The sequence below is a fragment of the Giesbergeria anulus genome (genome assembly GCF_900111115.1).
Taxonomy (GTDB): domain Bacteria; phylum Pseudomonadota; class Gammaproteobacteria; order Burkholderiales; family Burkholderiaceae_C; genus Simplicispira; species Simplicispira anulus.
Genome location: NZ_FOGD01000004.1, coordinates 57,672 through 113,463, shown reverse-complemented (window position 1 = coordinate 113,463; position 55,792 = coordinate 57,672). Strand labels below are relative to the sequence as shown.

General features: G+C 59.6%; 53 protein-coding genes, 1 tRNA gene, 1 other RNA gene and 1 pseudogene (2 of these 56 only partly in view). 36 read left to right on the top strand and 20 right to left on the bottom strand.

Annotated elements, in window-relative coordinates; all coding sequences use genetic code 11:
- The 5 genes from BMX55_RS08715 to htpX form a co-directional block, all read left to right on the top strand.
- On the top strand, positions 1 to 267 hold the 3' portion of the coding sequence (locus tag BMX55_RS08715; protein WP_091456058.1) for a PhoH family protein. Its footprint begins 699 nt before the window's first position; 267 of the gene's 966 nt are visible here — the last part of the coding sequence; its start codon lies off the left edge, out of view; it ends in the stop codon at positions 265 to 267.
- Between the two features lie 17 nt (positions 268 to 284).
- Positions 285 to 743, top strand: coding sequence for an rRNA maturation RNase YbeY (ybeY, locus tag BMX55_RS08710; protein ID WP_091456055.1), 459 nt, complete (start codon positions 285 to 287; stop codon positions 741 to 743).
- Position 744: 1 nt separating this feature from the next.
- Positions 745 to 1,512 carry a sulfite exporter TauE/SafE family protein gene (locus tag BMX55_RS08705; protein WP_091456051.1) on the top strand — a complete coding sequence of 256 codons (768 nt, stop codon included), beginning with the start codon at positions 745 to 747 and terminating at the stop codon, positions 1,510 to 1,512.
- Positions 1,513 to 1,532: 20 nt separating this feature from the next.
- Positions 1,533 to 2,288, top strand: a complete 756-nt coding sequence (locus tag BMX55_RS08700; RefSeq protein ID WP_091456048.1) for a DUF3025 domain-containing protein — start codon at positions 1,533 to 1,535, stop codon at positions 2,286 to 2,288.
- Positions 2,289 to 2,354: 66 nt separating this feature from the next.
- Positions 2,355 to 3,230, top strand: coding sequence for a protease HtpX (gene htpX, locus BMX55_RS08695; protein ID WP_091456045.1), 876 nt, complete (start codon positions 2,355 to 2,357; stop codon positions 3,228 to 3,230).
- A gap of 9 nt (positions 3,231 to 3,239) precedes the next feature.
- On the opposite strand, the gene BMX55_RS08690 is transcribed toward htpX, so the two are convergent.
- The gene (locus tag BMX55_RS08690) at positions 3,240 to 4,136 is read right to left on the bottom strand and encodes a transglutaminase-like domain-containing protein (protein ID WP_091456043.1); all 897 of its coding nucleotides are present in this window, start codon (positions 4,134 to 4,136) and stop codon (positions 3,240 to 3,242) included.
- Positions 4,137 to 4,291: 155 nt separating this feature from the next.
- On the opposite strand from BMX55_RS08690, the gene BMX55_RS08685 reads away from it, so the two are divergent.
- Positions 4,292 to 4,924 carry a LysE family transporter gene (locus BMX55_RS08685; protein WP_091456040.1) on the top strand — a complete coding sequence of 211 codons (633 nt, stop codon included), beginning with the start codon at positions 4,292 to 4,294 and terminating at the stop codon, positions 4,922 to 4,924.
- A gap of 17 nt (positions 4,925 to 4,941) precedes the next feature.
- On the opposite strand, the gene BMX55_RS08680 is transcribed toward BMX55_RS08685, so the two are convergent.
- From BMX55_RS08680 to BMX55_RS08670, 3 genes are all read right to left on the bottom strand, one after another.
- Positions 4,942 to 6,723, bottom strand: a complete 1,782-nt coding sequence (locus tag BMX55_RS08680; protein WP_091456036.1) for an NAD(P)/FAD-dependent oxidoreductase — start codon at positions 6,721 to 6,723, stop codon at positions 4,942 to 4,944.
- A 46-nt stretch (positions 6,724 to 6,769) separates the two neighbouring features.
- Positions 6,770 to 7,687 (bottom strand): cysteine synthase A, encoded by a 918-nt coding sequence (gene cysK / locus BMX55_RS08675; protein WP_091456033.1) that lies wholly within the window; start codon positions 7,685 to 7,687, stop codon positions 6,770 to 6,772.
- Positions 7,688 to 7,768: 81 nt separating this feature from the next.
- A complete protein-coding gene (locus BMX55_RS08670) occupies positions 7,769 to 9,028 on the bottom strand; it encodes an HD-GYP domain-containing protein (protein ID WP_091456029.1) in 1,260 nt (419 codons plus the stop codon).
- A gap of 75 nt (positions 9,029 to 9,103) precedes the next feature.
- Here BMX55_RS08670 and rnpB point away from each other — a divergent pair.
- The 3 genes from rnpB to miaB all read left to right on the top strand — a co-directional run bounded on the left by rnpB (position 9,104) and on the right by miaB (position 11,278).
- Positions 9,104 to 9,443: RNase P RNA component class A (gene rnpB / locus BMX55_RS08665), an RNA gene on the top strand.
- 53 nt (positions 9,444 to 9,496) lie between these two features.
- Complete coding sequence (locus BMX55_RS08660; RefSeq protein ID WP_245751339.1) at positions 9,497 to 9,919, top strand: hypothetical protein; 423 nt, start codon at positions 9,497 to 9,499, stop codon at positions 9,917 to 9,919.
- Between the two features lie 24 nt (positions 9,920 to 9,943).
- Positions 9,944 to 11,278: a tRNA (N6-isopentenyl adenosine(37)-C2)-methylthiotransferase MiaB gene (gene miaB, locus BMX55_RS08655; RefSeq protein ID WP_091456025.1), complete on the top strand. Its 1,335-nt coding sequence runs from the start codon at positions 9,944 to 9,946 to the stop codon at positions 11,276 to 11,278.
- Here the strand turns inward: miaB and paaX are convergent.
- Entirely contained in the window at positions 11,275 to 12,234 is a 960-nt protein-coding gene (gene paaX, locus BMX55_RS08650; RefSeq protein WP_091456021.1) for a phenylacetic acid degradation operon negative regulatory protein PaaX, read from the bottom strand. The two genes, miaB and paaX, sit on opposite strands and share 4 nt — an antisense overlap.
- Positions 12,235 to 12,787: 553 nt before the next feature.
- Here paaX and BMX55_RS08645 point away from each other — a divergent pair.
- The 18 genes and pseudogenes from BMX55_RS08645 (at position 12,788) to BMX55_RS08565 (ending at position 29,749) form a co-directional block, all read left to right on the top strand.
- On the top strand, positions 12,788 to 13,663 hold the full coding sequence (locus BMX55_RS08645; protein ID WP_091456018.1) for a branched-chain amino acid ABC transporter permease: 876 nt from the start codon (positions 12,788 to 12,790) through the stop codon (positions 13,661 to 13,663).
- 2 nt (positions 13,664 to 13,665) lie between these two features.
- Positions 13,666 to 14,598, top strand: a complete 933-nt coding sequence (locus tag BMX55_RS08640; RefSeq protein ID WP_091456015.1) for a branched-chain amino acid ABC transporter permease — start codon at positions 13,666 to 13,668, stop codon at positions 14,596 to 14,598.
- A 2-nt stretch (positions 14,599 to 14,600) separates the two neighbouring features.
- A complete protein-coding gene (locus BMX55_RS08635) occupies positions 14,601 to 15,362 on the top strand; it encodes an ABC transporter ATP-binding protein (protein WP_091456012.1) in 762 nt (253 codons plus the stop codon).
- 16 nt (positions 15,363 to 15,378) lie between these two features.
- Positions 15,379 to 15,774, top strand: a pseudogene (locus tag BMX55_RS16710) (hemerythrin domain-containing protein); the annotation flags it as partial.
- Between the two features lie 216 nt (positions 15,775 to 15,990).
- On the top strand, positions 15,991 to 16,692 hold the full coding sequence (locus BMX55_RS16705) for an ABC transporter ATP-binding protein (protein ID WP_245751346.1): 702 nt from the start codon (positions 15,991 to 15,993) through the stop codon (positions 16,690 to 16,692).
- 186 nt (positions 16,693 to 16,878) lie between these two features.
- Positions 16,879 to 18,546: a phenylacetic acid degradation protein PaaN gene (gene paaN, locus BMX55_RS08625; RefSeq protein WP_091456006.1), complete on the top strand. Its 1,668-nt coding sequence runs from the start codon at positions 16,879 to 16,881 to the stop codon at positions 18,544 to 18,546.
- Between the two features lie 12 nt (positions 18,547 to 18,558).
- The gene (gene paaG / locus BMX55_RS08620; RefSeq protein ID WP_091456002.1) at positions 18,559 to 19,359 is read left to right on the top strand and encodes a 2-(1,2-epoxy-1,2-dihydrophenyl)acetyl-CoA isomerase PaaG; all 801 of its coding nucleotides are present in this window, start codon (positions 18,559 to 18,561) and stop codon (positions 19,357 to 19,359) included.
- 2 nt (positions 19,360 to 19,361) lie between these two features.
- The gene (gene paaH, locus BMX55_RS08615; RefSeq protein WP_218144473.1) at positions 19,362 to 20,894 is read left to right on the top strand and encodes a 3-hydroxyacyl-CoA dehydrogenase PaaH; all 1,533 of its coding nucleotides are present in this window, start codon (positions 19,362 to 19,364) and stop codon (positions 20,892 to 20,894) included.
- Positions 20,887 to 21,360, top strand: coding sequence for a hydroxyphenylacetyl-CoA thioesterase PaaI (paaI, locus tag BMX55_RS08610; RefSeq protein WP_091455995.1), 474 nt, complete (start codon positions 20,887 to 20,889; stop codon positions 21,358 to 21,360). Before paaH ends, paaI begins: the two co-directional genes overlap by 8 nt.
- 55 nt (positions 21,361 to 21,415) lie before the next feature.
- Positions 21,416 to 22,741, top strand: a complete 1,326-nt coding sequence (paaK, locus tag BMX55_RS08605; protein WP_091455992.1) for a phenylacetate--CoA ligase PaaK — start codon at positions 21,416 to 21,418, stop codon at positions 22,739 to 22,741.
- Between the two features lie 12 nt (positions 22,742 to 22,753).
- Positions 22,754 to 23,959 carry a 3-oxoadipyl-CoA thiolase gene (pcaF, locus tag BMX55_RS08600; RefSeq protein WP_091455989.1) on the top strand — a complete coding sequence of 402 codons (1,206 nt, stop codon included), beginning with the start codon at positions 22,754 to 22,756 and terminating at the stop codon, positions 23,957 to 23,959.
- Positions 23,960 to 24,003: 44 nt separating this feature from the next.
- Entirely contained in the window at positions 24,004 to 25,149 is a 1,146-nt protein-coding gene (locus tag BMX55_RS08595; protein ID WP_091455987.1) for an ABC transporter substrate-binding protein, read from the top strand.
- Positions 25,150 to 25,181: 32 nt separating this feature from the next.
- Positions 25,182 to 25,964: an enoyl-CoA hydratase/isomerase family protein gene (locus BMX55_RS08590; RefSeq protein ID WP_091455984.1), complete on the top strand. Its 783-nt coding sequence runs from the start codon at positions 25,182 to 25,184 to the stop codon at positions 25,962 to 25,964.
- 43 nt (positions 25,965 to 26,007) lie between these two features.
- Positions 26,008 to 27,018: a 1,2-phenylacetyl-CoA epoxidase subunit PaaA gene (paaA, locus tag BMX55_RS08585; RefSeq protein ID WP_091455982.1), complete on the top strand. Its 1,011-nt coding sequence runs from the start codon at positions 26,008 to 26,010 to the stop codon at positions 27,016 to 27,018.
- Positions 27,015 to 27,311 (top strand): 1,2-phenylacetyl-CoA epoxidase subunit PaaB, encoded by a 297-nt coding sequence (paaB, locus tag BMX55_RS08580; protein ID WP_091455979.1) that lies wholly within the window; start codon positions 27,015 to 27,017, stop codon positions 27,309 to 27,311. Before paaA ends, paaB begins: the two co-directional genes overlap by 4 nt.
- Positions 27,312 to 27,313: 2 nt before the next feature.
- On the top strand, positions 27,314 to 28,096 hold the full coding sequence (gene paaC, locus BMX55_RS08575; protein ID WP_091455975.1) for a 1,2-phenylacetyl-CoA epoxidase subunit PaaC: 783 nt from the start codon (positions 27,314 to 27,316) through the stop codon (positions 28,094 to 28,096).
- Between the two features lie 7 nt (positions 28,097 to 28,103).
- A complete protein-coding gene (paaD, locus tag BMX55_RS08570) occupies positions 28,104 to 28,640 on the top strand; it encodes a 1,2-phenylacetyl-CoA epoxidase subunit PaaD (RefSeq protein WP_091455972.1) in 537 nt (178 codons plus the stop codon).
- A 20-nt stretch (positions 28,641 to 28,660) separates the two neighbouring features.
- Positions 28,661 to 29,749, top strand: a complete 1,089-nt coding sequence (locus tag BMX55_RS08565) for a 2Fe-2S iron-sulfur cluster-binding protein (RefSeq protein WP_091455968.1) — start codon at positions 28,661 to 28,663, stop codon at positions 29,747 to 29,749.
- A gap of 109 nt (positions 29,750 to 29,858) precedes the next feature.
- Here BMX55_RS08565 and BMX55_RS16840 read toward each other — a convergent pair whose 3' ends face one another.
- The 6 genes from BMX55_RS16840 to BMX55_RS08535 form a co-directional block, all read right to left on the bottom strand.
- Entirely contained in the window at positions 29,859 to 31,298 is a 1,440-nt protein-coding gene (locus BMX55_RS16840) for a zinc-ribbon and DUF3426 domain-containing protein (RefSeq protein WP_091455964.1), read from the bottom strand.
- A gap of 33 nt (positions 31,299 to 31,331) precedes the next feature.
- Positions 31,332 to 32,216, bottom strand: coding sequence for a 50S ribosomal protein L11 methyltransferase (gene prmA, locus BMX55_RS08555; RefSeq protein ID WP_091455960.1), 885 nt, complete (start codon positions 32,214 to 32,216; stop codon positions 31,332 to 31,334).
- Between the two features lie 82 nt (positions 32,217 to 32,298).
- Positions 32,299 to 33,654: an acetyl-CoA carboxylase biotin carboxylase subunit gene (gene accC, locus BMX55_RS08550; RefSeq protein ID WP_091455956.1), complete on the bottom strand. Its 1,356-nt coding sequence runs from the start codon at positions 33,652 to 33,654 to the stop codon at positions 32,299 to 32,301.
- Between the two features lie 46 nt (positions 33,655 to 33,700).
- On the bottom strand, positions 33,701 to 34,147 hold the full coding sequence (gene accB / locus BMX55_RS08545; protein ID WP_091455953.1) for an acetyl-CoA carboxylase biotin carboxyl carrier protein: 447 nt from the start codon (positions 34,145 to 34,147) through the stop codon (positions 33,701 to 33,703).
- A gap of 127 nt (positions 34,148 to 34,274) precedes the next feature.
- Entirely contained in the window at positions 34,275 to 34,856 is a 582-nt protein-coding gene (locus tag BMX55_RS08540; RefSeq protein WP_091455949.1) for a TlpA disulfide reductase family protein, read from the bottom strand.
- Positions 34,853 to 35,470 (bottom strand): hypothetical protein, encoded by a 618-nt coding sequence (locus BMX55_RS08535; RefSeq protein ID WP_091456286.1) that lies wholly within the window; start codon positions 35,468 to 35,470, stop codon positions 34,853 to 34,855. The genes BMX55_RS08540 and BMX55_RS08535 overlap by 4 nt, the downstream gene beginning before the upstream one ends.
- Positions 35,471 to 35,520: 50 nt before the next feature.
- Here BMX55_RS08535 and mpl point away from each other — a divergent pair, with 50 nt between their 5' ends.
- Positions 35,521 to 36,930: a UDP-N-acetylmuramate:L-alanyl-gamma-D-glutamyl-meso-diaminopimelate ligase gene (gene mpl, locus BMX55_RS08530; RefSeq protein WP_091455945.1), complete on the top strand. Its 1,410-nt coding sequence runs from the start codon at positions 35,521 to 35,523 to the stop codon at positions 36,928 to 36,930.
- On the opposite strand, the gene BMX55_RS08525 is transcribed toward mpl, so the two are convergent.
- From BMX55_RS08525 to rodA, 5 genes are all read right to left on the bottom strand, one after another.
- Positions 36,920 to 37,231, bottom strand: coding sequence for a hypothetical protein (locus tag BMX55_RS08525; RefSeq protein WP_091455943.1), 312 nt, complete (start codon positions 37,229 to 37,231; stop codon positions 36,920 to 36,922). The genes mpl and BMX55_RS08525 overlap by 11 nt on opposite strands.
- Positions 37,232 to 37,335: 104 nt before the next feature.
- Positions 37,336 to 38,460: a 3-deoxy-7-phosphoheptulonate synthase gene (locus BMX55_RS08520; RefSeq protein ID WP_091455939.1), complete on the bottom strand. Its 1,125-nt coding sequence runs from the start codon at positions 38,458 to 38,460 to the stop codon at positions 37,336 to 37,338.
- A 214-nt stretch (positions 38,461 to 38,674) separates the two neighbouring features.
- Positions 38,675 to 39,226, bottom strand: coding sequence for a hypothetical protein (locus BMX55_RS08515; protein WP_091455936.1), 552 nt, complete (start codon positions 39,224 to 39,226; stop codon positions 38,675 to 38,677).
- Positions 39,227 to 39,277: 51 nt separating this feature from the next.
- The gene (gene tldD / locus BMX55_RS08510; protein WP_091455932.1) at positions 39,278 to 40,762 is read right to left on the bottom strand and encodes a metalloprotease TldD; all 1,485 of its coding nucleotides are present in this window, start codon (positions 40,760 to 40,762) and stop codon (positions 39,278 to 39,280) included.
- A 9-nt stretch (positions 40,763 to 40,771) separates the two neighbouring features.
- Positions 40,772 to 42,001, bottom strand: coding sequence for a rod shape-determining protein RodA (gene rodA / locus BMX55_RS08505; protein ID WP_091455929.1), 1,230 nt, complete (start codon positions 41,999 to 42,001; stop codon positions 40,772 to 40,774).
- A 131-nt stretch (positions 42,002 to 42,132) separates the two neighbouring features.
- Here rodA and BMX55_RS08500 point away from each other — a divergent pair.
- A tRNA-Arg gene (locus BMX55_RS08500) sits at positions 42,133 to 42,209 on the top strand.
- Positions 42,210 to 42,267: 58 nt separating this feature from the next.
- Positions 42,268 to 42,846 carry a transcription elongation factor GreB gene (gene greB / locus BMX55_RS08495; RefSeq protein WP_091455927.1) on the top strand — a complete coding sequence of 193 codons (579 nt, stop codon included), beginning with the start codon at positions 42,268 to 42,270 and terminating at the stop codon, positions 42,844 to 42,846.
- Here greB and BMX55_RS08490 read toward each other — a convergent pair.
- The 4 genes from BMX55_RS08490 to BMX55_RS08475 form a co-directional block, all read right to left on the bottom strand.
- Entirely contained in the window at positions 42,835 to 45,099 is a 2,265-nt protein-coding gene (locus BMX55_RS08490; RefSeq protein ID WP_091455924.1) for a RelA/SpoT family protein, read from the bottom strand. The genes greB and BMX55_RS08490 overlap by 12 nt on opposite strands.
- 102 nt (positions 45,100 to 45,201) lie before the next feature.
- Positions 45,202 to 45,405 carry a DNA-directed RNA polymerase subunit omega gene (gene rpoZ / locus BMX55_RS08485; protein WP_091455921.1) on the bottom strand — a complete coding sequence of 68 codons (204 nt, stop codon included), beginning with the start codon at positions 45,403 to 45,405 and terminating at the stop codon, positions 45,202 to 45,204.
- 31 nt (positions 45,406 to 45,436) lie between these two features.
- Positions 45,437 to 46,057: a guanylate kinase gene (gene gmk, locus BMX55_RS08480; protein ID WP_091455919.1), complete on the bottom strand. Its 621-nt coding sequence runs from the start codon at positions 46,055 to 46,057 to the stop codon at positions 45,437 to 45,439.
- A 13-nt stretch (positions 46,058 to 46,070) separates the two neighbouring features.
- Complete coding sequence (locus tag BMX55_RS08475; protein WP_091455916.1) at positions 46,071 to 46,973, bottom strand: YicC/YloC family endoribonuclease; 903 nt, start codon at positions 46,971 to 46,973, stop codon at positions 46,071 to 46,073.
- 92 nt (positions 46,974 to 47,065) lie between these two features.
- Between BMX55_RS08475 and BMX55_RS08470 the strand changes: the two genes are divergently transcribed.
- The 6 genes from BMX55_RS08470 to BMX55_RS08445 all read left to right on the top strand — a co-directional run.
- Complete coding sequence (locus tag BMX55_RS08470) at positions 47,066 to 48,085, top strand: serine/threonine protein kinase (RefSeq protein ID WP_091455913.1); 1,020 nt, start codon at positions 47,066 to 47,068, stop codon at positions 48,083 to 48,085.
- Positions 48,082 to 48,993, top strand: a complete 912-nt coding sequence (locus BMX55_RS08465) for a PP2C family protein-serine/threonine phosphatase (RefSeq protein WP_091455910.1) — start codon at positions 48,082 to 48,084, stop codon at positions 48,991 to 48,993. The genes BMX55_RS08470 and BMX55_RS08465 overlap by 4 nt, the downstream gene beginning before the upstream one ends.
- 23 nt (positions 48,994 to 49,016) lie before the next feature.
- Positions 49,017 to 49,616 carry an RdgB/HAM1 family non-canonical purine NTP pyrophosphatase gene (gene rdgB, locus BMX55_RS08460; RefSeq protein WP_091455906.1) on the top strand — a complete coding sequence of 200 codons (600 nt, stop codon included), beginning with the start codon at positions 49,017 to 49,019 and terminating at the stop codon, positions 49,614 to 49,616.
- Between the two features lie 3 nt (positions 49,617 to 49,619).
- Positions 49,620 to 50,870 (top strand): radical SAM family heme chaperone HemW, encoded by a 1,251-nt coding sequence (gene hemW / locus BMX55_RS08455; protein ID WP_091455901.1) that lies wholly within the window; start codon positions 49,620 to 49,622, stop codon positions 50,868 to 50,870.
- Positions 50,871 to 51,015: 145 nt separating this feature from the next.
- Entirely contained in the window at positions 51,016 to 54,963 is a 3,948-nt protein-coding gene (locus BMX55_RS08450; protein ID WP_091455894.1) for a glycosyltransferase, read from the top strand.
- Between the two features lie 8 nt (positions 54,964 to 54,971).
- Positions 54,972 to 55,792, top strand: the 5' end (the start) of a protein-coding gene (locus BMX55_RS08445; protein ID WP_143059607.1) for a methyltransferase domain-containing protein. The gene runs 1,009 nt beyond the window's last position; only the first 821 of its 1,830 coding nucleotides appear in the window; its start codon is at positions 54,972 to 54,974; its stop codon lies beyond the right edge, outside the window.

Here is a 55,792-nt window from a genome sequence, read left to right as displayed (position 1 = left end):
CCAGAGCAGATGAAGATGTTCTTGACCCGCATTGGCTTTGGTGCCAAGGCGGTAGTCACCGGCGATGTGAGCCAGATTGACCTGCCCAAAGGCGCAATGAGCGGCCTGATTGATGCCGAGCGCGTGCTCAAGCGCGTCAAGGGCATTGCCGTGACCCGCTTTACCAGTGCGGATGTGGTGCGCCACCCGCTGGTGGCCCGCATTGTGGATGCCTACGATGCCGCTGGCCGTCCGGCAGTGGCCCGTTCGCGCAGTAGCGCCCTTTGACCTTTTTTTCTTCTGCTATGCCCTTGCCTGCCCTGACCCTCTCCCTGCAATTTGCCCGTTTTGATGGTGCCGCTGAGCACCGCGCCGCCCTGCCTCGCCACAAAGTCATGCGCTGGCTGCGCCACGCTTTGGCCAGTGATGCCGAAATGGCTGTGCGCATTGTCGATACCGAAGAAGGCCAACAGCTCAACCGTGCTTATCGGGAAAAAGATTACGCCACCAACGTTCTGACCTTTGATTACGCCCAAGAACCCGTGATTCTGGCTGACTTGGTGCTGTGCGCTCCAGTGGTCGAACGCGAAGCGCGCGAGCAGAACAAAACCCTGCAAGAGCACTATGCCCACCTGCTGGTGCATGGCACGCTGCATGCCCAAGGCTGGGATCACGAGACCAGCGAGGAAGATGCACAGGAAATGGAAGCCTACGAGACCGAGATCATGACCGGCTTGGGCTTTACCGACCCCTACGCTACCTGAAATGTGGCCTGCTCTACCGGATGCCTTGTTACTGCTGGGGGCTGCGTTTGGTGCCGGGGCGCTCAATGCCGTGGCCGGTGGCGGTAGTTTTTTGACCTTGCCTGCGTTGGTGTGGACGGGGGTGCCGCCGGTGGTAGCCAATGCCACAGGTACCGTGGCTTTGCTGCCGGGCTATGTAGCCAGCGTTTGGGGCCAGCGCCAAGACATGCAGGCCCCGCCCGGATTGAGTTTGTGGGCAGTGGCATGGTTGTCACTGCTCGGTGGGGCTTTGGGGGCGGCCTTGTTGCTGCTCACGCCCAATGCCACCTTCTCGCGCATTGTGCCGTGGCTGTTGCTGCTGGCTACGGCGCTGTTTGCTTTTGGCCCCCGGTTGCGGCAATGGATATCGGGCATGGCAGGCGCAACAGGTCAGGCCCCGCGCTGGCGTGTCGGTGTTGGGTTGCTGGCGGTGGGTGTTTATGGTGGCTATTTCAATGGGGGCTTGGGCATTTTGCTGTTGGCCTTTTGGAGCCTGTGTGGTGCTACGTCTTTGCACCAGATGAATGCGCTTAAAAATGGGGTCTCGGCGCTGTTGGCCGCTATTGCGGTGGTGGTGTATGCCGCAGGCGGTGTGGTGCAGTGGCCACAGGCCCTGCTCATGATGTTGGCGGCCACCGCAGGCGGCTACGCTGGTGCTCGGCTGGCCCGGCGCATTCCGGCGCAGTGGTTGCGGGCAGGTATTGTGCTCACCGGGTTGGTGATGGCGGCACTGTTTTTTGCCCGTGCATAAAACGGGGGCGCAGGCACTGCATGCAACCGTTGGCACTGCCCCCTATTGCTTGGAGCGCACCTTGGTTTGCCCCAATGCAGCCTATCGGGCAGCCGGTGCAGCAGCATTGGCTGGCAGGCCATACGGTGGCCGAGGCACTCCATGCGCAGCCCCACCTGCCAGTGCGCTTTGTGCCGCAGGCCGAGTTGCCTGATGGCATGGCTTATGAGTCGTTCATTTTTCAGACCGGACATGTCCCCACCCGCGACAACCTACATGACTTTTTTAATGGCCTGATCTGGCTGCATTACCCCCAGACCAAGCGGCGCTTGAACCAGCTCCAAGCCGAGGCCATTGCCATGCAGGGGGTGGGTGCTGTGCGTGGCCCCGTGCGCGATGCCATTACTGTGTTGGACGAGAACGGGGCCGTGCTGGACGCGCCAGAGCTGCTGTGGCAGGCGTTGCTGGCGCGAGACTGGCGGCGGCTATTGGTGGATCTGCGCCCGTTGTGGACGCAGGCGCGGCTCTATCTGCTGGGCCATGCTTTGCTGGAAAAACTGGTGCAGCCGCGCAAATCGATCACCGCCCATGTCTACCGGCCCCAAACTATATTGGCACCCCACAGCAGCGTGGCTGCCGTAGATCGTTGGTTAGCACACGAGCTGGCAGCTCCACATCTGGCTACTAAACCCTTTACCCCTTTGCCGGTGCTGGGTGTTCCGGGCTGGTGGGCTGAGAGCGAGAACTTTTCCTTCTATGATGACTCCGACGTCTTTCGCAGCCCGCGCCGGGGGTAAGCCGCAGATGGCTGCGTTCTCTCTGCCTAGAGGCTTGGCCCCATTCTTGTGGAGAAAAAATCGAATATGAAACGCATTTTGTTGTTTGTCCTGACCAACGTGGCCGTGGTAGCGGTGCTGGGCATTGTGGCCAGCCTGTTGGGCGTGAACCGCTACTTAACCTCCAATGGTCTCAATTTGGGCGCATTGCTGGGTTATGCGCTGGTGATGGGCTTTGGCGGTGCCATCATCTCCTTGCTTATCTCCAAGCCTATGGCCAAATGGAGTTCGGGCGTGCAGGTGATTGAGCAGCCGCGCAACCAAGATGAGGCTTGGATTGTCGATACCGTGCGCAAGTTTGCCGACAAGGCCGGTATTGGTATGCCCGAAGTGGGTATCTTTGAGGGCGACCCAAACGCCTTTGCTACGGGTGCCTTTAAAAACTCGGCGCTGGTGGCGGTGTCCACCGGCCTGCTAGAGAGCATGACCCACGAAGAAATTGAGGCCGTGATTGGCCACGAGGTCGCCCACATTGCCAATGGCGATATGGTGACCATGACGCTGATCCAAGGGGTGATGAACACCTTTGTGGTCTTCTTGTCACGGGTGATTGGTTATGCGGTAGATAGCTTTTTGCGCAAGGGCGATTCAGAAAACTCTGGCCCCGGCATTGGCTACACCATCACTACCTTGGTGCTGGATATTTTGCTGGGCTTTGTGGCGGCGATGATCGTGGCTTGGTTCTCGCGCCAGCGCGAGTTTCGCGCCGATGCGGGCGCAGCCCAACTGATGGGCCGCAAGCAGCCGATGATTAACGCCTTGGCCCGTTTGGGTGGCGTGCATCCAGCCGAACTGCCCAAGAGCATGGCGGCGATGGGTATTGCCGGTGGTATCGGCCAACTGTTTAGCACCCACCCCCCGATTGAAGAGCGCATTGCTGCCTTGCAAAGCGCCGGGCATTGATCTGGGTACTCAGCGGGCGTTGATCTCATTCCAAGAAAAACCGGCGTCACTCGACAGGGCTTCTTCTCGGTGTACTGGATAAACCCACCCGGTATTGGGGCCCGTTTGGGCAGAGATATCGATGCGCGGTGCCGCTGCCGTCACGTTGCCAAAAATGGTGGCAAACGAGGCGTCTGCGGCGTCACGCCCGGTGCCAATACGCACAAAGCCCATCGGAATGGCGGTGCCCGAAGGGTCGAACAGGTACCAACGGTGACTGAGGTACACCTCGACATAGGCATGAAAGTCTGTGGGCCCCAGTGCTGGGTCGGCCCCAAAATCAATGCCCGTGGTAAAGCGGGCTGGAATGTTCAGCGCCCGGCACATGGCGATCATCAGGTGGGCAAAATCACGGCATACCCCCACATGGGCATGGAGCGTATCCAGCGCTGAGGTCATGGAGTTGCTGGTGTTGGACTGGAATTTAACCTGTGAGCGTACCCAGTCGCGGATGGCCAACACGCGGGCATAGCCTTGTCGCTGTGTGCCAAACAGGTTCATGGCCTGTGCGGTCAGGCAATCGGACTGGCAGTAGCGGCTGGGGTAGAGGTAGATGAGTGCGTCTGGGGGCAGCTGGGCCACTGGGGTCTCCATCACGCTGGCCGGTGGGGCCGTGTGGTGGATGATGTCGATGGTGGCTTGGTAGCGTACTAGCAAGGGGCCGGGCGTAGCGGTCAGGCGCAGGTAGCGGGTGTGTGTGCTGGGGTCGGTGTGGCTGGTCAGGGGCACGGGTTGACTGACCAGCAGCTGCTCCCAAGCCACAAATTGCTGGCGTGTCTGGGCGCACTGGATGTTAAAAATGAAATCGGCACCTGGTGGGGTGTTGACCATGTAGTTCAGGTCAATGGCGAGGTGGATGCGTACCATAGGTTCACCGTAAAAGTAGCGCTGTCAGCCTGCGCTGCGGCGGGGGCGCGAGAATGCGCGCAAGTACTGCGTGTGCAAGCAAGGTTTAGGCCACCACTGCACGCACCGTACTTCATACCCCAAGATCATGGGCTACGACAAACAAGGAATCAACAATGGAGTTTTCTACTTGGCTGGCATTGTTTGCCGCATCATGGGCCATCAGTATTTCGCCAGGGCCGGGGGCCGTGGCCTCGATGAGTGCGGGGCTGAACCACGGCTTTCGCATCGGTTACTTCACCGCTTTTGGGCTGGTGCTTGGCATCTGGGTGCAGATCGTGGTGGTGGGCTTGGGGTTGGGGGCTTTGATTGCCGCTTCCAACACGGCTTTTACCGTGGTGAAGTGGTTGGGGGTGGTTTATCTGGTGTGGCTGGGCATTCAGCAATGGCGTGCGCCTGCGGTACCGATGGTGGCGAAGATCGAAGGCGAGCGCCCGCAGGCGTCACGCGCTAGCATGGTGCTGCGTGGTTTGCTGGTCAATATCGTCAACCCCAAGGGCACAGTGTTTTTGCTGGCCGTGGTGCCGCAGTTTATGGATTTGGCCCAACCGCTGTGGCCACAGTATGTGGCCATCGGGTTGACCATCGCCTTTACCGATCTGGTGGTGATGGCTGGTTACACCGCCTTGGCCGCCCGTGTGCTGGGCACTTTGACCTCCACCACCCATATCCGGGCCATGAACCGCGTCTTTGGCAGCCTGTTTGTGCTGGCTGGGTCATTGCTGGCGCTGTTTAAGCGCGCCGCCTGATTTTTGGGGAGAACAGCCTACGCCGTGTGGCCCAGCAGGGTGCGGGCCACGGCTTCGGCTACCTTGATGCCATCGACCCCTGCTGAGAGGATGCCACCGGCATAACTAGCCCCTTCGCCAGCGGGATACAGACCGGCTGTGTTCAGGCTTTGGAAGTTGTCACCACGGGTGATTTTCAGTGGTGAAGAGGTGCGGGTTTCTACCCCAGTGAGCACGGCATCGGGCATATCAAAACCCTTGATTTTTCTGCCAAAGGCGGGCAGAGCCTCGCGCAGTGCGGTAATGGCGTAGGCGGGCAGGGCCGGGTGCAAATCGCCCAGCGTCACGCCGGGTTTGTAAGAAGCCTCCACTTCGCCCCAGTGCTGCGAGGGCCGCCCGGCGATGAAATCGCCCACCAGTTGGCCCGGTGCGTTGTAGTTGCTGCCCCCCAAGACATAGGCGTTCGATTCAAGCTGGCGCTGGAGCACGATGCCTGCTAACGGGTGTGGTGTACCTGCGGGTTGGCTTTCAATGCCGTAGGTGGCCCCTAGCGTAGCCTCGAAGGCGGCGGGATCGGTGGGGTAGTCGCTGGGGTCAATACCCACCACCATGCCCGCGTTGGCGTTGCGTTCGTTGCGCGAATACTGGCTCATGCCGTTGGTGACGACCCGGCCCGGCTCGCTGGTGGCTGCCACTACGGTGCCGCCGGGGCACATACAAAAGCTGTAGGCGGTGCGGCCATTGCTGGCGTGGTGTACCAGTTTGTAGTCGGCTGCGCCCAGCAGCGGGTGCCCAGCATGGCGGCCCCAGCGGGCGCGGTCAATCACGCCCTGCGGGTGCTCAATGCGAAAACCGACCGAGAACGGCTTGGCCTCCATATACACGCCCCGCTCGTGCAACATGGCAAAGGTGTCGCGGGCGCTGTGGCCTAAGGCGATCACTACTTGCGAGGCGCGTAGCTCCGTGCTTTGGCCGGTGGCCTGATCGAGTACCCGCAGGCCGCGCAGGTGGCGACCTTGGCCTTTGTCTTCCACGATGATGTCGGTAACGCGCTGCTCAAAGCGCACATCGCCGCCCAGCGCGATGATTTGTTCGCGCAGGGCCTCTACCACCTTGACCAGTTTGAAGGTGCCGATGTGCGGGTGGGCAGCGTACAAAATCTCCGGCGGTGCCCCTGCCTGCACAAATTCTTCCATCACCTTGCGGCCCAAGTGGCGCGGGTCTTTGATCTGGCTGTAGAGCTTGCCGTCAGAGAAGGTACCGGCACCGCCTTCACCAAACTGGACATTCGATTCGGGGTTCAGTTCGCGCTTGCGCCACAGGCCCCAAGTGTCTTTGGTGCGTTGGCGTACGCTTTTGCCGCGCTCTAACACGATGGGCTTGAAGCCCATTTGCGCCAGTGCCAGCGCTGCAAAAATGCCGCAAGGGCCAAAGCCGACCACCACGGGGCGCTCTGTCAGGCTGGCCGGTGCTTGGCCCACTGGGTGCCAAACCATGTCGGGCGTGGGCTGGATATGCGGGTTGGTCGCATGGCGGGCCAGCAGTGCCGCTTCCTGCGCCCGGTCAGCCAGCGTGACATCCACAATAAACACCGCCAGCAATTGGGCCTTGCGGGCATCAAAACTGCGCTTGAACACCTGTAGCTGTGCCAGTTCGGCCTCTGGCACGCCCAGCGCTTGGGCGGCCAAGCGGTGCAAAGCCGCAAGCGGCTGGGGCGCGGGGGCGCGGTCAGCCTCGGTCTCAAAGCTGGCATCAGCAGCGCGCAGTGGGGGAACGGGCAGTTCCGTCAGGGGCAGTTTGAGTTCAGACAGGCGGATCATGGCAACAGGCCCGTGGTCATCGGGCAGGGGTGCAAAGGGAGCTATTTTAGGTGGGCAAGAAGCCGTCTACCGACAAGTAGCGCTCGCCGGTGTCGTAGTTAAAGCCCAGCACCTTGGCTCCGGCGGGCAGTTCGGGCAGTTTTTGCGCAATAGCCGCCAGCGTAGCGCCAGAGGAGATGCCCACCAGCAGGCCCTCTTCGCGGGCGGCGCGGCGGGCGTATTCGCGGGCGGGTTCGGCATCCACTTGGATCACGCCATCGAGCAGGCTAGTGTCCAAATTTTTCGGAATAAAACCGGCCCCAATGCCTTGGATCGGGTGCGGTGCTGGCGCGCCACCGCTGATGACGGCTGAGGCGCTAGGCTCTACCGCAAACACCTTGAGTTGTGGAAATTGGGCTTTCAGCACGCGCGCCACGCCGGTCAGGTGCCCGCCGGTGCCCACGCCGGTAATCAGGGCGTCTAGCCCCTCAGGAAAATCGGCCAGAATTTCTTGCGCCGTGGTGCGTACGTGTACGTCTACATTGGCGGGGTTTTCAAACTGTTGCGGCACCCAAGCGCCGGGGGTTTGCGCCTTGAGTTCTTCGGCGCGGGCAATAGCCCCTTTCATGCCTTTTTCGCGCGGTGTTAGGTCAAAGGTGGCACCGTAGGCCAGCATCAGGCGGCGGCGCTCAATGCTCATGCTGTCGGGCATCACCAAAATGAGTTTGTAGCCCTTCACAGCGGCCACCAGCGCCAGCCCAATGCCGGTGTTGCCGCTGGTGGGTTCAATGATGGTGCCGCCCGGTTGCAGTGCGCCCGATTTTTCTGCGTCTTCTACCATCGCCAGTGCGATGCGGTCTTTGATGGAGCCGCCAGGGTTGCCGCGCTCGGATTTAACCCAAACGTTAGTGCCTGCGCCAAACAAGCGGTTGATGCGGATATGGGGCGTGTTGCCAATGGTTTGCAGGACGTTGCTGAATTTCATGGTGCAGGTCTCCGGTGTGTGGGAAAAACCTGCACATTCTGGCCCAGTTGTATGGGCCTAGCGGCTATTTGCATATAGCACTTACACCAGGATATCAAAATGCCGCTGCACCATGTCCGTCATCAGCTTGCGCGTGGCCGCTTCGTCTAGTCCCTGCAACTGCCGATGCAGCTCAGGGGCCAATTGGGTAAAGGTGTCGAGCACCAAGGGGTCAAAGTGGCTGCCCCGACCTTCGTGCAAGATGGCCATGACTTGCTCAAATGGCAACGGCTCCTTGTACGGGCGGCGCGAACTCAGGGCATCAAACACATCAGCCACGGCAAAAATGCGCGCCGATAGCGGAATGTTTTGCCCAGACAGGCCACGCGGATAGCCGGAGCCATCCCATTTTTCGTGGTGGCTGCCCACGACATCGCGGGCACCGTCTAGCCAGCCAGCACCGGTGACGATGTCTTCGCCCAGCGCCACATGGGTGCGCATGGTAGCCATTTCTGCATCGTCCAAGCGCCCCGGTTTGAGCAAAATGGCATCTGGAATGCCAATTTTGCCTGCATCGTGCAAAAAGCTACCCGCAATGAGCGATTGCATGGCCGCACCCTGCAAGCCCAATGCATGGGCGGTACTGGCGGCCAGCCAAGCCACGCGGTAGTTGTGTGCGCCGGTGTCGGAGTCGCGCTTGGCAATGGCCCTGCCTAAGGCTTCCATCATGGCAATGTGCGATTCCAGCACTTGCTGGGCCTTGTGTTCGTTCTCTTTTACCAGATGCACCACCACCGGGTAAATCACGGCACCACAGACCAGAGAGGCCAAACACACCATCAGACTGACGATGAAGGCATCGGACACAATTTGCTGGCGCTGCCATTCGGGGATGATGCGTACCCCTTCAAAATAGCCAGTCACGGGGCCAGAGACGGCCTCGCGCAGTGGCACAAAAACCCGTAGTACCCACTCACCAGAAGGCAGGGGCAGGCTTTCATAAAAAGAGTCAACATATTGCGGAGCGCCGTGGCGCGGTAGTTGCGGTTCTACGGTGTGTCCGGCTGGGGTCACAGACTCGGCCAGCTTACTGCCATCGGCACCGTAGATCTCGGCAATTTCAAACAAGCCCCCGGTGAGCAGTTGTGCGGCCTGCTGGGCTTGGGCAGCGGCCTTGGGGCCATCAAGGCGCAGGCTGTCTTGGGCACTCAAGACGCGGCGCGATTCTTCTTGGGCAAAAGCTACCACCTCTTCCTCGGCATTTTCGCGTGAGACGAACCAAGCCAGCGGACTGGCACAAGCGGCCATCAGCAACGTGACAGCGGCAATACGCCCTGCGGTTTTGCGTTGAAAAGTCTGCATTCATCCCACCTTTGAAGAAGCCGTAACTATGCATTGCTGTGATGAAGCCTATCTGAATGCCATAATCACCACCGTGAAGCACGCCAGACCGCCGCTGGTGCAATTTGGGAAACCAAGCACTGGAGGAACGTCCGGACTGCACAGGACAGCGTAGCAGCTAACGGCTGCCCACCGCAAGGTGAGGATCAGAGCAACAGAGACGAGTCTGACGGGAGTACCGCAAGGTAAACCAGTCGGGGTGAAACGGGCAATCTCTACGCGCAGCAATACCAAGTAGGCCAGCGTTGATGTGGTTCCGCAGAGCTGGCGGGTAGGTAGCACCGAGCCGGGTGGGCAACCCCCGGCCCAGAGTAATGGCGGTCACGCTGCGGGTAACCGCAGTGCACAGAATCCGGCTTATCGGTGTGCTTCACACTTTGTTTTTCGGTGGCCCCGTAAAATTACGGTTTCAGCCACTGGATATACACCATGCACCGCTGCATTCCTTGCTTGGGGCCTTCTGATGAACGGCCCCGCTCCCGCGTTTCCCATCTGCTGCTGGCTTTTTCTGTCACGGTTTTTGGCGGGTTGCTGGCGAGCTTGCCAGCCCCCGCGCAAGCACAAATGCTGCCCATCACCGGTGCAGCCCGCAATTTTCCTGAAGCGGCTGTGCGCGGCACCTTGGTGGTGACTGGGCAAGGCATGGCCGAGGTGAACGGCAAGGCTCTGCGCATGGCACCGGGGATGCGCCTCTTCAATGCAGAAAATGCACTGGTCATGCTGCACACCGTGATCGGGCAAAAATTGACCGTCAACTATCTGATTGAGCAAAGCACCGGCCTGTTGCTCACGGCTTGGGTGCTCAGTTCGGCTGAAGCCGCGCAAGAGCGCAAGAGCAACACAGTGCGCTGAATACCCCATTACCCTACTTTCCCCATGAGCAAAAAAGTCTTTATTAAAACCTTCGGCTGTCAGATGAACGAGTACGACTCGGACAAGATGGCCGACGTGCTCGGTGCCGCCCAAGGCTACGAGCCCACCGACAACCCCGAAGAAGCCGACCTGATCCTCTTTAACACCTGCTCGGTGCGCGAAAAGGCGCAAGAAAAGGTATTTAGCGATTTGGGCCGCATCAAGCACCTCAAAGAAAAAGGCGTGCTGATTGGCGTGGGCGGTTGCGTCGCCAGCCAAGAGGGCGAAGAGATCATCAAGCGCGCCCCCTATGTCGATGTGGTGTTTGGCCCGCAAACCCTGCACCGCCTGCCTGAATTGCTCTTGGCCCGTGCCGCCAAGGCCAAGCCACAGGTGGATATTAGCTTTCCAGAAATCGAAAAGTTTGACCACCTGCCGCCCGCCCGCGTGGAGGGCGCTAGCGCCTTTGTTTCGATCATGGAGGGCTGCTCCAAGTATTGCAGCTACTGTGTGGTGCCTTACACCCGTGGCGAAGAAGTCAGCCGCCCATTAGACGATGTGCTGGTCGAGGTGGCCGGGTTGGCCGATCAAGGCGTGAAAGAAATCACGTTGCTGGGCCAAAACGTCAATGCCTACCGGGGTGCGATGGGCGACACCGCCGAGGTAGCTGATTTTGCCCTGCTGCTCGAATATGTAGCCGAAATCCCCGGTATTGAGCGCATCCGCTACACCACCAGCCACCCCAATGAGTTCACGCCGCGCCTGATTGAGGCCTACGCCAGCATTCCTCAACTGGTCAATCACCTGCACCTGCCGGTGCAGCACGGCAGCGACCGGATTTTGATGGCCATGAAGCGCGGCTACACGGCGATGGAGTACAAAAGCACGGTGCGCAAGCTGCGCGTCATTCGCCCGGATATGGCGATGAGCAGTGACTTTATTGTGGGTTTTCCGGGCGAGACCGAAGAAGACTTTCAAAAGATGATGAAGCTGATCGACGATGTGCGTTTTGACAACAGCTTCAGCTTTATCTTTAGCCCGCGCCCCGGCACGCCAGCGGCCAGCCTGCACGACGATACGCCGCAAGACGTTAAGCTGCGCCGCTTGCAGCAGTTGCAAGCGGCCATCAACCAAAACATCAAAGACATCAGTGAGGAGCGCGTGGGCACCGTGCAGCGCTTGCTGGTGGAGGGCGTGAGCAAGCGCGACGCCAGCGAGCTGATGGGCCGCACTGAATGCAACCGCGTGGTCAACTTTCCGGGCCAGCCGCGCCTGATGGGGCAGATGGTCGATGTGCGTATCACCGAGGCCAAAACCTACACCTTGCGCGGCGAGGTGCTGTTGCACGAGAGCGTCTAGGCCAAGTCATCCTCAATCTGAAAGCGCCCCAGCAGCAGGCGCGAGGCGCGGGGCATGTCGCCGCTGGCCAGTTGTAGGCATTGGTCGAGGTGGCGCTCCGAGGGTGCCAACAGGCGGCGGTAAATCTCTTTGCACAGCAGCCGTGCTTGGTTGCCCGGCCAACCGGCAGGTAGCAGTACTTCGGGCAGTTCGGGGTCGCGCAGCAAAAAGCGGCGAAAGTCGTGGATGAGCAGGATGCGCGCTAGGCAGGCCAGCTCTTCATTGACGCTGTCGGTGGGCTCTTGCCGCAAGGCATCCAAAATGGGTTGGTAGCGTGCCACAAAGCCGCTGTAGGCGGCGGCCAGCCCGTCTAAGTTCCAAGCGCGCTGCACCATGCTGGCATCGTTGGCCGATAGGCTCAGTTTGGGGTTGATTGCTACCAAGGGCATCAACTGCGGCAGCAGCTCGGCCATACCGTCGGCGGCCAAAGCATCAAAGGCCCGATCTAGCTCGGCGCTGGGGTGGATAAAGCAGCCAGAGCCGGTATCGCCAAACCCTTGCCAAGACAGCGCTTGGCGCAGGCGGTCGCGCTGGCGCGGCTCCAACTCGCCCACCACCATGATGAGACGCCAGCGCCGATCCCACTGGGGCGCTTCGGCGGCGTAGATTTGCCGCGAGGCTTCTTCAAACCGGCGCTGCCCGGAGGGCGTGAGCATGTAATCGGTGCGCCGCCCAATGGCCTCGGTTTGTAGCCACTCATCTTTGACCAGCCGGAACACTGTGGTGCGTGCCAGCCGCTCGTTGATGTCCAGCGGTTGTAGCAGTTTGATGAGGCTGCCCAGCCAGACCCGCCCACCACGGGGCAGGATGGCATCGCCAAAAACCGAGGTGATGAGGGAGCTGGCTTGTACGCGGCTTTTCTGGCGAAAGCTCTCCAAAAGGGCCTCAATGGCCTGTGATGCGATAGGTTCGTGCATAGGTGGTTGATGGTAGCTGCGCCGCAGCTTGCGTAGGCCAAGAGTCTGTGTGCTAAGGGCAGAGTAGCACCTTGGCTGCACTATAGGACTATAGGGAAAGCCTAGGGGCAAAACGATACGCACAAAACGTTTTTTTGTGCCAGTATGTGATGCTAGGAGACTCAAAAATTCTTAGCATTTTTTGTTCTTTCTGGCTTGCGGTGTTGGCAACACTGCGCCAGTGTGCCGCCAAAATGTGGCTTATTTCTGCGATAAGTCAAACCACTGTGGGCATAAAACACCATTTTTAGGGCCGTTGAGGGGGGCTTGGAGCCTGTTTATATTAGGGATTACCCGCATTTTGACCCTCAAACGAGATACAAAAACAATAAAAAATCTGATTCTAGGTATCATGATGGCACGTGCATAAAACGCTGCACAAGCCCAGTTTAGTGCTGCCCTGTGCTGGGCAGTGCGTTCGGGCAACGTTCCCCAAAAACCACTACGGAGACTACCCTATGCCCTTGCCGCTACAAGGTTGCCATGCGTCTGCGACGCTCGGGAGGATCGACTGATGCTTGCCGAGTTTTTGCAATTTTTGTTCTCTGGCATCACCGTGGGGGCTACCTATGCCTTGGCTGCACTGGGCTTCACGCTGATCTACAACGCCAGCAACGTCATCAACTTTGCCCAAGGCGAGTTCATCATGCTGGGCGGCATGTTGGCGGTGTTTTTTGCCCAGATGGGCCTGCCGATGCCGGTGGTGCTGCTGTTGGCTATTGCCATTCCGGCAGCGGTGGGCGTGGTGATGGAAAAGGTAGCCATTGAGCCGATCAAAGGGGCCGAAACAGTCTCGCTCATCATCGTCACCATTGGTGCTTCGCTGGTCATTCGCGGCCTGATTCAGGTTTGGCTGGGCAAGGGCACACACAGCTTTCCCGCTTTTTCTGGCGATGCGCCTCTGCAAATTTTGGGCGCTACGCTGCTGCCGCAAAGTCTGTGGGTGCTGGGTGTCACGGCAGTGGTGGTGGTCGGTTTGTGGTATTTCTTTAACCGTACCCTCACCGGCAAGGCCATGTTGGCTACCTCGTTCAACCGCACGGCGGCTGAGCTGGTGGGCATCAACACCAGTTGGGTGCTGTTTATGAGTTTTGCGATGGCCGCTGGCTTGGGTGCGCTGGGCGGCATTCTGATTACCCCCATCACCATGACCTCGTATGACGTCGGCATCATGCTCGGCCTCAAGGGCTTTGTGGCCGTGGTGGTCGGTGGTTTGGGCAATGGTTTGGGCGCGGTGGTTGGCGGTTTGCTGGTCGGTGTGCTGGAAGCGATGGGCGCGGGCTATATCTCCTCAGCCTACAAGGATGCGATGCCGTTTGTGCTGATCCTGCTGGTGCTGTTCTTCATGCCGCGCGGTCTGTTCGGTGGCAAATCGACCGATCGGGTGTAAGTATGCAAAAGAGTTCTTATATCGGGCTGGGCCTGCTGGTGGCCGTGCTGTTGGTGCTGCCGTGGGTGGTGCCCAACAGTTACTACATGGATTTGGCGATTCGCATTGGTATCAACGCCATCATCGTCATCGGGCTGAATCTGCTGATTGGCTTTGCTGGCCAGATCAGCTTGGGCCATGCGGGGTTTTTGGGCATTGGCGCTTACGCCTCGGCAGTGCTGCCCACGCACTTTGGTTTACATCCCTTGTTGGCGATGGCCGCCGGTGCTACTGCCACCGCCGTGATTGCCGGGCTGGTGGCACGCCCTATTTTTAAGCTCAAGGGCAATTACTTGGCGATGGCTACCTTGGGGCTGGGCATCATCATCAACATCGCCCTGCGCAATGAAGCGCAATGGACGGGTGGCCCCGACGGTATGCCGGTGCCTGCGATGTCAGTGTTCGGCTTTGAACTCAGCACCGATAAGCACTGGTACTGGGTGGTGGCTGCCATGTTGGCCTTTAGCGTCTGGGCTTCGCTCAACATGATTGACTCACCGTTTGGCCGTGCGCTGCGCGCCTTGCATGGCTCTGAAGTGGCCTCGCAGGTGGTGGGTGTGAATGTGGTGCGCTACAAGGTGACGATTTTTGTGATGTCGGCGGTGTTTGCCAGCATCATGGGCAGCATCACGGCGCATTACATGGCCTTTGTTACGCCCAATTTTGCCGATTTCTTCCACTCGGTTGAACTGGTAACGATGGTGGTGGTGGGCGGCATGGCTTCGGTGTTCGGTTCCATCATCGGTGCCGTGCTGCTGACGGCCTTGCCTCAAGCCTTGGCTACCTTTGAGGGCTGGGAAACCGTGGTGTTTGGTGCTGTGCTGATGCTGTGCATGATTTTCCTGCCCAAGGGGCTGGTGCCGACGCTGGCTGCCAAATTTGGTAAGGGAGATTGAACATGGCCCTGCTAGAAGTCAAAGACCTGTCCATCCACTTTGGTGGTGTCAAGGCGGTGCAGAACGTATCGTTCAATATTGATGCAGGCATCGTTTATGCCGTGATTGGCCCCAACGGCGCAGGCAAGACCACGCTGTTTAACCTGATTACGGGGGTCTATAAGCCCACCACCGGCGAGATTCGCCTCGATGGCGAGCCGATCCACGGTAAATCGCCCAATGAGCTGGCCGAGCGCGGCGTGGCCCGTACGTTCCAGAACCTGCAAATCTGCATGAACATGACGGCCATCGAGAACGTGATGGTGGGCGCGCATTTGCGGCTAGACCGCAACCTGTTCAAGGCAGCGCTGCGCTGGCCCAGCCTGCGCAAGCGCGACCGCGAACTGCGCGAAGAGGCCGCCGAGCTGATGCGCTTTGTCGGTCTAGAAAGCTACACCAACGCCCGTGCCGACACTATGTCTTATGGCGTGCTCAAGCGGCTCGAAATTGCCCGTGCCTTGGCCATGAAGCCACGCATGATCTTTTTGGATGAGCCTGCTGCGGGGCTGAACCCCAAAGAAACCATCGAGGTCGATCAGTTGGTGCGCAAAGTGGCCGACTCTGGCATCACCGTGGTGCTGGTAGAGCACGACATGAAGATGGTGATGAACCTGTCTGATCGCATTTTGGTGCTCGACTACGGCAAAAAGCTGGCCGAAGGCACCGGCGAAGAGGTGCGCAAAAACCCCGACGTGATTGCCGCCTATCTGGGTGCCCACGGTTAAAACGGAAGCAGGAAAAATGGAAACACTGCGTATCATTACCGAAGAGCATCGGAGCTTTTGGCGCATGGCGATTGCGCTAGAGCAGGTGGCCGATGATTTGGATGCGGGCAAACCGGTCGATCCGGCGTTCTTTCAGGCCGCCTTCGAGTACATCGAAAAGTTTGCCGACCACGCGCACCACCGCAAAGAAGACGATTACCTGTTCCCACTGATGCGCCAGCGCTCGGCTGATGCGGTGCCCTTGGTGGAAGCGCTGGAAGAAGAGCACCGCCAAGCCATCGTCCACTTGGAAGGGATGCGCCAAGCGTTTGCCCAAGTCACAGCGGGCCAGCCACCGGGGGCTTTGGTGCAGTCGTTGCGCGACTATTGCAAGCGGCTCAAAAACCACATCCGCACCGAAGAGGGTAAGGCGCTGCCCTTGGCACGCAAAATTCTGACGGCTGAAGATTGGCAAAAGATTGATGCCCGCTTCCAAGAACACAACGACCCGCTGTTTGGCCCCGAAGCCCAAGCCGAGTTTCAGGAGCTGTACCACCGCGTGGTCAGTTTGGCCCCAGAGTCGATAGGCTTGGGAGCCCACAGCGGCGGTGTGTTGAAGACACCCATGCCCGCTAGCGGTGGTGACGTGCTGCTCAAAGTCAGTGGCTTAGAGAGCAGCTATGGCCGCATCAAAGCCCTGAAAGGCTTGAATTTAGAAATCCACCGGGGCGAAACCGTGGCGCTGGTCGGTGCCAATGGTGCCGGTAAAACCACCTTTTTGCGCACGCTGTCGGGTGTGCAACCGATGGGTGCTGGGCAAATTGTGTTTGATGGCGAAGACATCTCGAAGGTGCGTGCTGACCAACGGATGCGCCGGGGTATCTGCCAAAGCCCTGAAGGGCGGCAAGTGTTTGGCCCGCTGTCGATTGAAGACAACCTGCTGCTAGGCGCTTACACCCAGCCCAAGCAGCAAGTGCCCGAAGACCTCGAAAAGGTCTATGCCATGTTCCCGATCTTGAAGGAAAAGCGCAAGTTGCCTGCGGGCACCCTGTCGGGCGGCCAACAGCAGATGCTGGCTATTGGCCGCGCACTGATGGGCCGCCCCAAGCTGCTGCTGCTCGATGAGCCGTCGATGGGTTTGGCTCCGCTGCTGGTGCAGGAGGTGTTCAACGTGGTCAAGGCGCTCAAGGCGCAGGGCATGACCATCATCTTGGCCGAGCAAAACGCTTTTGCCGCGCTGGCACTGGCCGACCGGGGCTATGTGCTCGAAACCGGCGAGATCACCCTGACCGGTACCGGCCAAGACTTGATCCACAACGAGAAGGTGCGCGCTGCCTATCTTGGTATGTGACATTGCAAGCTAATTTTTGCCATAAATGTTTATCGTATTAAGGTTTTCCCTCTAAGAAAAACCATTCTTTAAGTGATACACTTTTTTCTGATGAAATGAAATTTGTGTGTTGCTTGTTGCTCGGTAGAGCAGCGTTGGCTCCGCTGCTTTGCGTACAAGTTTCAGCCGTTTCTATTTGGAAAAAGCATGTCCCATCCTTTGTTTGAACAACACCGTGCCACCCTCGATGGCGCTTTGCAAGCCATCGCCACCCGTGGCTACTGGTCGCCCTACACTGAGATGCCCAGCCCCAAGGCTTACGGTGAAACCGCCGCCGAAGATGGCAAGCGCGCCTACGAAGCCCACTTGGGTCAAAACTTTGAGCTAAACCAACCCGGCCAAAACGGCTGGACAGGCAACGAGGTCTCGCCCTACGCTGGTGCCTTGAACGTCCATTACCCGCTGTGCGACCATGAAGCCCTGATTGATGCCGGTCTGGTTGCCATGAAGGGCTGGCAAGCCGTCGGTGCTGAAGGCCGCACTGGTATTTGTTTAGAAATTTTGGCCCGCCTGAACCGCCAGAGCTTTGAACTGGGCCATGCCGTGATGATGACCACCGGCCAAGGCTGGATGATGGCCTTCCAAGCTGGTGCCCCCCATGCCCAAGACCGTGGTTTGGAGGCCGTGGCCTACGCTTGGCGCGAACAAAGTTTTGTCCCCGCCGAAGCTGTCTGGGAAAAGCCCCAAGGCAAAAACCCCGCCTTGGTCATGAAGAAGCATTTTGAAGTGGTGGGCCGGGGTGTGGGTTTGGTGGTCGGTTGCGGCACCTTCCCCACTTGGAACACCTATCCGGGCGTGTTTGCTGCACTGGCTACCGGCAATGCCGTGATTATCAAGCCGCACAGCAACGCCATCTTGCCCGCCGCTATCACCGTGCGCACCATTCGCGCTGTGCTGGCTGAAAACGGCATTGACCCCAACTTGGTCACGCTGTGCGTGACCGACAACCGCAGCGTCACCCAAGCGCTGGCAACGCACCCCAGCGTCAAGTCGGTGGACTTTACTGGCAGCAACGTGTTTGGCCAGTGGCTGATTGAGCACTGCAAGCAAGCGCAGGTTTATGCCGAGTTGGCTGGTGTGAACAACATCGTCATCGACTCCACCAACGCTTACAAGGCCATGCTGGGCAACTTGGCGTTCACGTTGTCACTGTATTCGGGCCAAATGTGTACCACGTCGCAGGCCATTTTTGTGCCCGCTGGCGGTATCGACACCGACGAAGGCCACAAGAGCTACGATGAAGTGTGTGCCGACTTGGGCAAGGCCATTACCCGTTTCCTGTCCAAGCCTGAAGTGGCCTTTGCAGTGCTGGGTGCGATGCAGTCCGAAGCCACCGCCGACCGTGTGGCCCACGCCAACAGCGGCCAACTGGGCACCGTGGTGCTGGCTTCGCAAACACTCAACAACCCCGACTTCCCCGCTGCCCAAGTACGCACCCCAGTGTTGCTGGCCTGCGATGCTGCCGATGAGGCTGCCTACATGGAAGAGCGTTTTGGCCCGATCAGCTTTGTCGTCAAGGTGGCCGATACTGCCGCTGGCATCGCTTTGTCCGAGCGCATCGTGCGTGAGCATGGTGCCCTGACCGTGGGCCTGTACTCCACCCGCCAAGAAGTGATTGACGCCATGACTGAAGCCACTTGGCGCGGCAAGGTGGCGCTGTCTATCAACCTGACCAGCGGCGTGTTTGTGAACCAGTCCAGCGCTTTCTCGGATTACCACGGCACCGGCGGCAACCCCGCAGCCAACGCCTCGTATGCGGATTCGGCCTTTGTCGCCAACCGATTCCGCGTGGTGCAACGCCGCTACCACGTCTAAGGGGCCGCAACGATGGCTTATCAACATATTCTGTTCGAGGTCAGCGACAGCGGCGTGGCCCGCCTGACGCTGAACCGTCCGGACAAGATGAACAGCTTCAACGCGGACATGCACGCCGAGTTGCGCGACGCCTTGGACAGCATCCAAACCAATGCCGCCGTGCGCGTGTTGGTGCTGACCGGCGCAGGCCGGGGCTTCTGCGCTGGGCAAGATTTGGCCGATGCCGAAGTGCGCTTTGTGCCCGGCGAAACCCCACCCGATTTGGGCGATGTGGTTGAGCGCCACTACAAGCCGCTGGTGATGCGCTTGGCTAATCTGCGTGTGCCCACGGTGGCTGCCGTCAATGGTGTAGCCGCTGGCGCTGGTGCCAGCTTGGCGCTGGCCTGCGACATGGTGATTGCCAGCCAAGCGGCTTCTTTTATGTTGCCGTTTGCCAAGATTGGTTTGATTCCAGATACCGCCTGCTCTTGGCTGGTGCCGCAGCGCTTGGGCCAAGCCCGCGCCTTGGGCTTGGCGATGACCGGCAACAAACTGCCCGCCGCCAAAGCCGCCGAGTGGGGCCTGATTTGGGAGGCCGTGGCCGAAGATGCCTTTGCCGAGAGCGTGCAAAAGCTGGCTGAACAATTGGCCACCATGCCCACCAAGGCGCTGGTGCGTACCCGCCAAGCTATGCAGGCTGGGCGTACCAACACGCTAGAGCAGCAGCTCACGCTAGAAGGCTTGTATATGCGTGAACTGGGCCGCAGCAGCGACTATGTTGAAGGCGTGTCGGCCTTCCTAGAAAAGCGCACACCGCGCTTTACCGGAGCATGAGCATGGCGGTGAATGCACTTCCCCTGTCCGCCGTCGTGGCGGTGATTGGTGCCGGTGCCATGGGCGCGGGCATTGCCCAAGTGGCAGCCGTAGCGGGCCATCCGGTACGCTTATTAGACAACCGCCCCGGCGCTGCCCAGCAAGCCATTGAGGGCATTCGGGCGCAATTGGGCAAGCTGGCCGACAAAGGCAAGATGACTGCTGAAGCAGCCCGCGCTGCGGGTGAGCGTCTGCAAGCCGCAGAGAACCTAGCGCAACTGGCCGATGCCGGTTTGGTGGTGGAAGCCATTGTCGAAAATCTGGAAGTCAAGCGCGCCTTGTTCCGTGATTTGGAAGCGGTGGTGGGTGGGCATTGCATTTTTGGCACCAACACCTCGTCCATTTCTGTCACCGCGATTGGCGCAGGCTTGCAAAATGCGGGCCGTTTGGCCGGGCTGCACTTTTTTAACCCAGCACCTTTGATGGCACTGGTAGAAGTGGTGTCTGGGTTGGCTACCGATGCTGCCGTGGCTGAGACGCTGTTTGCCACCGCTGCGGCGTGGGGCAAAACGCCGGTACACGCCAAGTCCACACCGGGCTTTATCGTCAACCGCGTCGCCCGTCCGTTTTATGCCGAAGGCTTGCGCCTGCTGCACGAAGGCGCTGCCGATTGCGCCACCATTGATGCCGTGGTGCGCGAGGCCGGGGGCTTCCGTATGGGGCCGTTTGAACTCATGGACATGATCGGCCACGACGTCAATTTCGCCGTCACCCGCTCGGTCTGGAATGCCTTCTTTAACGACCAGCGTTTCTTGCCCTCGCTGATCCAGCAAGAGCTGGTGGATGCGGGCTTCTTGGGTCGCAAGACAGGCCGGGGTTTTTACAGCTATGCCGCTGGCGCTGAACGGCCTGCACCTAGCACTGCTGCCGCTGCTGCCGTGCCTGCACAAATCACTGTGTATGGCACCACGGCGCTGGCCCAAGCCTTGGTGAGCCGCTTGCAAGCTGCTAGCGTCACTTTTACCCAAGCCGAAGCCACCGCTGATGGCTGTGTCGCTCAAGCGGGTGATGCCGCGTTGTACCAAACCGATGGCCGCAGTGCCACCCAGCGCGCCCAAGCCACCGACGTTGCCAACACCGTGCTGGTCGATTTGGCATTGGACTATGGTCGTGCCACCCGTTTAGCTGTGGCGGCAGCCCGTCAAGCCAGCGCCTCCGCGCGTGATGCTGCCATTGGCCTGTTGCAAGCCGCAGGTTGGGCCGTGTCTGAATTCAACGATGTGCCCGGTTTGGCCGTCATGCGCACCGTCGCTATGTTGGCCAACGAAGCCGCAGATGCCGTGAACCAAGGCGTGTGCGATGCCCGTGGCGCGGATGCCGCTATGCGCTTGGGCGTCAACTACCCCTGCGGCCCGTTGGCTTGGGCCGATGCCGTGGGTGTGGAGCAAATCGATACCGTTTTGCGGCATCTGGGCCGGTTTTACGGCGAAGACCGCTACCGCATCTCACCGCTGATCCAGCAAGCCGTTTATGCCGAGAGCACTCTCCATGTCTGAAGTTGATACCTCTGCTTTGAACCCCCAAGAGTTGGCTACGGCTGCCAGCGATGCCATGTGGCAGCGCGACCATGCCGCCCAAGCCTTGGGCATGGAGCGCATGTCGGTCACGCCGGGTCAAGCCACCCTGCGTATGGCGGTGCGTCCTGACATGGTCAACGGCCACCACATTTGCCACGGTGGGATGATTTTTGCGCTGGCCGATACCGCCTTTGCCTATTCCTGCAACAGCTACAACCTCAACACCGTGGCCTCGGCCTGCCACATTGACTTTCTCTCGCCAGCGCGCGAGGGCGATGTGCTCGAAGCCGTGGCTGTGGAGCGTTCCGCCGCAGGGCGCACCGGCGTCTATGACGTCACCGTGAGCGTGGTCGGTGGCAAAACCGTAGCGCTGTTCCGGGGCAAGAGCTACCGCATCAAGGGCGAAGTGACCGCCAGCTTTGCCACGCAAGATGGAGCTGCCTAAGCGCCCGCTTGCCTTCCCCTATTGATAAGAAATTCTAATTTAAGGAGCCATTTTCATGACCGTTAAGCAACCCGCTCCCGGCGATTTGGAACCCATTGAAACCGCCAGCCGCGATGAAATCTCCGCGCTGCAACTAGAGCGTCTGAAGTGGTCGGTGCGCCACACCTATGACAACGTGGCCCCCTACCGCGAAAAATGTGTGGCCAAGGGCGTACACCCCGATGACTTGAAGACGCTGGCCGATTTGGCTAAGTTCCCCTTCATGACCAAGCTGGATTTGCGCGACAACTACCCCTTTGGGCTGTTTGCTGTACCCCTGCCCAAGGTGTTGCGCCTGCACGCCTCCAGCGGCACCACCGGCAAGTCGATTGTGGTGGGTTACACCCGGCAAGATGCCGACAACTGGGCCGATTTGGCCGCCCGTTCGCTGCGCGCTGCCGGTGTGCGCCCCGGCGATATGGTGCAAAACTCCTATGGCTACGGTATGTTTACCGGCGGCTTGGGCGCGCACTTTGGTATTGAGCGCTTGGGTTGCACGGCAGTGCCGATGTCCGGCGGCCAGACGGAAAAGCAAGTCCAGCAAATCATGGACTTCAAGCCCGATGCCATCATGGTCACGCCCTCATACTCGTTGGTGATTGCCGAAGAGTTTGAGCGCCAAGGCATTGCCCCCGAAGACATCTCGCTCAAGGTTGGTATTTTTGGTGCCGAGCCTTGGGGCGAAGGCATGCGCGCCGAGATCGAGAAAAAACTGGGCATTGACGCCATCGACATCTACGGCCTGACCGAAGTGATGGGCCCCGGTGTAGCCTGCGAGTGCATCGAAACCAAAGACGGCCCGGTGATCTGGGAAGACCATTTCTACCCCGAAATCATCAACCCCGACACTGGCGAAGTGTTGCCCGACGGCGCACTGGGTGAACTGGTGTTTACCTCGCTGACCAAAGAAGCTTTTCCGGTCATTCGCTATCGCACCCGCGACTTAACCAGCCTGCTGCCACCTACAGCGCGCTCGTTCCGCCGCATGGGCAAGATTACGGGCCGCTCGGACGACATGCTGATCGTGCGCGGCGTCAACGTCTTCCCGACCCAAGTGGAAGAGCAAATTTTGCGCGATCCCCGTTTGTCGGGCAACTACCAAATCCACCTGAGCCGCGATGGCCACTTGGACAACGTCGAAATCCGCTGCGAATTGCAACACAGCCTGACCGGCCAGCTTAGCCCAGCCCAAGTGCAACAAGTAGCCAAAGAGTTGCAACACCACATCAAAACCATTGTCGGCATCTCGACCAAAGTCAATGTGTTTGAGGCCAATGCCCTGCCGCGCACCCTGACTGGCAAAGCCCGCCGCGTGTTCGATGAGCGTCCTAAGCAAGCCTAAAGAAAGATTCGCATGACCCAAGCTTATATTTGCGACGCTATCCGCACCCCCATTGGCCGCTACGGCGGTGCCCTGTCTTCGGTGCGTGCCGATGATCTGGGTGCGGTGCCGCTCAAAGCGCTGATGGAGCGCAACCCCCAAGTGGACTGGGCTGCCGTCGAAGACATCATCTACGGCTGCGCCAACCAAGCCGGTGAAGACAACCGCAACGTAGCGCGCATGTCGGGCCTGCTGGCCGGTTTGCCGGTGCAAGTGCCCGGCACCACCATCAACCGCCTGTGCGGCTCCGGTATGGATGCCATCGGTTTGGCTGCCCGCTCGATCAAGGCCGGCGAAACCAGCCTGATGATTGCAGGTGGCGTCGAGAGCATGAGCCGTGCCCCGTTTGTCATGCCTAAGGCAGATAGCGCGTTTAGCCGTAGCAATGTGGTGTACGACACCACCATCGGCTGGCGCTTTCCCAATCCTGTGATGAAGAAGCTCTACGACACCCACTCGATGCCGCAAACAGCGGACAACGTGGCCGCAGAGTTCCAAATTGGCCGTGCTGACCAAGACGCCTTCGCCCTGCGCTCGCAACAGCGCTGGGGTGCTGCCAATGCCGCAGGCCGTTTTGCGGATGAGTTGGTGCCCGTCACCATTCCGCGCAAGAAGGGCGATCCGCTGGTGGTGACCACCGACGAGCATCCTCGTCCCGAAACCACGCTAGAAATGCTGGCCAAGCTCAAGGGCGTCAATGGCCCCGATTTGAGCGTCACGGCGGGCAATGCTTCTGGTGTGAACGATGGCGCTTGCGCCGTGCTGCTGGCTTCTGAAGAAGCTGCCCAGCGCTACGGCCTGACCCCGCGCGCCCGTGTTGTGGGCATGGCAACTGCTGGCTTGGCCCCACGCATCATGGGTTTTGGCCCCGCCCCTGCCGTGCGCAAGGTGCTGGCCCAAACCGGCCTGACTCTGGCGCAAATGGACGTGATCGAACTCAATGAAGCCTTTGCCGCCCAAGCGCTGGCCGTGCTGCGCGACTTAGGTTTGTCGGATGACGCCGCCCACGTCAACCCCAACGGCGGTGCTATTGCGATGGGCCACCCGCTGGGCATGAGTGGTGCCCGTCTGGTCACTACCGCCAGTTATGAACTCGCCCGCCGTGGTGGTCGTTATGCGCTGTGCACGATGTGCATTGGCGTCGGTCAGGGCATTGCCATGGTGATTGAGCGCGTCTGAGATCACCAGGAAAACTCAACAACTATTTATCAGGAGACAAAGCAATGAAATTTCAACTCAAGCAAATCGCCGTCGGTGCCACTTTGGCCTTGGGCGCAATGGTAGCGATGGCAGCAGACCCGATCAAAATCGGTGCTGTGCTCTCCGTCACCGGCCCGGCTGCCTTTTTGGGCGACCCAGAGCTGAAGACGCTGCAAATGTACGTTGAAGACCTGAACAAAAAAGGCGGCGTGCTGGGCCGCCAGTTGGAACTGGTGCATTACGACGACGGCAGTGATGCCAACAAGGCCAACGGTTTTACCAAGCGCCTGATCGACAACGACAAGGTGGACGTCATCATCGGTGGCACCACCACTGGGGCCACGATGTCGATGGTGCCGCTGGTCACCAAGGCCGAAGTGCCCTTTATCTCGCTGGCCGGTGCCGTGGTGGTGGTCGAGCCGGTGAAGAAGTGGGTTTTCAAAACCCCGCATACCGACCGCATGGCCGCCGAAAAAGTGTTTGAAGACATGAAAAAGCGCGGCCTGACCAAGGTGGCCCTGCTGTCGGAAACCTCTGGCTTTGGCCAGTCGGGCAAGAAAGAAACCGAAGCCGTAGCATCCAAGTACGGCATCACGCTGGTGGCCAACGAAACCTACGGCCCCAAAGACACCGACATGAGCCCCCAGCTCACCAAGATCAAAAATACCGCAGGCTTGCAAGCGGTGTTTGTCTTTGGTTTGGGCCAAGGCCCGGCCATCGTCACCAAGAACTACAAGCAGTTGGGCGTCAGCCTGCCACTGTACCAATCGCATGGTGTGGCCTCGGATGAGTTCCTGAAGCTGGCTGGCCCAGCCGCCGAAGGCGTGCGTTTGCCTTCGCCCGCCCAGTTGATTCCTGAACAACTGCCCGCCAACGACCCACAAAAGCCGGTGGTGGCAGCGTACGACTTGGCCTACAAGACGCGCTACAAGTCCGAAGTGTCCACCTTTGGTGGTTACGCCTACGACGCGCTGATGCTGACGGTAGATGCCATGAAGCGTGCCAACGGCACCGACAAAGCCAAGGTGCGTGATGCCCTCGAATCGACCAAAGGCTTTGTGGCTACCAGCGGCACTTTCAATATGTCGGCCACCGACCACATGGGCCTGAACCTGTCCGCCTTCCGCCTGCTGGAAGTCAAGGACGGCAAATGGCACCTGCCGCAATAACTTTGAGCTACTGACTGCGAGCCACTTCCACCATGTACCAAACCCTGAGTATTGAGCGCCAAGAGCGTGTCGCCACCATCTGGATGGATCGTCCCGATGTGTTCAACGCCTTTGATGAGCAACTGATTGCCGACTTGGGCGCGGCCTGCGCCGAACTCGATGCCGATGCCTCGGTGCGGGTGGTGGTGTTGGCTGGCCGTGGCAAGCATTTTTCTGCCGGTGCCGATTTGAACTGGATGAAGCGCGCCTCTGCCTTTACCGAGGAAGAAAACCGCGCCGATGCCCGCAAGTTTGCCCGCATGTTGCGCGCCCTGTCGGGCATGTCTAAGCCCACCGTGGCCCGTGTGCAAGGGGCGGCGTTGGGTGGTGGCACTGGCTTGGCTGCTGCCTGCGATATGGCGGTGGCCAGCAGTGATGCCACCTTTGCCACCTCTGAAGTCAAGTTCGGCATCATCCCGGCGGTCATCAGCCCCTATGTGTTGCGTGCCATTGGGCCACGCCATGCACTGCGTTACTTTCAGAGTGGCGAGCGCTTCTCGGCACAGCGGGCGTTGGCGATGGGCTTGGTGACTGAAGTGTGCGAGCGCGACCAATTAGATACCACTATCGCCCAACTAATCGAACCGCTGATTGTGGGCGCACCGCTGGCACAAAAGGCCGCTAAAGACCTGATTGCCGCCGTCGATGGCCACCCCATCAATGACGACATCAGTGAAGAGACCGCGCAGCGCATTGCCCGCCAGCGCGCCACCAGCGAAGCCAAAGATGGCATTGCCGCTTTTTTAGAAAAGCGCACGCCAGCTTGGTTGCTCTGATTTTCCCCACCGTATTGGCCTCAACCTTCAAGGAGTAATCGCCATGTACACGCAATCGTTCAGTGTGCCGGATGACACCGGCCAAAAAATCAAAGCCGTGGCGGCTATCGAGCCGCCTGAGTTGATGGCAAAGTTTGATGCCCGCATCGACGCCGATGGCCGCATTGAGCCACAAGACTGGATGCCCGACGCCTACCGCAAAACGCTGGTGCGCCAAATCAGCCAGCACGCCCACAGCGAAATCGTCGGTATGCTGCCCGAAGGCAACTGGATCAGCCGCGCTCCTAGCTTGAAGCGCAAGGCTATCTTGATTGCCAAGGTGCAAGACGAAGGTGGCCACGGCCAATACCTGTACAGCGCCGCTGAAACCTTGGGTGTGAGCCGTGCCGACCTGCTCGATGCACTGCACTCGGGCAAGGCCAAGTACAGCTCGATCTTTAACTACCCGACCCTGAACTGGGCCGATGTAGGCACGATTGGCTGGTTGGTCGATGGCGCAGCCATCATGAACCAAGTGCCGCTGTGCCGCTGCTCTTATGGCCCTTACTCCCGCGCCATGATCCGTGTGTGCAAGGAAGAGTCCTTCCACCAGCGCCAAGGCTACGAAGCCCTGCTGGTGATGATGCGCGGCACCGACGAGCAAAAGGCGATGGTGCAAGACTCCGTCAACCGCTGGTGGTGGAAGTGCTTGGCTATGTTTGGCCCCCCAGATGCTGACAGCCCCCACAGCGCCCAAGGGATGCGCTGGGGTATCAAGCGCGTGTCCAACGACGACCTGCGCCAAAAGTTTATCGACGCCACTGTGCCACAGGCCAAGGTGTTGGGCATCACCCTGCCTGACCCCGACCTGAAGTGGAACGAAGAACGTGGTCACTACGACTACGGCCAAATCGATTGGGATGAGTTTTGGACCACGGTCAACGGCAACGGCCCGTGCAACAAAGAACGTCTCTCGACCCGCGTGAAAGCGCACAACGACGGCCAATGGGTGCGTGATGCCGCCCTGGCCCACGCCCGCAAACAGCAACAACGCGCAATGAAGGAAGCAGCATGAGCACCCCCGCACTGAAAGATTGGCCCCTGTGGGAAGTTTTTGTTCGTAGCAAGCAAGGCTTGGATCACAAGCACTGCGGTAGCCTGCACGCCTCGGACGCGCAGCACGCCTTGCAAATGGCCCGCGATATGTACACGCGCCGCCAAGAAGGCGTGAGCATCTGGGTGATTCCTTCGGCCCAAATCACTGCCAGCAACCCGGACGATAAAGAAGAACTGTTTGACCCAGCGGCTGACAAAATCTACCGCCACCCAACGTTCTACGAAATTCCGGAAGAAGTGGGGCACATGTAATCATGAGTGCAACTGCCAACTACCTGTTGCACTTGGCTGACAACGCCGTAGTGCTGGGCCAGCGCAACGCCGAATGGTGTGGCCACGGCCCCGTGATTGAGGAAGACATTGCGCTGGCCAACGTCAGCTTGGACTTGATTGGCCAAGCCCGCCTGCTGTACCAGCAAGCCGCTGTGGTCTTGGGTGGCGACGCCACCGAAGACAAGCTGGCCTACTTCCGTGATGAGCCCGAGTTTCGCAACTACACCTTGTTGGAGCTGCCGCACCGCAGCGCTTTGGTGGGTTACGCCAAGTCTGACATGGACTACGGCACCACCATCGTGCGCAACTTTCTCTACAGCGCCTTGATGGTGCTGGTTTGGGAAGCCTTGCAGCAGTCCAAAGATGAGCAACTGGCCGCAATTGCTGCCAAGTCGCTCAAAGAGGTGCGCTACCACCTGCGCCACTCGCGTGACTGGCTGATCCGTTTGGGTGATGGCACCGACGAATCGCACGCCCGCGTGCAAGCAGCGCTGGATCACCTGATGCCTTACACCGAAGAATTCTGGACAGACAGCAGCATCGAAAGCGCTGCCGTGGCCACCGGTGTTGGTGTGAGCGTGCCCAGCCTGCGCGCCCAGTGGGACGCTTTGGTGAACGATGCTTTGGCTGAAGCCACCTTGGTGCGCCCAGCGTTTGAAGGCTACATCACCGAAGGCAAACAAGGTCTGCATTCTGAGCATCTGGGCTTCTTGCTCTCCGAGATGCAAAGTTTGGCCCGCGCCCATCCTAACGCTACCTGGTAAAAACACCATGAACACCGTTGTCACCCCCGCCGATGCCATACAGGCAGCTTGGACTGCCCTAGAAACCTTGGCCGATCCGGAAATTCCGGTGGTGTCGTTGCGTGAACTGGGCATTTTGCGCGATGTGCGTCAGGGTGCCGACGGGCTGGAGGTGGTCATCACCCCCACCTACAGCGGCTGCCCAGCGATGGGCCAGATTGAGGACGATGTCCACACCACCCTGCAAGCCGCTGGCTTGCAGGCCAAGGTGGTGACGCAATTGGCCCCAGCTTGGACTACCGACTGGATGACCGATATTGCCAAAGAAAAGCTGCGCGCCTACGGCATTGCGCCCCCCGGCCACCACTGCGCTAAAGGGCGCGAGGCGGGCGAGAGCGTGCTGCGCTTTGTGCGCGGTGCTGCCGAGCCTGAGCCCGCTGTGCCCTGCCCGCACTGTGGCTCCAGCCATACTGTGGAGTCTTCGCATTTTGGTTCCACCGCCTGCAAGGCGCTGTACAAATGCCTAGATTGCCAAGAACCTTTTGATTACTTCAAGCCGTATTAACGCCAACCGGAAACGCCAGCATGTCTGCACCCCATTTCCATGAACTCAAGGTCAAGCGTGTCAGCCCGGAAGCGGCTGGTGCGGTAGCCATCACTTTTGACATCCCGGCCAACCTGCGCGAAGCTTTCGCTTTTGAGCCGGGCCAGTTTCTGACGCTGCGCGCCACTATCAACGACCAAGATGTGCGCCGCAACTACTCTATCAGCAGCCCCCGCAGCCGCCTGACCCAGCGCGGTGAGATCGAAGTGGGCATCCGTGCGGTAGAAAACGGCCTGTTCTCCAACTGGGCCACTACCGCCATCAAGGTGGGCGACACCCTGAACGTGATGACCCCCGATGGCCGTTTTGTGGTCAAAAAGCAGCGCGCCATTCACCGCGTGGGCTTTGCCGGTGGTTCGGGCATTACCCCGATTTTGTCGATTGCCGCCACCACGCTGGAAGAGCAGCCTGAGTCCAAGTTCACCTTGGTCTATGGCAACCGCAACATGGCTACCGTCATGTTCAATGAAGCCCTGCAAGACCTGAAAGATCGTTTTGCTGGCCGCTTCACCATGATCCACATTCTGTCCAGCCAAGCCCAAGAAGTGGACTTGTTGCAAGGGCTGATTGATGGCGACAAGGTGCGTGCCCTGATTGCCGCCTTCTTGCCAGTCAAGAGCATGGATGAAGTGTTTATCTGCGGCCCTGAGCCGATGATGGACGCGGTAGAAAAATCGCTGGTCGAGGCGGGTGTGCCCGCCAACCGCGTGTACAGCGAGCGCTTTAGCGCCGGTGCCCCTACGGGTGCGCAAGTGGTGAGCATTGATGCCCCCAAAGCCTCGGCAGCGCGCACGGTGCAACTGACGATTGTGGTCGATGGCACAGAACACCACATGACGATGGCCTCCTCCGAGCGCGTGCTGGATGTCGGGCTGGATGCTGGTTTGGATTTGTCGTTCTCGTGCAAGGCTGGTGTGTGCTGCACCTGCCGCGCCAAGGTGCTGTGTGGTTCGGTCACTATGGACAAAAACTACACCCTAGAAGCCGATGAAATCGCCCAAGGCTTTGTCTTGAGCTGCCAAGCCCGCCCTACCAGCGAGCAAGTCACCATCAGCTTTGACGAGCGTTAATCTGATCTGTCGGCCTTAGCGCCACCCGCAAAAAGCCGACCTTGGGTCGGCTTTTGGTTTTTAAGCCATGTCAGACCATGGCAGCCAGTGCTTCGTAGCGTTTCATGCCTTAAGGGTAAAACGCTAATACCCGGTAGCCTGCCATGGGCGTGTTGCCAGTGGCAATGCGCACCAGCACTGTAGAGCTCCATTCAGCGTGGGCCGCTAGTGTGGTACCGGCTCCCAATTCTTGCGGCATGAAAACGCGCCGCAGCACCGGCTGCTCGTTGGCATCGGTGAGTGTTAGCTCCACGGCAGGCATCTCCAGCATCAGGCCAGAGCGGTTTTTGAGCGTCACGGCAAAATGGTAAACGCCGCCATCCACTCGGTTAAAGGAGGAGCTTTCTATCACCACCGCGCCAATTTGTCGGTACAAGTCCACCGTGCAATTGAGCGGCCCGCACAGCAGTTCTAGCATGGGACGCCAAGACGGTTGCGATGCCGCCAGCCTGTGGCGGTCATGCACCAACACCTGCCCGATCAAGCCCAGCAAGAGCAAGGTGGCTAACAGGGCCAGCCCTAGGCGCACCAGTGGTTTGCGCCACAGGGCCTTGCGTCGTGCTGCCCGCACAAACGAAGGCTCGTCGGGGCCAACGTCGGGGGTATCCGCAGTGGGAGGGGGGGGGGGGTCGGCAGAAACTGGGGCGGGACGTTTGTTTTTGTTTTTGCGTGTTGGCACTGCTGCCGTTGCGGGGGCGGCGGTGTTTGGTGCTGGATGCACTGGGGTAGTGGCCGCCAATGCAGCCGCAGGCCGCGCCGTAGCCGCTGGCGTGTCTTGCGCCCAGTCCAGTGGGCCACTGGGTTCTATGCGTTCATCCAAGGAGAGGCTGGGTGCCAAAGCCGGGGCAGAAAATACCTCTTTGGCCTCTGGTTTGGGCGTTGGCAATGGGGCCAAGTCCAATTCGGGCATCACCGGGCTGGCGTTGGCTTCAGCCTCTGCGGCGCGTGCCAGTTCTGCTTCTGTGGTGGCTTCGGCCTCTAGCTCCAGTGCAGGCTCAGGCCAATCAATATCGGTAGGGATGCTGGCTGCCGGGATCGGGGCAGGCGCTGGCGGCGCGGGGATGGGTGCGGGAGGAGGAGGCGGCGGTGGTGGTGGCGGTACTGGGGCTGTGATTGGTGGCGGGGGTGGTGCTGCCTCTGGCCAGTCCAGATCAATGCTGCTGGCAGTCGGTGCTGCAAAGTCGAGCACCTCCGGTGGCGGCGGGGCCAACTCTTCGGGGCTGGGGGCGGCTGGGGGCGGCGGCAGGGGTATTTCCCACGGGTCGGCTGGGGATACGGGCCGCGTAGCGCTGGCGGCAGCCAATGGCGTGGGCAAGGTGGCGTTTTGCGCGCCGCTTTGGATGTCTGCTGGGGCCGGGGTTGCCGCTGTCGGCTGGGGTTGTAGATGCTCGGTGGCATCAAACACATGCTCACAATGACCGCAGCGCACCCAGCCCTCGGAAATACGCAGTTGATCCGGAACCACCTTGAACGAGGTGGCGCAAGACGGGCAGCGGGTGATCTGGCTCATCGGCGGTGGTGGGTAGGCTGGCGTGGAGGGGAGTTAGCGTTGTGCGGTCATTAAAATCCAACCCTCTTGGGCATCGGCCACTTGCAGCGGCAGATAGGGGGCGTAGGCTTCTTTGAGCTCGTCGGCTTGGCGCTCTAGGATACCGGCCAGCACCAGATGGCCGCCAGCGGCCACATGGGCGCACAGCAGTGGGGCCAGCACCCGCAGTGGTGTTGCCAAAATGTTGGCTAGCACAGTCTGGTAGCTGCCTTGGGCCAAGTCGGGCAGGCCAGAGTGCATCTGCACGCTATTGGCGTGGGCGTTTTGCTGGCTCGATTCCACGGCAGCGGGGTCAATATCCACCGCATCAATGTCTTGCGCGCCAAACTTGGCCGCGCCAATGGCCAAAATCCCGGAGCCGCAGCCATAGTCCAGCACCCGGCCCAAGCTGCCTTGGGGTTGGCGGGCAATCCAGCGCAGGCACATGCGGGTGGTGGGGTGGGTGCCGGTGCCAAAGGCCAAGCCGGGGTCAAGGCGAATCACACGCGTGGCTTGCGCTGGTGGCTCATGCCAAGTGGGCACGATCCAAAAATCGGGGGTGATGTCCACTGGGGCAAACTGCGATTGCGTCAAACGCACCCAATCTTGGTCGGCCAGCGGGCTAATGCCCAACACCGCGCAACCGTCAAAAAACTCTTGCGCTTGCAACAGGTTGCGTGCTTCTTCGGCTAAGGCCTCAGTGGCAAACAAGGCCACGATGCGGCTGCGTTGCCAGCCGTCTTTGGGGGGCGGCATACCGGGCTCGCCAAACAGGGCCTGTTCGGCATCGGTCTGGGCGTCGGCATCCTCCACCGAGACGCTCAGGGCATCTAGCGCATCGAGGGCATCGCTCAGGGATTCGACCCGGTCTTCCGGGCTCATCAGGCTCAATTCATACATGGCGGGGGGCCTTGTGCACAGCAATGAAAAAAAACAGGCCCGCGCCTGGTGCTTGGCGCAGGCCCCTATCAGGGCAAGAGGCTCAACGCTGGCGCTGTGAGAGCCACTCTTCGAGGTAGTGGATGTTGGTGCCACCAGCCATAAACTTGGCATCGACCATCAGCTCGCGGTGCAGGGCGATGTTGGTGTTAATGCCTTCAATCACCGTCTCGGCCAGTGCGGTACGCATCCGGGCCAAGGCTTGCTCGCGGGTATCGCCATGTGCAATGATTTTGCCAATCATTGAGTCGTAGTTTGGCGGCACATAGTAGTTGGTGTAGACGTGCGAATCGACCCGTACCCCCGGCCCACCCGGTGCGTGCCAAGTGGTGATGCGCCCCGGCGAGGGCGTGAACTTGTACGGGTCTTCGGCGTTGATGCGGCACTCAATGGCATGGCCGCGCAACTGGGCGTTGATTTGGCGCTGGGTGAAGGGCAATTTCTCGCCCGCCGCCACCATGATCTGGGTGCGCACAATGTCCACGCCGGTAATCATTTCGGTGACGGGGTGCTCCACCTGCACGCGGGTGTTCATCTCAATAAAGTAGAACTCGCCGTCTTCGTACAGAAACTCAAAGGTGCCCGCACCCCGGTAGCCAATCTTTTTGCAGGCAGCTACGCAGCGATCGCCAATGCGGTCAATCAGGCGGCGCGAGATATCGGGGGCAGGGGCCTCTTCAATCACCTTTTGGTGGCGGCGCTGCATAGAGCAATCGCGCTCGCCCAGATAGACAGCATTGCGGTGCTTGTCGGCCAGCACTTGGATTTCAATGTGGCGCGGGTTTTGCAGAAACTTTTCCATATAGACCGCCGGATTGCCAAAGGCAGCCCCGGCTTCGGCCTTGGTCATCTGCACGGCATTGACCAGCGCTGCCTCGGTATGCACCACGCGCATCCCCCGGCCACCGCCACCGCCAGCGGCTTTGATAATCACCGGATAGCCCACCGCCTTGGCAATGCGCTTGATTTGCACTGGGTCATCAGGCAATTCGCCCTCAGAGCCTGGCACGCAGGGCACGCCAGCGCGGATCATGGCCTGCTTGGCCGAGACCTTATCGCCCATGGTGCGGATGTTCTCTGGCGTGGGGCCAATAAACTGGAAGCCGCTTTTTTCTACCCGCTCTGCAAAATCAGCGTTCTCGGACAAGAAGCCATAACCGGGGTGAATGGCCTCGGCGTCGGTCACTTCTGCCGCCGAGATGATGGCGGGCATGTTGAGGTAACTCAGCGGCGAGGGTGCTGGGCCGATGCAGACGGCTTCTTCGGCCAGCTTGACGTATTTGGCGTCGCGGTCAGCCTCGGAATAGACCATCACCGCCTTGACGCCCAGCTCTTGGCAGGCGCGCTGGATGCGCAGTGCGATTTCGCCGCGATTAGCGATCAGAATCTTTTTAAACATGGGTGTTTTTGCCGCAGATGGCTCGAAGGGGGAGAGCATCGCTGCCTTATTCGATCACAAACAGGGGTTGGCCGTACTCTACCGCTTGGCCGTTTTCACCCAGAATGCGCGTGACTGTGCCCGATTTGTCGGCTTCGATCTCATTGAGAATCTTCATGGCCTCAATGATGCAGACGGTCTCGCCCTCTTTGACTTGGCTGCCTAGCTCGACAAAAGGCTTGGCACCGGGGCTGGAGGAGCGGTAAAACGTGCCCACCATTGGCGATTTGACAACGTGGCCGCTGGGTTCTGCGGGGGCGGCCAATTCGGCCACGGCAGCAGGTTGCATCGGGGCGGCTGTGGCTGCCTGTACTGGCGCAGCAACAAATTGCTGTACCACGGCACCACCGCCTTTGACGATGCGGACTTTGCCTTCGGCCTCGGTGATTTCCAGTTCCGACACATTTGACTCGGAAACGAGGTCAATCAGGGTTTTGAGTTTGCGCAAATCCATGCAAGGCTCCAAGAGCGAAAAACTGAACAGGGCGCGAATTTACTCTAATTTCACGCTATTGCAGTCTTTCTGAGGTATTTGAGGGGAACGGTGGCAATCTTCGGGGTGAATTCCCCGGTGTCAGGCGTTAGTGCAAGGCACTCCAGCTTTGCAGCAGCTGCGCTGTGACTTGGCCGATTTTACGTTGTTGCACTTGGCCATCGGCAGCCAGCAGCACGCTAAAGGGTAAACCACCCCCTAAATTGCCCAGCGCACGGGCCAAGTCTTGGCCTTCTACCGAGGCCAGTGCCACCGGAAAATCCACCGGCTGGCGCGCTAAAAATTGCTGTACGGCGGCTGGTTTGTCGATAGCGATGCCCAGCACTTGCCAGCCTTTGGCCCGTTGTTGCTGAAAAAAGCGATTCAATAGCGGCATTTCGGCCACGCAAGGCGGGCACCAAGTGGCCCAAAAGTTGAGCAGCAACGGCTGGTGCTGAAACTGGCGCAGCGCCAGCTGTGTGCCGTCTGCGGTAGGCGTTACAAAAGTTTTTTCCCAGAAGTCGGGCACACCATCGGGGCTGCCGGGGACTGGGGCGGGGCGCTGGCTTTGCCACCAGTCCCAGCCAGCCCCAGCGGCCAGCGTGGCGGCCACTGCGCTGCCCAGCAGCAGGCGGCGCGGTGGGCGGCTGGGAGATGGGGTGGGGGCGTCGGGTGTGGTGGGCGTGTTCATGGCGCTGTGCTGGTGGCCGTGTCGGTGGCTGCCAGTAATTGACGCACCGCCGCCGCGTGGCCGCGTGGCGTGCGCCCTTGGCTGTCAGGGCGCAGGGCTCCGCGCAGGTCATCCAAATCGTAAATCAGCAAATGCACGCCCACCACGGTATCCAGTTCAGGCAGGGGGTGGCCGATGGTGAGCGCCTCTACGGGTTGGCCGTGTAAGCCGTTGACCATCTGGGCGTCATAGTCCACGCCCCGGTTAATCAGCAAAATCTCTGCCGATTTGGAATCATCGCAAAACAGTGAGAGGTAAATATCAGACAGCCGTGTGGCCGTACCGTGCCAGACGGCCCCAGCCAAGTGAGGCCGAAACTCTGCCAGCCGCTCCATCCATAGCAAGGCCAGTTGCCGCAGGGCGCGTAATTCTTGCGGCTGGGTGTCGGCGCAAAAAATGGCAATGTGCTCAGCCACGGCGGCTTCTAGCAAGTCGTTGTGGGGTAGGGCGGTGCGGGCGGGCAAGCCTAAATCACGCACAGCGCGGCGTTTGGCCGGGCCGTAGTCCAGCCCCTCATCCACCACCAGACGGGCAGCAGCGTGGGCAATTTCGGTGGCAAGGTGGGTGTTTTGCATGGTGTGGTTCCAAGTCTGCATTGTGGCCTGCAACCGTAAAATCTGTGCCTATGCACATACACATCCTAGGCATTTGCGGCACTTTCATGGGCGGCGTGGCCGCATTGGCCCGCGAGGCCGGACACCGCGTCACCGGCTGCGATGCCGGTGTTTATCCCCCCATGAGCGACCAATTGCGCTCTTTGGGCATTGAGTTGATTGAGGGCTTTGGCACCGAACAACTAGCGCTCAAGCCCGATATGTTCGTGGTTGGCAATGTCGTCAGCCGCGCCCGCCTGCCCGATGGTAGCCCCAAGTTTCCGCTGATGGAGGCCATTTTGGAGGCCGGGCTGCCCTACACCAGCGGGCCGCAATGGCTGGCCGAGCAGGTGTTGCAAGGCCGCCATGTGCTGGCTGTGGCTGGTACGCATGGCAAAACCACCACCACCTCGATGCTGGCGTGGGTGCTGGAGTGCGCTGGCTTGCAGCCGGGCTTTTTGGTGGGTGGCGTGCCGCTCAATTTTGGTGTGTCGGCGCGCTTGGGTGCGTCCACCCGGCCTATTGCTGGCGCTGGCCCGGTAGGCAGCGCGCCGTTGTTTGTCATTGAGGCCGATGAATACGACACCGCTTTTTTTGACAAGCGCAGCAAATTTGTTCACTATCGCCCGCGCACTGCTATTTTGAACAACCTAGAGTTCGATCATGCCGACATCTTTGATGATCTAGCGGCTATTGAGCGGCAATTTCACCATTTGGTGCGTACCGTGCCGCCGTCGGGGCGGGTGGTGGTTAATGGCTTAGAAGAGAGTTTGGCGCGGGTATTGCATACCGGCTGTTGGAGCGGCGTGAGCAGTTTTGGCGCAGCTGTGAGCGATTTCACGGCAGAAGGCCCGCCCGATGCTTTTGATGTCTTGCATCGTGGCCAGCGCGTGGCGCGGGTCGAGTGGGCACTCAGTGGCGTACACAACCAGCTTAACGCCTTGGCCGCCATTGCCGCAGCAGAGCATGTCGGCGTGGCCCCAGCGGTGGCGGCAGCGGCTTTGGGCAGCTTTCAGAATGTGCGCCGCCGCATGGAGTTGCGCGGCGTCGTGCGCGGCATCACCGTTTACGATGATTTTGCCCACCACCCCACGGCCATGCGCACCACGCTGGATGGCCTGCGCCAGCGTGTCGGCGCGCAGGGGCGCATTTTGGTAGCCTTTGAGCCGCGCAGCAACACCATGAAACTGGGCACTATGAAGGCCCAATTGCCTTGGGCACTCGAAAATGCCGATCAGGTGTTTTGCCACACTGCCGGGCTAGACTGGGATGCCGCTGCTGCACTGGCCCCTTTAGGAGCGCAGGCGCACACTGCCGCCCATATCACTGCGCTGTTGGCGCAAATTGCTGCTGCAGCACAGCCCGGCGATCACATCCTGTGCATGAGCAATGGGGCTTTTGGTGGCATCCACAGCTTACTGTTGCAAACGCTCAGTAACTGATGGTCATAGAGGGCACGTCCACGTGGATGATGGGCTTGACCAACACGGCATAGGTGGCGCGGGCAAACTGGGCCAACCATGTGGCATCTGAGAGCAGCGGTGCGCCTGCGGCTACCGCTACCGTTAGCACCTTGTCGGCCAGCAGCACCTTGCCGCTGGCACGCAATGGCTCGCACTCTAGGCGGATGAACTCATCGTCCAGCCAGCGGCGTGCTTCTTCATTGCCCATTGGCTCGGCGTGTTCTAGGTCGAAGCGAAACTCTGCGTTGTGCCCTAAGGTAACGGTGACTTCTCTGTGCATGGATCTATCTTTCTAATGGAGAGTACAAAGGGTGGTTGTCTCCACCACCCTGTGGCGTTGCATTTGCTGCGCCAACGCTAGCTTACACTGGCGCAGCCTGCCTGTCAGCGGGTGCGGCGTGCCTGCACGGCAGCAGCCAAGTCGGCCAACGATTGCACCGAGTCATCCCAGCCCAAGCAGGCATCGGTGATGCTCTTGCCGTATTCCAGCGCAGTGGGTACATCTTTGCCGGGGGTAAACTTTTGTGCGCCTGCGTTGATGTGGCTCTCGATCATCACACCAAAAACGCTGTGCGAGCCTGCCGCCAGTTGGGCGGCAATGTCGCGCACCACGTCGCGTTGCTTTTCGTGCTGTTTGCTGCTATTGGCATGGCTGCAATCGACCATCAGTGTAGCGGGCAGTTTGGCAGCTTCTAGGTCTTTGCAGGCCGCAGCCACGCTGGCGGCATCGTAGTTGGGGGCCTTGCCACCGCGCAAAATAACGTGGCAGTCGGGGTTGCCTGCGGTATCGACAATCGCTACTTGGCCGTTTTTGTGGACGGACAAGAAGTGGTGGCCTCGGCTGGCCGATTGGATGGCGTCGGTAGCAATGCGGATATTGCCATCGGTGCCATTCTTAAAACCAATCGGTGCCGACAAGCCCGAAGCCAGTTCGCGGTGGACTTGGCTTTCGGTGGTGCGGGCACCAATTGCGCCCCAGCTGATCAAATCGCCAATGTATTGGGGTGAGATCACGTCCAAAAACTCGCTGCCAGCGGGCACGCCCAAGCGGTTAATGTCGATGAGCAACTGGCGTGCCATGCGCAGGCCCTCGTCAATGCGGTAGCTTTCATCGAGGTAGGGGTCGTTGATCAGGCCCTTCCAGCCTACCGTGGTGCGTGGCTTTTCAAAGTAAACGCGCATCACGATCTCTAGCGTGTCTTTGTATTGCTCGCGCACCACTTGCAGGCGGCGGGCGTAGTCCAGTGCGGCAGCCGGGTCGTGGATGGAGCAAGGGCCAATAATCACCAGCAGGCGGTCGTCCGTGCCTGCCATGATGTTGTGGATGCTTTGGCGCGTTTGCGTAATCAACGTTTCAATGGCGGTGCCCCGGATGGGGAAGAAACGGATGAGGTGTTCGGGAGGGGGCAGCACAATGATGTCCTTGATACGTTCGTCGTCGGTCTGGCTGGTTTTCTCGACGTGCTGGTACCAGGGCTCAGTGACAGGGGTGGCTTGGGGGGCAGTCATGCTTGTCTTCCTTTTAAGATGGATCAAAGTGGGGATTTGAAAACAAAAAACCGCCGGGCTTTGCAGCAGCGGCGGTGTGTGAAAAGGGTCTAGGTGCTTGCGCGCTCGCCTCTCTCATCCGCCCGGGATCGAGAAATAGGACCAAAAATAAAAAGCGCGTGCTATCGACATGGGAAAGCAATGTAGCACAGTCTGTGGTGCATTGCAGCAACAGCTAATGCCAACGCTGCCAGCGTTGTAGCACGGCCTGCCACCATGATGATCGTTGTGGCGATGGCGGTGAGGGGGGCTCTTCTGGGGTAGAACTCATCACCAAGCCTGCCCCTTGCTGGTACATATCCAGCAGCAACAGGCCCTCGCCCAAGGCGCGCCATGCCCATTGCTCCATCTGGTCAAAAGCGGCCCCCTCGTGGCTACTGCGCTGGGCCAAGGCTTCGCGCCAGCGTTGCACGGCTTGGGCCAGTTCGCGCAGGGCGCGCTGGTAACTGGCCCATTCGTACATGGTTTTCCAGCCCGCCTCTGGGCTGCAAAGCACGGCTTGGTGCTGGCGCAGTTCTTGGGCTAGCGCGCCGGCGCGCCGTGCAATGGTATTGGCGTCGCGGCGGTGGCGTCTGGCTCCCACTGCCAAGTCCAGAGCCTTAGCCAGCGCGCTGATGTTGTCACGCAGCAGGCGCAATTGCTCATCGGCAACACATTCGCGCAGCAAATAGCTGATGTCGGCAAAGGACTGTGCCGTTTGCGAGGCTTGCGTCAGTGGCCCGGCCATAGTGGTTGCTCCGTGGGCCGCACCATACTGCAGCCCGCCGTCGGTGGCGTTTTAGGCGGTACCGCCCACCGTCAAGCCCTCAATGCGCAAAGTGGGCTGGCCCACCCCTACAGGCACGCTTTGGCCTTCTTTGCCACAGGTGCCCACGCCGCTATCGAGGCGCATATCGTTGCCAATCATGCTGATCTTTTTGAGCGATTCTGGGCCGCTGCCAATGATGGTGGCTCCTTTGACGGGGTACAAAATTTTGCCGTTTTCTACCCAATAGGCTTCGCTGGCGCTAAAGACAAACTTGCCGGAGGTAATGTCCACCTGTCCGCCACCAAAGTTGCTGGCATACAGCCCCTTTTTGATGCTGGCAATGATCTCTTGCGGGTCTTTGTCGCCTCCGAGCATGTAGGTGTTGGTCATGCGTGGCATCGGGATATGGGCATAGCTCTCGCGGCGGCCATTGCCGGTGGGTGCCACGCCCGTCAGGCGGGCATTGAGTGCATCTTGGATATAGCCCTTGAGGATGCCGTCTTCGATCAGCACATTGCGCTGGCTGGCGTGGCCTTCGTCGTCCACGTTGAGCGAGCCGCGCCGGTCGGCCAGCGTGCCATCATCAAGCACTGTTACGCCTTTGGCGGCCACGCGCTGGCCAATGCGGCCACTGAACGCGCTAGAGCCTTTGCGGTTGAAGTCGCCCTCTAGCCCGTGGCCCACGGCCTCGTGCAGCAGCACACCGGGCCAGCCAGGGCCAAGTACCACGGTCATCTCACCAGCGGGTGCAGGGCGAGATTCCAAATTGACCAACGCCGCGTGCACCGCTTCATCGACATACTGCGTAATCAGGGCGTCGTCAAAATAGGCCAAACCAAAGCGGCCACCACCGCCAGCAGAACCTACTTCGCGGCGGCCCCCCTGCTCGGCAATCACCGTGACGGATAAGCGCACCAGCGGGCGCACATCGGCAGCCAGCGTGCCATCGGCACGGGCCACCAGCACCACGTCATACTCGGCAGCCAGCCCCGCCATGACCTGTGCCACCCGTGGGTCTTTGGCGCGGGCGCGTTGTTCTACACGCTCTAGCAAGGCCACTTTGGCCGTGCTGTCGAGGCTAGCAATCGGATCGGTGCCGGGATACAGGCTGCGGCTGGTAGGAATTTTGCGCGCAGCCACCCGCACTTTGCCCGCTTGTGCCACCGCGCCAATGGAGCGCACGGTATGCGCCGCATCTAGCAGCGAGGCCAGAGAAATATCGTCCGAGTAGGCAAAAGCTGTTTTTTCGCCACTGACGGCTCGCACGCCCACCCCTTGGTCGATACTGAATGAGCCAGTTTTAACAATGCCCTCTTCTAAACTCCAACCTTCGCTGCGGGTGTACTGAAAGTACAAGTCAGCATCATCGACCTGATGGGTGCGGATTTCTGCCAAGGCACGCGCTAGGTGGCTCTCATCTAAGCCAAATGGGGTCAGCAGCAGCTGGCGAGCAATGTCGATACGCTCAAGGGTAGGGGCGCGGCGCAGTGCGCCAGAAGGGGTACGGGAGATCATAGGGCCATTTTAGGGTGCGGGTGCTGGCACCGGCTGTGCCGGGCTATCGCCCATCGGGATGCCAGTCACATCCACCGGCTGGCTATGCACTACTGGCATGCGCTGCGCTCGCGCAATCGACATCAAAATGCCCAGCGCCAAGCCCAGCGTTACCATAGCAGTGCCACCGTAGCTGATAAAGGGCAGGGGCACGCCTACCACTGGCAACATGCCACTGACCATGCCCATATTGACAAAGGCATAGGTAAAAAAGATCATGGATACCGCCCCAGCCATCAGGCGGCCAAACAGCGTGCCTGCACCCAGTGCAATAGCCAAGCCGCGCCAGACCAAAAACAAATAGCAAACCACCAACAGCACATTGCCTAGCAACCCAAACTCTTCTGAGTAGGCGGCAAAGATAAAGTCGGTGGTGCGCTCTGGAATAAACTCCAGGTGCGTCTGGGTGCCCGCCATAAAGCCCTTGCCCCAAACGCCGCCGGAGCCAATGGCAATCATGCCTTGGATGATGTGAAAGCCCTTGCCTAGCGGGTCGCGGGTCGGATCTAGCAGAGTGCAGATGCGCTGCTGTTGGTAGTCATGGAGCACCGGCCAGCGCACACCATCAGCGCAAAGATCGTCACCAAACCATACAATCAATCCGATACCAACTATGCCCAGCAGCAGGGGCGGAATCACTAGCTTCCAGGGCAACCCAGCAAAGAATATGACCGATAGCCCTGCTGCCAGCACCAGCAGCGAGGTACCCAGATCGGGCTGCTTCATGATCAGGCCCACTGGCATAGCTAACAGCACCCCCGCAACTAAGAAGTCCAGCGGTCGCAATTGGCCCTCGCGCTTTTGAAACCACCAAGCCAGCATCAGCGGCATAGCAATCTTGAGTAGCTCGCTCGGTTGTATGACGATGCCTAAATTGATCCAGCGCTGTGAGCCTTTTTTGGTAATGCCAAACAGCGCCACCGCCACCAGCAAAATGACTCCCAGCGTGTACAGTGGCACGGCTAGCGTTAGTAGGCGTTGAGGCGGCACTTGGGCCACCACAAACAAGATGCCAGCGGCCAGCGCCATGTTGCGGCCGTGGTCTATAAAGCGGCTGCCGTGGTCATAACCTGATGAATACATGGCTAACAGCCCTAAGCTGCCCAGCACTAGAAGTGCTAGCAACAGCCAGCCATCAAAACCGCGAAAAAATGGCTGCAGACGTTGCAGTAGCGAAGGCTGCTCAAAAGTGGTTCCCATGACGCAATTATCCCCGCAGCGGGCAAAAGTGCGCTACAATAGCGGCTTAGATTTACTGCAGCTTCACAAGAGCAAAGCAAACATTAAAATTTAAGACTAAGTCAAATTTTAGTGTTATAATTTAAATCTTAGCGGCTGTAGCTCAGCTGGATAGAGTACTTGGCTACGAACCAAGGGGTCGTGGGTTCGATTCCTGCCAGCCGCACCAACAGGTAAGCCCTGAAATCGCAAGGTTTCAGGGCTTTTTCCTTTGAGGTTTTCTTTCGATGAGCAAAGCATTCACCAAAGAAACACAAACGGCTGACGACGACGATGAGGTCAGCCTGCCACCACTGCCCGCTGGCAGTAAAAACTATATCACCCCCGTGGGCTATGCCCGGCTCAAAACCGAGCTGCTGGCGCTGATCGATACCGAGCGCCCGCGTATCGTGGAGATTGTCCATTGGGCCGCCAGCAACGGCGACCGCTCTGAAAACGGTGACTACCTGTACGGTAAAAAACGCCTGCGCGAGATTGATCGGCGCATCCGCTTTTTGACCCAGCGCCTAGAACTGGCCGAGGTGGTCGATCCGGCTGTGCATCTGGGCAACAGCCAAGTCTTTTTTGGCGCTACCGTTACCTATGTGGATGATATGGACTGTGAGCGCACCGTCACTATTTTGGGTATTGACGAGGCCGACAGTGCGCAGGGGCAGATCAGTTGGGTGTCTCCGGTGGCTAGAGCGTTGTTAAAAGCCAGAGAGGGCGATCAGGTAGATTTGCCCACCCCTGCCGGAGTACGCACCCTAGAGTTGTTGCAGGTGCACTACAGCACCCTTTTTTCTTTGCTCAGTTTAGCGGCGTGAAGCCCGCAGCACTGCGGGCACCCGGCGCAAATTGCGCAAGGCAGTTTCTAGGTGGGCTTGATCGCGCACAGCCACCACAAAACGCAGGTCAATCGTGTCTAGTGCCACAGCATCATCCATATCGACATGGGTGATGTCGGCCTCGGCACTGGCCAGCTCTGCGGCCACCCGCGCTAGTACGCCTTTGCCATTGCTGATGGTCACGACCACTCCGGTTTCAAACAGGCGGATCGGCTCTTCTGCCCAATCGACGGTAATAAAGCGCTCGCTATCGCGGTGCAAGAGCTTTTGCGCTACGGCGCATTGCGAGGTATGTACTACCAGACCTTCGCCGCGCCCCAGATAGCCGATGATGTTGTCACCGGGAATAGGGCGACAGCAAGGAGCGTATTGCACCGAAGCGTTTTCACTGCCATCGAGGGTGAGGCCGCCTTGCGAGACGGTTTCGTGCGAGGTGTAGCGCTCGCGCGTCATGAGCAAGGCGTCAGGGCGGTAGCCATACTCGGCCATCAGTACCGTCAAGCGCTTTGCCACGATGCTGGCAATGCGTTTGCCTAGGCCAATGTCGGTCATCAACTCGTCGCGGTGGCGGTTGCCGGTAAAGCGCAGCAGCTTATCCCAAAGCGGTTGTGTAGTGCCGGTGGCTGGGGGCAGCTCTTCAAGGCCTTCGGCGCGCAGGGCCTGCGTGAGCAGCTTTTCGCCCAAGCCTTCGGATTCAGAATGGGCCAAGGTCTTGAGGTAATGGCGGATTTTGGAGCGTGCCCGGCCCGTGCGTACAAAGCCCAACCACGCCGGGTTGGGTGTGGCGTCCGTCGTTGTGATGATTTCCACCACATCGCCGTTTTTTAGTTCGGTGCGCAGCGGCACCTGTTCGTTGTTGATTTTGGCCGCAGAGGTGCGGTTGCCAACGTTGCTGTGGATGGCGTAGGCAAAATCGACCACCGTGGCCCCTTGGGGCATGGCCATGATCTGGCTCTTGGGGGTAAACACATACACAGCATCAGGGAACAAATCAACTTTGACGTGATCCCAAAATTCGGCGGCGTCGCGGGTTTCGTTTTGGATGTCGAGCAGCGATTGCAGCCATTTGGTGCCTAGCCGTTCGGCGGCGGTACCATCGTGCTCTTGCGCCTTGTACAGCCAGTGCGCTGCCACGCCAGCCTCGGCAATGATGTGCATCTCTTCGGTGCGCAACTGAAATTCAATGTTAATGCCCGACGGCCCGACCAGCGTGGTGTGCAGCGATTGGTAGCCGTTGAGCTTGGCAATGGCGATGTGGTCTTTAAATTTGCCCGGCACTGGCTTGTACATTTGGTGCAGCAGGCCCAAGCCGGTATAGCAATCGGTGATGGTCGGCACAATGACGCGAAAGCCATACAGGTCAGTGACTTGGGCAAAGCTCAAGTGCTTGAGCGTCATCTTTTGGTAGATGGCGTAGAGGGTTTTTTCGCGGCCCGCTAGCCGTACCTTCATACTGTGTTTGCTAAACACGGCATCTACATCGGCCTGTACCTTTTGCACCAAGTCGCGTCGTCGGTTGCGCGCTTTGCTGATCGCCTTGTTCAGGGTGGCATAGCGCCAAGGGTGCAGGTGCCGGAAAGACAGGTCTTGTAATTCGCGAAAGGTTTGGTTTAGGCCCAAGCGGTGGGCGATGGGCGCATAAATTTCGAGAGTTTCAGACGAGATGCGCTTCCATTTGCTGCGTGGCATGTCCGACAGCGTGCGCATATTGTGCGAGCGGTCGGCCAGCTTAATCAGAATGACGCGCACATCCCGCGCCATCGCCAGCAGCATTTTGCGAAACGACTCGGCTTGGTTTTCTTCGCGGGTGTCAAACTGCAGTTTGTCGAGTTTGGTCAGGCCATCGACTAGCTCTGCCACGGGGGTGCCAAAGCGTTCGATCAGGTCAGCCTTGGTGATGCCGCAGTCTTCCATCGCATCGTGCAACAGGGCGGCCATCAGCGCCTGAGCATCGAGTTTCCAAGTGGCGCATTGTGCTGCCACTGCAATGGGGTGCGTGATGTAAGGCTCGCCGCTGTTGCGCAATTGGCCCAAGTGGGCGTTATCGGCATAGCGGTATGCTTGGTGTACCAGCTCAATGCTGGCTGGATCAAGGTAGTCTAGGCTGTCCGTCAGGGCTGCAAAGCTGGCGGCTGCTGCATTGGCCGCAGCTACAGCACTCCCATCAGCCGGGGGGGTGCCCGCACCGGAGGAGCCAGAGGAGGAGGAGGAAGGTTTCAATGCCGCATTCATCCCTTAAATGTAGCGCTGCTGTAACAGGTCGTAAAAGTCCGATAAAAGACCATAAAAAAAGCACCGCTATGCGGTGCTGAGATGGAGCGCAAAGGGCCAGACTTAGCCGGGCACTTTTTTGAGCATTTCTAGGCCCACTTTGCCCGCAGCAATTTCGCGCAGGGCCGTCACGCCGGGCTTGTTTTTGCTCTCGATGCGTGGCGCATGGCCTTGGCTGAGCATACGGGCCCGGTACGTGGCTGCCAGCACCAACTGGAAACGGTTAGGGATTTTCTCAAGGCAATCTTCTACAGTGATACGGGCCATGGTTTCTCCGGGGGGGTATAGGGTGAATGCTTCAGGGGATGTCGAGGGCCGCGAAGGTGGCGGCTTTGGCGCGTCGCTGCGCGGCATAGCGCAGGCGCTGGGCGTGGACAATGGTGCTAAGTTCTTGCACGGCCCGATCAAACGAATTGTTGATTATAACGAAGTCAAAATGTGGGGCTTGGGCCATCTCGGTGCGGGCATTGCTCAGGCGCAGCGCAATCACTTCGGGGCTGTCTTCGCCCCGGCCTTGCAGGCGTGCGCGCAATTCGTCCCAACTGGGGGGCAAAATGAAAATCAGCGCAGCATTGGGAAAGGTTTGGCGCACTTGCTGTGCGCCTTGGTAGTCAATCTCTAGCAGCACATCAGCGCCTTGGGCAATACGTGCCTCAATGGCTTGCTTGGCTGTGCCATAGCGCTGCCCATGCACATGCGCCCATTCAACAAAGGCATCGGTGGCCACCATGGCATCAAATTCAGCGGCGGAGGCAAAAAAGTATTCGCGCCCATGTTGCTCTTGGCCGCGCGGCGCGCGCGTGGTGTGCGAGATCGACAACTGCAACTGTGCATCTTGCGCCAGCAGGGCCTTGACGAGGCTGGATTTGCCAGCGCCACTGGGCGCAGCCACGACAAACAGGTTTCCGGGGTAATCCATAAAAAATAAAGCGTTATTCGATGTTTTGTACCTGCTCGCGCATCTGCTCGATCAGCACTTTCATATCCACGCTGATGCGGGTCAGCTCTAGCGCGGCAGATTTGGAGCCAAACGTATTGGCTTCACGGTGTAACTCTTGAATCAAAAAGTCTAGCCGTTTGCCGATGTCGCCGCCTTGGCGCAGCAGGCGTTCGATTTCGTCGAGGTGCGATTGCAGCCGCGTGACTTCTTCGGCCACATCAATGCGAATAGCAAAGGCGGTGGCTTCGGACAGGGCGCGGTCTTGGGCTGCCTCAGGGGTGGCACTACCTTCGGCCAAGCCCATAGCTTCTTTCCAGCGCTCCATAAAGCGCTGGCGTTGCTGCTCTACCAGCCGGGGCACCAAGGGCACGGCCTGCAAGGCCAAAGCGCGCAGTTGGCTGACCCGCTCGTGCAGCATGGTAGCTAAGCGCTCGCCTTCTTGGGCGCGGGCTTGCAGCAGGGCTTCTAGGGCTTGCTGGGCCACGGCTGGGATGGCGCTGCTCCAGTCTTCGGGGGTGGCGCTGCTGCCTGTGCAAAAGCGCAAAACTTCGGCCACAGAAAGGGGCGAGGCCTCTGGCATCCAAGACTGCACGGCGTCTTGCAGCGAGCCTAGGCGTTGCAACAGACGGGGGTTGACGTCGGGCAGGGCGGCGGTATCGGCTTGCTCTAGCCAAGCGCGCACTTCGACCTTGCCGCGTTTGATTTTTTGCGTAACCAGCGTGCGCAGCACCGGCTCTAGGGCGCGCAGCTCGTCGGGCAGGCGCAAGGAGAGGTCAAGAAAGCGGCTGTTGACGGAGCGTATTTCTAGCCCCAGACGGCGGTTTGGCGGCGTGCCCGACTCGGTGGATGTGTTGCCTTGGGAGGCACCCAGCTGCGCGCTGGCGTATCCGGTCATGCTGTAAACTGGCATCAGGCTTTTGGTGAGTTGCTTGCAATGCACCGGATTATCCGGCTTATGTGCAGGCGGGTCCGTTTTCTGCGAAAAATATGTCCAAAATCAAACCAGCGCCATTGTCACCCGATACCCCGCTGGGTGGATACCGGGTCATACGCCGCTTGGCGGCTGGCGGTTTCGGTGTGGTCTATCTGGCCATTGATGGCGATGGCCAAAAAGTGGCTATCAAAGAGTATTTGCCTTCATCGCTAGCCACGCGCGCATCTGGCGAACTGACCCCCAAAGTGCCGCACGAAAAGCTCTCGCTGTACCGGTTGGGCCTCAAGAGCTTTTTTGAAGAAGGCCGGGCACTGGCGCAAATTTCCCACCCCTCGGTGGTGAGCGTGCTCAACTTCTTTCGCGAGAACGAGACCGTTTACATGGTCATGAACTACTTAGATGGTGCGTCCTTGCAGGATTTCATTGTCACGGCTCGCGATCTCAAGCGCGAGAAGGTGTTTCGCGAGTCCACCATCCGCTCGTTGTTTGATGAGGTGTTGCGCGGCTTGCGCATCGTGCACCAGCACAAAATGCTGCACTTGGACATCAAACCGGCCAACATTTTTATCACCGACGACAACCGTGCGGTGCTGATTGATTTTGGTGCCGCCCGTGAAGTCTTGTCCAAAGAGGGCAATTTCATCCGGCCTATGTACACCCCCGGCTTTGCTGCTCCAGAGATGTACCGGCGCGATTCGTCTATGGGGCCGTGGACGGATATTTACGCCATTGGTGCCTGCATTTATGCCTGTATGCAGGGCTTCCCGCCCACTGAGGCACCGCAGCGCCAAGACAAAAACCGCCTGACGCTGGCGCTGGGCAAGTTGCGTGGTGTTTATTCTGACAACCTGATCGAGGTAGTGGAGTGGTGCATGGCGCTCGATCCGTTGTCGCGTCCGCAGTCGGTGTTTGCTTTGCAAAAAGAACTCAGTCGCGAGGGCGAGCGCCGCTACACCAAGCCGTCGGTGGCCGAGAAGATGAGGATGCAGATTGACTCGCTGGTGTCTGAGACCCGCAAGGGGGTGCAAAAAGTGGTAGCCCCTGCTGCTGATATTGGAGCCAAACCCTCATGAAGTTTTCAGTTTTTCAGATCAGCCGACGCGGTGGTCGCGAAAAAAACGAAGATCGCATGGGCTATTGCTATACCCGTGAGGCCAGTTTGTTTGTGTTGGCCGATGGCATGGGCGGGCACCCTGAGGGTGAGGTGGCCGCGCAGATTGCGCTGCAAACCATTTCAGCACAGTTTCAGCACCATGCCAAGCCCAAGGTTCCTGACCCGCAGGCGTTCTTAACGTCTGCATTGCTGGCGGCCCATCACCAGATTTTGCGCTACGCCAGCGACAAAGCCATGCTCGATTCGCCGCGCACCACAGTGGTGGCGGCGGTGCTGCAAAACGGCAGTGCCACTTGGATCCATTGCGGCGATTCGCGCCTGTATGTGGTGCGGGGCCGTGAGTTGCTCACACGCACCCGCGATCACTCGTTTTTGGAGCTGGGCCGCGCACCCCCATCGGGGCCAGACCGCATGAATCGCAACGTGCTGTTTACTTGCCTAGGCTCGCCCACCAAGCCGATTTATGACATGACCGGCCCAGTGCCGCTGGAGCAGGGTGACCGTATCTTGCTCTGCTCTGATGGTTTGTGGGGCAGTTTGGATGATGCCGAGATCACACGCCATTTGGGTGGCTTGCCGGTGTCGCAAGCCGTGCCGGAGTTGGTGGAGTCTGCCCTGCGCAAAGCCGGTGCCAGCAGCGACAACGTGACCGTGGTGGCCCTAGAGTGGGAGACTCCCGATACCTTTGAGTCCACCCAGGGCATTTCTACCGACAGCATTGGCGATGATATGTTTGCCTCTACTATCCAAGCGGGCCCCTTTGATAGCTTTGATAGTGCCGTCGATGATTTGGATGAGGAAGCCATTGAGCGCTCGATTGCTGAGATCAACGAGGCCATTCGCCGTTCAGCAGCGCGCAAAGCGTAATTTTTTGTTTTTTCTGTTTGATTATGAAAATCGTTCTAGCCTCCAATAACCAAGGCAAACTGGTCGAATTGCAAGCCATGTTGGCCCCCTTGGGGGTAGAGTTGGTGCGCCAAGCCGATCTGGGTGTGGGTGAGGCTGAGGAACCCTATGGCACCTTTGTCGAGAACGCGCTGGCTAAAGCCCGTTTTGCGGCCGCCCATACTGGCTTGCCCGCGCTGGCTGATGATGCAGGCCTGTGTGTTGATGCCTTTGGCGGCTTGCCGGGAGTCAATACCGCCCACTATTGCACCCAGTTTGGCTACGACAAGAGCGATGCCAACAATGTGCGCGCTCTGTTAGAGCAGTTGCAGGGGCAAAGCAACCGCCGTGCCGCGATGGTGAGCACTCTGGTGGCCGTGCGTAGCCCCCAAGACCCAGAGCCGCTGATTGCTGTGGGCCGCGTGGTGGGCCAGATCACGCAGCAGCCCCAAGGCAGCAATGGCTTTGGTTTTGATCCTGTGATGTTCATTCCAGAATTTGGCAAAACCTTTGCCGAGTTGCCAGTAGAGGTCAAAAACGCCCACAGCCACCGGGGCCGTGCCACCCAGCAAATGCTGGCCTTGTTGCGCGAGCGTTGGTTGTAAGCGATGGCGGTGGTCATTCCTGTGGCTTCGGCCTCGCCGGTCGAGCCTGCGGTACAACGCGATATTCAGCATTACATGCGCCCCGGTTTGCTGCAACTGAGCAGTCTGCCGCCTTTGTCGCTGTATGTGCATTTGCCTTGGTGCCTGAAAAAGTGCCCTTACTGCGATTTCAACTCCCACGCTTGGCCTGAGAGCCAAGGGGCAGTGCCTGAGCAGCGCTATCTGGATGCCCTGATGGCCGATCTGGAGGCCGCCTTGCCGCTGATTTGGGGGCGGCAAGTCCACAGCATTTTTATCGGTGGCGGCACGCCCAGTTTGTTCTCGCCAGAGGCTATTGACCGTTTGCTGGGTGATATCCGCGCCCGCCTGCCGTTGGCACCGGGCTGCGAGATCAGCCTAGAGGCCAACCCCGGCACCTTTGAAAAAGACAGGTTTCGCGCCTTTCGTGCCGCTGGGGTCACGCGCCTGTCGATGGGTGTGCAAAGTTTTAACGACCGCCATTTGCAAGCTTTGGGCCGAGTCCACAACCGCGCCCAAGCCTTAGCTGCCGTGGAAGAAGCCGCCCAAGCCTTTGACACCTTTAACCTCGATCTGATGTACGCCCTGCCGGGGCAAAGCATGGCTGAGCTAGAAGAAGAGGTGCGCACAGCGCTGGCGCTGGCACCGCCGCATTTGTCCATCTACCACCTGACGATTGAGCCGAACACTTGGTTTGCTAAGCACCCGCCCACACTGCCCGAAGACGATGATGCCTATGCCATGCTCGATCGCATCACCGAACTGACCGGCCAGAGTGGCTTGCAGCGCTACGAGATTTCGGCCTACGCCCGTGCCGACCACGCCTGCTTTCACAACACCAATTATTGGCAGTTTGGCGATTACTTGGGCATTGGTGCCGGTGCCCACAGCAAACTGAGTTTTGCCCACCGCATCGTGCGCCAGGTGCGTTTTCGCGAGCCGCGTTTGTACATGGAGCAAGCCTTGGCGGGCCATGCCCTGAGCCAAGACGAGGAGGTGCGCCGCACAGAATTGCCGTTTGAATATATGCTCAATGCCCTGCGTCTGCGCGAAGGCTTTGTTTTGCAAGATTTTGTTGAGCGCACGGGCTTACCCCTGACGGCTATTGCCCGTGGCTTGGAGGAGGCCGAGCGCAAGGGCCTGATTGAGCGTGATTTGCTGCGCGTGCGTCCCACAGAGCGCGGCTTTGACTTTTTAAGCGATTTACAAGCCATTTTTTTGCATGAGGCTGCCTAAACTATCTGGCGCCCCTAGGCGATAGAATCGGCCCGGCACCACCGACGGTGGTGCATGTATTGCCGCCACCATTTGGCGGTTTTTTTCCGCCCCTGCGCGATCCTGATCCTCTGCCCTCGGGCCCGATTCCTTATGAGTGTGAGCTATGCATCCCAGTGAGGCCACGTTGATCCCCTACTGCGCCTCGCCGGTGCCTGATGTGCGCAAGGTGCTGGTGTTTGCCCCGCATCCCGACGATGAGGTGTTTGGCTGTGGCGGTGCTATCGCTTTGCACATCCAAGCAGGCCATCAGGTGCAGGTGATTTTGCTCACGGCGGGCGACCACGGTGATGCGGCTGGAGCCCAAGGGGCCTATGCCCAAGCCCGTCTGCAAGAAACGGTGGCGGCTGTGCGCCTGTTGGGCCTGCCACCGCCGCACTGCTGGAATCTGCCTGACCGGGGCGTGGCGTATGGCGAGCCTCTTATCGCGCAGATGTTAGAGGCGATGCAGGCGTGGCAGACGGATGTGGTTTATGCCCCGTCGCCGTGGGAGTTGCACCCAGACCATGTGGCTACCGCGATGGCCGCCGTGGAGGCCATGCGCCGCTGGCAAGATCAGCCCTGCACCTTGCGCCTGTACGAGGTCAGTGCACCTTTGCGGCCCAACATTTTGGTCGATATTTCGCCCGTTTGGGACACCAAACAGCAGGCGATGGCCGCCTTTGCCAGCCAAGAGGCCAAGCTGCCCTATGCCAGCATGATTGCGGCGCTGAACCGTTTTCGGGCCTTGACCTTGCAGCCCGGTGTCCAAGTGGCTGAGGCTTTTGAGTCCTATAGCGCCGCTGATTTGCGTGCGGGTGGCCCGTTGATGATTGGCTCCGAACAGCAACGCCTGTTGGCACGGGCCATTGCAGTGACGCCGCAAGATGCGCCATTGGTGTCGGTCATCATTCGCACTTTGGGGCGCAGTACGCTGGGCAAAGCGCTGCGCTCGCTGCAACTGCAAACCTATAGCCATTTGGAGGTGTTGCTGGTCGATGCCGCAGGCCAAGGGCTGCCGATGCTCCCCCCTGAGGCACAGGGTTTGGCCGTGCGTATCGTCTCGCAAGGCCACAAACTGGGCCGCACCCCTGCGGCCAACGCTGGTTTGCACGCCGCCACCGGCCAGTACCTGCTGTTTTTGGACGATGACGACTGGCTCTACCCCGACCATATCGCCAAACTGGTGCTGTGCTTGCGCCAAAGCAGCACTGCCCAAGCGGCGCATACGATGGTGGAATGCGTGAATGACCATGGCGAACCGGTAGGCGAGGTGTTTGACTTCCCTTACGCGCCACGTGAGTTGTGCTATGGCAACTTTATGCCTATTCATGCGGTGCTGTTTGCCCGCTCGTTGGTGCAGGCTGGCTGTGCTTTTGATGAATCTTTTGATTTGTACGAAGACTGGGACTTCTGGCTACAAATCGAGCGCCAGACTCCGTTCGTTTTTGTGCCAGGGGTCTCGGCGGCCTACCGTATCCATGCCGGTGCTGGTGCTGGGGTGCAGACCGACCAAACGGTGGCCCAATCTGCCACCGCCCACCTTTATGCCAAGTGGGGCGTCTTGCAATCGGCACAAACCTTTGAGGAGCTGATTACCCGCGCTTTGGCCCGACGCCAGCTCTACCGCCAATTGGCGCATCAGCGCCAGCAAGTTGAGCACAGCCATCAGGAGGCCAGTCGCTTGAATCAGGCCCTGCAAGCCGAGCAGCAGCAGGCCTTGGCGGCACAACAGGCCGCAGACCAAGCCCGCCGGGATGCGCACCACCTGCGCCAAGCCCACGAGCAAGCCTTGGCTCACCGCGATCTGCTGCAATGGTCGCATCAGCAAATTGAACAGCAGCGCGAGCACCTGCAGCAACTGCATGACCAGTTGGTGCAGGAGTCCCAGTGCTTACAACATACCCTGCACCACACCGAACAAGAACGCGCCCAAGCCCAAGCCGCTACCGGCCAGTTGGCCCAAGAGATAGCCCGTTTGCAAACAGAATTGCAACTGACGCACAACCACGCTGCCCACCTGCAACGCTCCTTTGATGCCAGCCACAACCAAGTGCAGGCATTGCTGGCTAGCACCTCTTGGCGCGTGTCGCAGCCAGTGCGTGTAGCTGGCAAGCTGCTGCGCGATGTGCGACGCACTTGGGCCGCCCTTGGAGTGGCCCGTCAACGTGGGTTGGGCATTGGTCATTTGTTGCGCCGCAGTGCCGAGGTGTATCAACGTGAAGGGTTTGCCGGGGTGCGCCAGCGCGCCGGGCGTTTGTTGCAATCCCAGTATCCGACTGCCGTGGCTCCAGATCACGCTGGTACGTCGCCCTCTGAGTCGGTTTCTGCTCCACCTGCTTCAGATGAGCGCAGCTATGCCCGTTGGGTGCAGCAATACGATACCTTGGATGATGCCGCCCTAGAGCGTTTGCGCCAGCGCGTGGTGCAACTGTCCGCTACACCGTTGGTATCGTTGGTGATGCCGGTGTACAACCCGGTGGCGCGTGATTTGCAGCGCGCTATTGCTTCGGTGCAGGCCCAGCTGTATCCCCATTGGGAGTTGTGCATCTGTGATGACGCCTCCACCAACGCCACCACGCGCTCCCTGTTGGAAGCCGTGGCTGCCACCGAGCCGCGCATCAAACTGGCCTTTCATGCCAAGAATCAGCACATCTCGCACGCTACCAACACCGCCATTGCCTTGGCGCAAGGCCAGTATGTCGGCTTTTTGGACCACGACGACGAACTGCGCCCCCACGCTCTGCTGTACGCGGTAGAAGCCTTTGCCAGCCATCCACAAGCCAAAGTGCTGTATTCGGATGAGGACAAAATTGACGAAGCGGGCAATCGCTTTGACCCCTACTTCAAGCCCGACTTCAACCTCGGCCTGTTGCGCTCGCACAATTACATGTGCCACTTTGCCGTGTATGAGCGCGCCTTCCTGAGCAAAATCGGCGGCCCCCGCCCCGGTTTTGAAGGAGCCCAAGATTATGACCAAGCCCTGCGCGCCGTCGATAGCCTGCGCGACTGCCCCGGTGCCGTGGTGCATATTCCCACCATCCTTTACCACTGGCGCACCGCAGTCGGCAGCACCGCCTCTGGGCACAGCAACAAATCCTACGCCTTCTTGGCCGGGCAAAAAGCCCTCACTGAGCACCTCCAGCGCCGGGGCTTGCAGGGCACCGTGGACGAGGCCCCTGAGGCCCCTGGCATGTACCGCATCCGCTGGCAGCGGCCAGCGTCTGTGCCCTTGGTCAGCATCATCATCCCCACGCGCAACGGACAAGCTTTGGTGCGCCAGTGCCTCGACAGCCTGCGCCAGACCAGCTACCCCCGCTACGAAGTCATTTTGGTAGATAACGGCAGCGACGACCCCGAAGCTTTGGCCTTTTTTGCCGAGCGCGAAAAGAGCGGCCAAATCCGCGTCTTCCGCGACAACAGCCCGTTTAATTTCTCGGCCATCAACAACCACGGCATCCGCCAAGCTGCCCAAGGCGAGTTCATCCTCATGATGAACAACGACATCGAAATTACCCACCCCGAATGGCTCGATGAGATGGTTGGCCCCGCGATGGAGCAGGGCGTAGGCTGTGTCGGTGCTCGGCTTTGGTACCCCGATGGCCGCTTGCAACACGGCGGCGTGGTGCTGGTGTGTGGTGTGGCCGGCCATGCCCACAAATACCTGCCCCGTGGCCGACATGGCTATATGGGCCGTGCTGTGCTGGCGCAAGAGTTTGTGGCCGTCACCGCCGCTTGCCTGCTGGTGCGCCGCAGCATCTACGAAGAGGTGAATGGCTTGGATGAATCCTTGGCTGTGGCCTTTAACGATGTTGATTTTTGCTTGCGCGTGCATGAGGCGGGCTACCGCAACCACTGGACGCCCTACGCCGAGCTGATCCACCACGAATCGGTCTCGCGTGGCTACGAAGACACCCCTGAAAAGCAGCAACGCTTTAAGCGCGAGATTGACACCCTGCAATCGCGCTGGCCGCACCTATTGGCCCACGATCCTTGCTATAACCCCAACCTGACGATGGATGCCGAAGACTTCTCGCTGGCTTGGCCGCCACGCGGCGCGGCGCGCATCCAGTGACCGTACCGATGAGCACCGACACCCCCGCCAGCCGCCTGACGGCCCTCCTGCCCTTGTTAGCGTGCCCCCGCTGCGGTAGCAGCTTGCAGCACCTAGCGGCCCAAACCTTGCAATGCGCTGGCTGTGCTGCCATCTATCCGGTGCGCGCTGGCGTGCCTGTGTTATTGCCCGAAAGTATGCAAGAGCCGGGCGTGGGCACGGTATCGGCAGATGATCCGGTCTCGCGTCACCCTTACAGCCCGGCAGCCCTAGAGATCATTGAGGCCCACCGCGACGGCTGGGTGCTCGATTTGGGCGCTGGCGGCAAGCATCAGCGCTGGGATAACGTCATCCAGATCGACATCTTCCGTTTTCCGATGGTGGATGTGGTCTGCACTGCCGACCGGCTGCCGTTTCGCGACAACACCTTCAAGGCCGTGATTAGCCAAGCGGTATTTGAGCATTTGCAGTACCCCGAATGGGCCGCCGCAGAAATTCGCCGCGTGCTACAACCGGGGGGCATCGCCAAGATTGACACCGCCTTTTTGCAGCCCGAGCACGGTTACCCGCACCATTTTTACAACGCCACCGAAACCGGCCTGCGCCACTGGTTCCGTGACTTTGATATCCGTTGGAGTGGCATTGAGTCTTACCAGCACCCCAAATGGGCCTTGAGCTGGTTTCTCGACATCTACCTAGACCGCATCACCCCCGAACAGCGCGCCCTGTTGCAGCAAACCCCCTTGGGCGATGTGTTGGCGGCCTTGCTGCGCAGCGGTCAAGGGCAAGCCCAAGAAGTGGATGCTCCCATTTTGGCAGCGCTAGACGCCCTGCCCGCCCATGAACTGCG

Coding starts and splice junctions, on each gene's coding strand:
- ybeY (WP_091456055.1), top strand. CDS start 285: ATGCCCTTGCCTGCCCTGACCCTCTCCCTGCAATTTGCCCGTTTTGAT.
- BMX55_RS08705 (WP_091456051.1), top strand. CDS start 745: ATGTGGCCTGCTCTACCGGATGCCTTGTTACTGCTGGGGGCTGCGTTT.
- BMX55_RS08700 (WP_091456048.1), top strand. CDS start 1,533: ATGCAACCGTTGGCACTGCCCCCTATTGCTTGGAGCGCACCTTGGTTT.
- htpX (WP_091456045.1), top strand. CDS start 2,355: ATGAAACGCATTTTGTTGTTTGTCCTGACCAACGTGGCCGTGGTAGCG.
- BMX55_RS08690 (WP_091456043.1), bottom strand. CDS start 4,136: ATGGTACGCATCCACCTCGCCATTGACCTGAACTACATGGTCAACACC.
- BMX55_RS08685 (WP_091456040.1), top strand. CDS start 4,292: ATGGAGTTTTCTACTTGGCTGGCATTGTTTGCCGCATCATGGGCCATC.
- BMX55_RS08680 (WP_091456036.1), bottom strand. CDS start 6,723: ATGATCCGCCTGTCTGAACTCAAACTGCCCCTGACGGAACTGCCCGTT.
- cysK (WP_091456033.1), bottom strand. CDS start 7,687: ATGAAATTCAGCAACGTCCTGCAAACCATTGGCAACACGCCCCATATC.
- BMX55_RS08670 (WP_091456029.1), bottom strand. CDS start 9,028: ATGCAGACTTTTCAACGCAAAACCGCAGGGCGTATTGCCGCTGTCACG.
- BMX55_RS08660 (WP_245751339.1), top strand. CDS start 9,497: ATGCACCGCTGCATTCCTTGCTTGGGGCCTTCTGATGAACGGCCCCGC.
- miaB (WP_091456025.1), top strand. CDS start 9,944: ATGAGCAAAAAAGTCTTTATTAAAACCTTCGGCTGTCAGATGAACGAG.
- paaX (WP_091456021.1), bottom strand. CDS start 12,234: ATGCACGAACCTATCGCATCACAGGCCATTGAGGCCCTTTTGGAGAGC.
- BMX55_RS08645 (WP_091456018.1), top strand. CDS start 12,788: ATGCTTGCCGAGTTTTTGCAATTTTTGTTCTCTGGCATCACCGTGGGG.
- BMX55_RS08640 (WP_091456015.1), top strand. CDS start 13,666: ATGCAAAAGAGTTCTTATATCGGGCTGGGCCTGCTGGTGGCCGTGCTG.
- BMX55_RS08635 (WP_091456012.1), top strand. CDS start 14,601: ATGGCCCTGCTAGAAGTCAAAGACCTGTCCATCCACTTTGGTGGTGTC.
- paaN (WP_091456006.1), top strand. CDS start 16,879: ATGTCCCATCCTTTGTTTGAACAACACCGTGCCACCCTCGATGGCGCT.
- paaG (WP_091456002.1), top strand. CDS start 18,559: ATGGCTTATCAACATATTCTGTTCGAGGTCAGCGACAGCGGCGTGGCC.
- paaH (WP_218144473.1), top strand. CDS start 19,362: ATGGCGGTGAATGCACTTCCCCTGTCCGCCGTCGTGGCGGTGATTGGT.
- paaI (WP_091455995.1), top strand. CDS start 20,887: ATGTCTGAAGTTGATACCTCTGCTTTGAACCCCCAAGAGTTGGCTACG.
- paaK (WP_091455992.1), top strand. CDS start 21,416: ATGACCGTTAAGCAACCCGCTCCCGGCGATTTGGAACCCATTGAAACC.
- pcaF (WP_091455989.1), top strand. CDS start 22,754: ATGACCCAAGCTTATATTTGCGACGCTATCCGCACCCCCATTGGCCGC.
- BMX55_RS08595 (WP_091455987.1), top strand. CDS start 24,004: ATGAAATTTCAACTCAAGCAAATCGCCGTCGGTGCCACTTTGGCCTTG.
- BMX55_RS08590 (WP_091455984.1), top strand. CDS start 25,182: ATGTACCAAACCCTGAGTATTGAGCGCCAAGAGCGTGTCGCCACCATC.
- paaA (WP_091455982.1), top strand. CDS start 26,008: ATGTACACGCAATCGTTCAGTGTGCCGGATGACACCGGCCAAAAAATC.
- paaB (WP_091455979.1), top strand. CDS start 27,015: ATGAGCACCCCCGCACTGAAAGATTGGCCCCTGTGGGAAGTTTTTGTT.
- paaC (WP_091455975.1), top strand. CDS start 27,314: ATGAGTGCAACTGCCAACTACCTGTTGCACTTGGCTGACAACGCCGTA.
- paaD (WP_091455972.1), top strand. CDS start 28,104: ATGAACACCGTTGTCACCCCCGCCGATGCCATACAGGCAGCTTGGACT.
- BMX55_RS08565 (WP_091455968.1), top strand. CDS start 28,661: ATGTCTGCACCCCATTTCCATGAACTCAAGGTCAAGCGTGTCAGCCCG.
- BMX55_RS16840 (WP_091455964.1), bottom strand. CDS start 31,298: ATGAGCCAGATCACCCGCTGCCCGTCTTGCGCCACCTCGTTCAAGGTG.
- prmA (WP_091455960.1), bottom strand. CDS start 32,216: ATGTATGAATTGAGCCTGATGAGCCCGGAAGACCGGGTCGAATCCCTG.
- accC (WP_091455956.1), bottom strand. CDS start 33,654: ATGTTTAAAAAGATTCTGATCGCTAATCGCGGCGAAATCGCACTGCGC.
- accB (WP_091455953.1), bottom strand. CDS start 34,147: ATGGATTTGCGCAAACTCAAAACCCTGATTGACCTCGTTTCCGAGTCA.
- BMX55_RS08540 (WP_091455949.1), bottom strand. CDS start 34,856: ATGAACACGCCCACCACACCCGACGCCCCCACCCCATCTCCCAGCCGC.
- BMX55_RS08535 (WP_091456286.1), bottom strand. CDS start 35,470: ATGCAAAACACCCACCTTGCCACCGAAATTGCCCACGCTGCTGCCCGT.
- mpl (WP_091455945.1), top strand. CDS start 35,521: ATGCACATACACATCCTAGGCATTTGCGGCACTTTCATGGGCGGCGTG.
- BMX55_RS08525 (WP_091455943.1), bottom strand. CDS start 37,231: ATGCACAGAGAAGTCACCGTTACCTTAGGGCACAACGCAGAGTTTCGC.
- BMX55_RS08520 (WP_091455939.1), bottom strand. CDS start 38,460: ATGACTGCCCCCCAAGCCACCCCTGTCACTGAGCCCTGGTACCAGCAC.
- BMX55_RS08515 (WP_091455936.1), bottom strand. CDS start 39,226: ATGGCCGGGCCACTGACGCAAGCCTCGCAAACGGCACAGTCCTTTGCC.
- tldD (WP_091455932.1), bottom strand. CDS start 40,762: ATGATCTCCCGTACCCCTTCTGGCGCACTGCGCCGCGCCCCTACCCTT.
- rodA (WP_091455929.1), bottom strand. CDS start 42,001: ATGGGAACCACTTTTGAGCAGCCTTCGCTACTGCAACGTCTGCAGCCA.
- greB (WP_091455927.1), top strand. CDS start 42,268: ATGAGCAAAGCATTCACCAAAGAAACACAAACGGCTGACGACGACGAT.
- BMX55_RS08490 (WP_091455924.1), bottom strand. CDS start 45,099: ATGAATGCGGCATTGAAACCTTCCTCCTCCTCCTCTGGCTCCTCCGGT.
- rpoZ (WP_091455921.1), bottom strand. CDS start 45,405: ATGGCCCGTATCACTGTAGAAGATTGCCTTGAGAAAATCCCTAACCGT.
- gmk (WP_091455919.1), bottom strand. CDS start 46,057: ATGGATTACCCCGGAAACCTGTTTGTCGTGGCTGCGCCCAGTGGCGCT.
- BMX55_RS08475 (WP_091455916.1), bottom strand. CDS start 46,973: ATGACCGGATACGCCAGCGCGCAGCTGGGTGCCTCCCAAGGCAACACA.
- BMX55_RS08470 (WP_091455913.1), top strand. CDS start 47,066: ATGTCCAAAATCAAACCAGCGCCATTGTCACCCGATACCCCGCTGGGT.
- BMX55_RS08465 (WP_091455910.1), top strand. CDS start 48,082: ATGAAGTTTTCAGTTTTTCAGATCAGCCGACGCGGTGGTCGCGAAAAA.
- rdgB (WP_091455906.1), top strand. CDS start 49,017: ATGAAAATCGTTCTAGCCTCCAATAACCAAGGCAAACTGGTCGAATTG.
- hemW (WP_091455901.1), top strand. CDS start 49,620: ATGGCGGTGGTCATTCCTGTGGCTTCGGCCTCGCCGGTCGAGCCTGCG.
- BMX55_RS08450 (WP_091455894.1), top strand. CDS start 51,016: ATGCATCCCAGTGAGGCCACGTTGATCCCCTACTGCGCCTCGCCGGTG.